This is a genomic window from Actinomycetospora soli, from assembly GCF_021026295.1.
GTDB classification, from domain to species: Bacteria; Actinomycetota; Actinomycetes; order Mycobacteriales; family Pseudonocardiaceae; genus Actinomycetospora; species Actinomycetospora soli.
This window is the reverse complement of record NZ_JAJNDA010000002.1, coordinates 1-54,879: the sequence shown is the minus strand read 5'-3', so window position 1 is coordinate 54,879 and position 54,879 is coordinate 1. Positions and strand designations below refer to the sequence as shown.

At 74.4% G+C, this 54,879-nt stretch carries 64 protein-coding genes; 46 read left to right on the top strand and 18 right to left on the bottom strand.

All coding sequences use genetic code 11. The features are described 5' to 3' along the window. Window positions 1–47 precede the first annotated feature (47 nt). The 4 genes from LN037_RS02800 (at window position 48) to LN037_RS02785 (ending at window position 6,730) form a co-directional block, all read left to right on the top strand. Window positions 48–1,700 (top strand): NAD(P)/FAD-dependent oxidoreductase, encoded by a 1,653-nt coding sequence (locus LN037_RS02800; protein WP_230749624.1) that lies wholly within the window; start codon window positions 48–50, stop codon window positions 1,698–1,700. Further along, window positions 1,697–3,100 carry an ATP-binding protein gene (locus tag LN037_RS02795; RefSeq protein WP_230749622.1) on the top strand — a complete coding sequence of 468 codons (1,404 nt, stop codon included), beginning with the start codon at window positions 1,697–1,699 and terminating at the stop codon, window positions 3,098–3,100. The genes LN037_RS02800 and LN037_RS02795 overlap by 4 nt, the downstream gene beginning before the upstream one ends. 91 nt (window positions 3,101–3,191) lie before the next feature. Then, on the top strand, window positions 3,192–5,063 hold the full coding sequence (gene asnB, locus LN037_RS02790; RefSeq protein ID WP_230749620.1) for an asparagine synthase (glutamine-hydrolyzing): 1,872 nt from the start codon (window positions 3,192–3,194) through the stop codon (window positions 5,061–5,063). Window positions 5,064–5,434: 371 nt separating this feature from the next. Further along, entirely contained in the window at window positions 5,435–6,730 is a 1,296-nt protein-coding gene (locus LN037_RS02785; protein ID WP_230750373.1) for a DUF445 domain-containing protein, read from the top strand. A 51-nt stretch (window positions 6,731–6,781) separates the two neighbouring features. Here LN037_RS02785 and LN037_RS02780 read toward each other — a convergent pair whose 3' ends face one another. Both LN037_RS02780 and crcB read right to left on the bottom strand, forming a co-directional pair. Then, a complete protein-coding gene (locus tag LN037_RS02780; protein WP_372460357.1) occupies window positions 6,782–7,147 on the bottom strand; it encodes a fluoride efflux transporter FluC in 366 nt (121 codons plus the stop codon). Further along, window positions 7,144–7,605 carry a fluoride efflux transporter CrcB gene (gene crcB, locus LN037_RS02775; protein ID WP_230749619.1) on the bottom strand — a complete coding sequence of 154 codons (462 nt, stop codon included), beginning with the start codon at window positions 7,603–7,605 and terminating at the stop codon, window positions 7,144–7,146. The genes LN037_RS02780 and crcB overlap by 4 nt, the downstream gene beginning before the upstream one ends. A gap of 245 nt (window positions 7,606–7,850) precedes the next feature. Between crcB and LN037_RS02770 the strand changes: the two genes are divergently transcribed. The 5 genes from LN037_RS02770 (at window position 7,851) to LN037_RS02750 (ending at window position 11,145) form a co-directional block, all read left to right on the top strand. Then, the gene (locus LN037_RS02770) at window positions 7,851–8,333 is read left to right on the top strand and encodes a helix-turn-helix domain-containing protein (protein ID WP_230749617.1); all 483 of its coding nucleotides are present in this window, start codon (window positions 7,851–7,853) and stop codon (window positions 8,331–8,333) included. 5 nt (window positions 8,334–8,338) lie between these two features. Then, window positions 8,339–9,067, top strand: coding sequence for a hypothetical protein (locus LN037_RS02765; RefSeq protein WP_230749616.1), 729 nt, complete (start codon window positions 8,339–8,341; stop codon window positions 9,065–9,067). A gap of 125 nt (window positions 9,068–9,192) precedes the next feature. After that, window positions 9,193–9,516, top strand: a complete 324-nt coding sequence (locus LN037_RS02760) for a DUF2516 family protein (RefSeq protein ID WP_372460356.1) — start codon at window positions 9,193–9,195, stop codon at window positions 9,514–9,516. After that, a complete protein-coding gene (locus LN037_RS02755; RefSeq protein WP_372460355.1) occupies window positions 9,510–10,067 on the top strand; it encodes a YbaK/EbsC family protein in 558 nt (185 codons plus the stop codon). The genes LN037_RS02760 and LN037_RS02755 overlap by 7 nt, the downstream gene beginning before the upstream one ends. 118 nt (window positions 10,068–10,185) lie before the next feature. Next, window positions 10,186–11,145 (top strand): pirin family protein, encoded by a 960-nt coding sequence (locus tag LN037_RS02750; RefSeq protein WP_230749612.1) that lies wholly within the window; start codon window positions 10,186–10,188, stop codon window positions 11,143–11,145. A gap of 3 nt (window positions 11,146–11,148) precedes the next feature. Here LN037_RS02750 and LN037_RS02745 read toward each other — a convergent pair whose 3' ends face one another. After that, window positions 11,149–11,511 carry a hypothetical protein gene (locus LN037_RS02745; RefSeq protein ID WP_230749610.1) on the bottom strand — a complete coding sequence of 121 codons (363 nt, stop codon included), beginning with the start codon at window positions 11,509–11,511 and terminating at the stop codon, window positions 11,149–11,151. Then, entirely contained in the window at window positions 11,504–11,974 is a 471-nt protein-coding gene (locus LN037_RS02740) for a DUF2505 domain-containing protein (RefSeq protein ID WP_230749609.1), read from the bottom strand. The genes LN037_RS02745 and LN037_RS02740 overlap by 8 nt, the downstream gene beginning before the upstream one ends. 23 nt (window positions 11,975–11,997) lie before the next feature. Here LN037_RS02740 and LN037_RS02735 point away from each other — a divergent pair, with 23 nt between their 5' ends. Next, the gene (locus tag LN037_RS02735; RefSeq protein ID WP_230749607.1) at window positions 11,998–13,056 is read left to right on the top strand and encodes a UDP-N-acetylmuramate dehydrogenase; all 1,059 of its coding nucleotides are present in this window, start codon (window positions 11,998–12,000) and stop codon (window positions 13,054–13,056) included. Between the two features lie 32 nt (window positions 13,057–13,088). On the opposite strand, the gene LN037_RS02730 is transcribed toward LN037_RS02735, so the two are convergent. Then, window positions 13,089–13,841, bottom strand: coding sequence for an SDR family NAD(P)-dependent oxidoreductase (locus LN037_RS02730; RefSeq protein WP_230749606.1), 753 nt, complete (start codon window positions 13,839–13,841; stop codon window positions 13,089–13,091). Between the two features lie 145 nt (window positions 13,842–13,986). Between LN037_RS02730 and mshA the strand changes: the two genes are divergently transcribed. The 6 genes from mshA to LN037_RS02700 all read left to right on the top strand — a co-directional run bounded on the left by mshA (window position 13,987) and on the right by LN037_RS02700 (window position 18,788). Continuing rightward, complete coding sequence (gene mshA / locus LN037_RS02725; protein ID WP_308286093.1) at window positions 13,987–15,279, top strand: D-inositol-3-phosphate glycosyltransferase; 1,293 nt, start codon at window positions 13,987–13,989, stop codon at window positions 15,277–15,279. After that, window positions 15,276–15,797 carry a type III secretion system chaperone family protein gene (locus tag LN037_RS02720; protein WP_230749603.1) on the top strand — a complete coding sequence of 174 codons (522 nt, stop codon included), beginning with the start codon at window positions 15,276–15,278 and terminating at the stop codon, window positions 15,795–15,797. Before mshA ends, LN037_RS02720 begins: the two co-directional genes overlap by 4 nt. Window positions 15,798–15,873: 76 nt before the next feature. Next, a complete protein-coding gene (locus LN037_RS02715) occupies window positions 15,874–17,454 on the top strand; it encodes an AMP-binding protein (protein ID WP_230749601.1) in 1,581 nt (526 codons plus the stop codon). A 263-nt stretch (window positions 17,455–17,717) separates the two neighbouring features. Continuing rightward, entirely contained in the window at window positions 17,718–18,008 is a 291-nt protein-coding gene (locus LN037_RS02710; RefSeq protein WP_230749600.1) for a putative quinol monooxygenase, read from the top strand. A gap of 179 nt (window positions 18,009–18,187) precedes the next feature. Beyond that, on the top strand, window positions 18,188–18,496 hold the full coding sequence (locus LN037_RS02705; protein WP_230749598.1) for a hypothetical protein: 309 nt from the start codon (window positions 18,188–18,190) through the stop codon (window positions 18,494–18,496). Between the two features lie 4 nt (window positions 18,497–18,500). Then, the gene (locus LN037_RS02700) at window positions 18,501–18,788 is read left to right on the top strand and encodes a DUF1330 domain-containing protein (protein ID WP_230749597.1); all 288 of its coding nucleotides are present in this window, start codon (window positions 18,501–18,503) and stop codon (window positions 18,786–18,788) included. Here the strand turns inward: LN037_RS02700 and LN037_RS02695 are convergent. Together LN037_RS02695 and LN037_RS02690 are read right to left on the bottom strand one after the other, a co-directional pair. Then, window positions 18,785–19,171: a VOC family protein gene (locus LN037_RS02695; protein ID WP_230749595.1), complete on the bottom strand. Its 387-nt coding sequence runs from the start codon at window positions 19,169–19,171 to the stop codon at window positions 18,785–18,787. The two genes, LN037_RS02700 and LN037_RS02695, sit on opposite strands and share 4 nt — an antisense overlap. Before the next feature lie 5 nt (window positions 19,172–19,176). Then, complete coding sequence (locus LN037_RS02690; protein ID WP_230749594.1) at window positions 19,177–19,449, bottom strand: ArsR/SmtB family transcription factor; 273 nt, start codon at window positions 19,447–19,449, stop codon at window positions 19,177–19,179. Between the two features lie 59 nt (window positions 19,450–19,508). Between LN037_RS02690 and aac(3) the strand changes: the two genes are divergently transcribed. From aac(3) to LN037_RS02670, 4 genes are all read left to right on the top strand, one after another. Continuing rightward, complete coding sequence (aac(3), locus tag LN037_RS02685; protein WP_230749592.1) at window positions 19,509–20,306, top strand: aminoglycoside 3-N-acetyltransferase; 798 nt, start codon at window positions 19,509–19,511, stop codon at window positions 20,304–20,306. A gap of 43 nt (window positions 20,307–20,349) precedes the next feature. Continuing rightward, window positions 20,350–20,889 carry a 2'-5' RNA ligase family protein gene (locus LN037_RS02680; RefSeq protein ID WP_230749591.1) on the top strand — a complete coding sequence of 180 codons (540 nt, stop codon included), beginning with the start codon at window positions 20,350–20,352 and terminating at the stop codon, window positions 20,887–20,889. An 85-nt stretch (window positions 20,890–20,974) separates the two neighbouring features. Then, entirely contained in the window at window positions 20,975–21,724 is a 750-nt protein-coding gene (locus LN037_RS02675) for a pentapeptide repeat-containing protein (protein WP_230749589.1), read from the top strand. 76 nt (window positions 21,725–21,800) lie between these two features. Further along, window positions 21,801–22,166 carry a trypco2 family protein gene (locus LN037_RS02670; protein ID WP_230749588.1) on the top strand — a complete coding sequence of 122 codons (366 nt, stop codon included), beginning with the start codon at window positions 21,801–21,803 and terminating at the stop codon, window positions 22,164–22,166. A 73-nt stretch (window positions 22,167–22,239) separates the two neighbouring features. Here the strand turns inward: LN037_RS02670 and LN037_RS02665 are convergent, their stop codons facing one another. The 5 genes from LN037_RS02665 to LN037_RS02645 all read right to left on the bottom strand — a co-directional run bounded on the left by LN037_RS02665 (window position 22,240) and on the right by LN037_RS02645 (window position 25,713). Next, complete coding sequence (locus LN037_RS02665; protein ID WP_230749587.1) at window positions 22,240–23,682, bottom strand: hypothetical protein; 1,443 nt, start codon at window positions 23,680–23,682, stop codon at window positions 22,240–22,242. Between the two features lie 33 nt (window positions 23,683–23,715). Next, on the bottom strand, window positions 23,716–23,892 hold the full coding sequence (locus LN037_RS02660) for a hypothetical protein (RefSeq protein WP_230749585.1): 177 nt from the start codon (window positions 23,890–23,892) through the stop codon (window positions 23,716–23,718). A 9-nt stretch (window positions 23,893–23,901) separates the two neighbouring features. Beyond that, a complete protein-coding gene (locus tag LN037_RS02655; RefSeq protein ID WP_230749583.1) occupies window positions 23,902–24,732 on the bottom strand; it encodes a hypothetical protein in 831 nt (276 codons plus the stop codon). A 167-nt stretch (window positions 24,733–24,899) separates the two neighbouring features. After that, a complete protein-coding gene (locus tag LN037_RS02650; RefSeq protein ID WP_230749581.1) occupies window positions 24,900–25,337 on the bottom strand; it encodes an OsmC family peroxiredoxin in 438 nt (145 codons plus the stop codon). Between the two features lie 97 nt (window positions 25,338–25,434). Beyond that, window positions 25,435–25,713, bottom strand: a complete 279-nt coding sequence (locus LN037_RS02645; RefSeq protein WP_230749579.1) for a GlsB/YeaQ/YmgE family stress response membrane protein — start codon at window positions 25,711–25,713, stop codon at window positions 25,435–25,437. A gap of 178 nt (window positions 25,714–25,891) precedes the next feature. On the opposite strand from LN037_RS02645, the gene tatA reads away from it, so the two are divergent. Continuing rightward, on the top strand, window positions 25,892–26,155 hold the full coding sequence (gene tatA / locus LN037_RS02640; RefSeq protein ID WP_230749578.1) for a Sec-independent protein translocase subunit TatA: 264 nt from the start codon (window positions 25,892–25,894) through the stop codon (window positions 26,153–26,155). A 35-nt stretch (window positions 26,156–26,190) separates the two neighbouring features. Next, window positions 26,191–27,390, top strand: coding sequence for an acyltransferase family protein (locus LN037_RS02635; protein ID WP_230749576.1), 1,200 nt, complete (start codon window positions 26,191–26,193; stop codon window positions 27,388–27,390). Here LN037_RS02635 and LN037_RS33320 read toward each other — a convergent pair. From LN037_RS33320 to LN037_RS02620, 3 genes are all read right to left on the bottom strand, one after another. After that, window positions 27,354–28,295, bottom strand: coding sequence for a ferredoxin family protein (locus tag LN037_RS33320; protein ID WP_230749575.1), 942 nt, complete (start codon window positions 28,293–28,295; stop codon window positions 27,354–27,356). The two genes, LN037_RS02635 and LN037_RS33320, sit on opposite strands and share 37 nt — an antisense overlap. Beyond that, window positions 28,292–29,584 (bottom strand): cupin domain-containing protein, encoded by a 1,293-nt coding sequence (locus tag LN037_RS02625; protein WP_230749573.1) that lies wholly within the window; start codon window positions 29,582–29,584, stop codon window positions 28,292–28,294. Before LN037_RS02625 ends, LN037_RS33320 begins: the two co-directional genes overlap by 4 nt. Before the next feature lie 77 nt (window positions 29,585–29,661). Further along, a complete protein-coding gene (locus LN037_RS02620; RefSeq protein WP_230749571.1) occupies window positions 29,662–29,985 on the bottom strand; it encodes a hypothetical protein in 324 nt (107 codons plus the stop codon). A 109-nt stretch (window positions 29,986–30,094) separates the two neighbouring features. On the opposite strand from LN037_RS02620, the gene LN037_RS02615 reads away from it, so the two are divergent. The 12 genes from LN037_RS02615 (at window position 30,095) to LN037_RS02560 (ending at window position 40,554) form a co-directional block, all read left to right on the top strand. Then, window positions 30,095–30,859 (top strand): phosphoglyceromutase, encoded by a 765-nt coding sequence (locus LN037_RS02615; protein ID WP_230749570.1) that lies wholly within the window; start codon window positions 30,095–30,097, stop codon window positions 30,857–30,859. Window positions 30,860–30,984: 125 nt separating this feature from the next. Then, complete coding sequence (locus LN037_RS02610) at window positions 30,985–32,205, top strand: sensor histidine kinase (protein WP_230749568.1); 1,221 nt, start codon at window positions 30,985–30,987, stop codon at window positions 32,203–32,205. Beyond that, window positions 32,202–32,918, top strand: a complete 717-nt coding sequence (locus LN037_RS02605) for a response regulator transcription factor (protein WP_230749566.1) — start codon at window positions 32,202–32,204, stop codon at window positions 32,916–32,918. The genes LN037_RS02610 and LN037_RS02605 overlap by 4 nt, the downstream gene beginning before the upstream one ends. Before the next feature lie 68 nt (window positions 32,919–32,986). Beyond that, window positions 32,987–33,997 carry a Ppx/GppA family phosphatase gene (locus LN037_RS02600; RefSeq protein ID WP_230749564.1) on the top strand — a complete coding sequence of 337 codons (1,011 nt, stop codon included), beginning with the start codon at window positions 32,987–32,989 and terminating at the stop codon, window positions 33,995–33,997. Window positions 33,998–34,002: 5 nt separating this feature from the next. Continuing rightward, window positions 34,003–35,382, top strand: coding sequence for an Rv0497 family membrane protein (locus LN037_RS02595; RefSeq protein WP_230749562.1), 1,380 nt, complete (start codon window positions 34,003–34,005; stop codon window positions 35,380–35,382). Continuing rightward, window positions 35,379–36,197: a sugar phosphate isomerase/epimerase family protein gene (locus LN037_RS02590; protein ID WP_230749560.1), complete on the top strand. Its 819-nt coding sequence runs from the start codon at window positions 35,379–35,381 to the stop codon at window positions 36,195–36,197. The genes LN037_RS02595 and LN037_RS02590 overlap by 4 nt, the downstream gene beginning before the upstream one ends. 125 nt (window positions 36,198–36,322) lie before the next feature. After that, entirely contained in the window at window positions 36,323–37,144 is an 822-nt protein-coding gene (gene proC / locus LN037_RS02585; protein ID WP_230749558.1) for a pyrroline-5-carboxylate reductase, read from the top strand. 182 nt (window positions 37,145–37,326) lie between these two features. Continuing rightward, on the top strand, window positions 37,327–37,554 hold the full coding sequence (locus tag LN037_RS02580; RefSeq protein ID WP_230749556.1) for a helix-turn-helix domain-containing protein: 228 nt from the start codon (window positions 37,327–37,329) through the stop codon (window positions 37,552–37,554). Window positions 37,555–37,672: 118 nt separating this feature from the next. Further along, complete coding sequence (locus LN037_RS02575) at window positions 37,673–37,774, top strand: 30S ribosomal protein bS22 (RefSeq protein ID WP_010241351.1); 102 nt, start codon at window positions 37,673–37,675, stop codon at window positions 37,772–37,774. Window positions 37,775–37,838: 64 nt separating this feature from the next. Further along, entirely contained in the window at window positions 37,839–38,945 is a 1,107-nt protein-coding gene (locus LN037_RS02570) for an NAD-dependent epimerase/dehydratase family protein (RefSeq protein ID WP_230749554.1), read from the top strand. Between the two features lie 35 nt (window positions 38,946–38,980). Beyond that, a complete protein-coding gene (locus LN037_RS02565) occupies window positions 38,981–39,988 on the top strand; it encodes a lysophospholipid acyltransferase family protein (protein ID WP_230750367.1) in 1,008 nt (335 codons plus the stop codon). Window positions 39,989–40,056: 68 nt separating this feature from the next. Next, complete coding sequence (locus tag LN037_RS02560) at window positions 40,057–40,554, top strand: RDD family protein (RefSeq protein WP_230749552.1); 498 nt, start codon at window positions 40,057–40,059, stop codon at window positions 40,552–40,554. Between the two features lie 110 nt (window positions 40,555–40,664). Here the strand turns inward: LN037_RS02560 and LN037_RS02555 are convergent, their stop codons facing one another. The 3 genes from LN037_RS02555 to LN037_RS02545 all read right to left on the bottom strand — a co-directional run bounded on the left by LN037_RS02555 (window position 40,665) and on the right by LN037_RS02545 (window position 43,810). Next, window positions 40,665–41,618 (bottom strand): HAD family hydrolase, encoded by a 954-nt coding sequence (locus LN037_RS02555; protein ID WP_230750365.1) that lies wholly within the window; start codon window positions 41,616–41,618, stop codon window positions 40,665–40,667. 64 nt (window positions 41,619–41,682) lie between these two features. Next, entirely contained in the window at window positions 41,683–42,843 is a 1,161-nt protein-coding gene (locus LN037_RS02550) for a DUF5667 domain-containing protein (protein ID WP_230749550.1), read from the bottom strand. A gap of 283 nt (window positions 42,844–43,126) precedes the next feature. Continuing rightward, window positions 43,127–43,810, bottom strand: a complete 684-nt coding sequence (locus LN037_RS02545) for a sigma-70 family RNA polymerase sigma factor (protein WP_372460376.1) — start codon at window positions 43,808–43,810, stop codon at window positions 43,127–43,129. Between the two features lie 879 nt (window positions 43,811–44,689). Between LN037_RS02545 and LN037_RS02540 the strand changes: the two genes are divergently transcribed. From LN037_RS02540 to LN037_RS02485, 12 genes are all read left to right on the top strand, one after another. Beyond that, entirely contained in the window at window positions 44,690–44,923 is a 234-nt protein-coding gene (locus LN037_RS02540) for a glutaredoxin family protein (protein ID WP_230749548.1), read from the top strand. After that, window positions 44,920–45,507, top strand: coding sequence for a hypothetical protein (locus LN037_RS02535; protein ID WP_230749546.1), 588 nt, complete (start codon window positions 44,920–44,922; stop codon window positions 45,505–45,507). The genes LN037_RS02540 and LN037_RS02535 overlap by 4 nt, the downstream gene beginning before the upstream one ends. Continuing rightward, a complete protein-coding gene (locus tag LN037_RS02530; RefSeq protein WP_230749544.1) occupies window positions 45,507–46,160 on the top strand; it encodes a ferritin-like domain-containing protein in 654 nt (217 codons plus the stop codon). The genes LN037_RS02535 and LN037_RS02530 overlap by 1 nt, the downstream gene beginning before the upstream one ends. Before the next feature lie 84 nt (window positions 46,161–46,244). Beyond that, window positions 46,245–47,810, top strand: a complete 1,566-nt coding sequence (locus LN037_RS02525; protein ID WP_230749542.1) for a molybdopterin-dependent oxidoreductase — start codon at window positions 46,245–46,247, stop codon at window positions 47,808–47,810. Between the two features lie 107 nt (window positions 47,811–47,917). Then, complete coding sequence (locus LN037_RS02520) at window positions 47,918–48,646, top strand: redox-sensing transcriptional repressor Rex (protein WP_372460354.1); 729 nt, start codon at window positions 47,918–47,920, stop codon at window positions 48,644–48,646. Next, complete coding sequence (locus LN037_RS02515) at window positions 48,643–50,058, top strand: glutamyl-tRNA reductase (RefSeq protein WP_230749540.1); 1,416 nt, start codon at window positions 48,643–48,645, stop codon at window positions 50,056–50,058. The genes LN037_RS02520 and LN037_RS02515 overlap by 4 nt, the downstream gene beginning before the upstream one ends. Further along, the gene (hemC, locus tag LN037_RS02510) at window positions 50,055–51,011 is read left to right on the top strand and encodes a hydroxymethylbilane synthase (RefSeq protein ID WP_230749538.1); all 957 of its coding nucleotides are present in this window, start codon (window positions 50,055–50,057) and stop codon (window positions 51,009–51,011) included. The genes LN037_RS02515 and hemC overlap by 4 nt, the downstream gene beginning before the upstream one ends. Window positions 51,012–51,056: 45 nt before the next feature. Continuing rightward, complete coding sequence (locus LN037_RS02505) at window positions 51,057–52,691, top strand: bifunctional uroporphyrinogen-III C-methyltransferase/uroporphyrinogen-III synthase (RefSeq protein ID WP_230749536.1); 1,635 nt, start codon at window positions 51,057–51,059, stop codon at window positions 52,689–52,691. A 2-nt stretch (window positions 52,692–52,693) separates the two neighbouring features. Beyond that, window positions 52,694–53,668 (top strand): porphobilinogen synthase, encoded by a 975-nt coding sequence (hemB, locus tag LN037_RS02500; RefSeq protein ID WP_230750359.1) that lies wholly within the window; start codon window positions 52,694–52,696, stop codon window positions 53,666–53,668. Window positions 53,669–53,675: 7 nt separating this feature from the next. Beyond that, a complete protein-coding gene (locus LN037_RS02495; protein WP_230749534.1) occupies window positions 53,676–54,089 on the top strand; it encodes a DUF7937 domain-containing protein in 414 nt (137 codons plus the stop codon). Continuing rightward, entirely contained in the window at window positions 54,089–54,583 is a 495-nt protein-coding gene (gene mce1N, locus LN037_RS02490) for a transport-regulating membrane protein Mce1N (RefSeq protein WP_230749532.1), read from the top strand. Before LN037_RS02495 ends, mce1N begins: the two co-directional genes overlap by 1 nt. Before the next feature lie 53 nt (window positions 54,584–54,636). Then, window positions 54,637–54,855 carry a hypothetical protein gene (locus tag LN037_RS02485; RefSeq protein ID WP_230749530.1) on the top strand — a complete coding sequence of 73 codons (219 nt, stop codon included), beginning with the start codon at window positions 54,637–54,639 and terminating at the stop codon, window positions 54,853–54,855. Window positions 54,856–54,879: the final 24 nt, after the last annotated feature.

The window sequence follows — 54,879 nt, the reverse complement described above, 5'->3', positions numbered from 1 at the left end:
CGTCTCGTCCGCCCGGGACGGGTCGACGGCGAGCCTAGGCTGATTCCGTGCCCCGCCCCGTGATCCTCACCGTGGACGACGACCCCGGCGTCTCCCGTGCCGTGGCCCGCGACCTGCGCCGCGAGTACGGCGAGCACCACCGCATCGTGCGGGCCGACTCCGGCGAGGCCGCGCTCGAGGCGCTGCGCGAGATCGCGCTGCGCGGCGAGCAGGTCGCGGTGATCCTCGCCGACCAGCGGATGCCGCGGATGAGCGGCGTGGAGTTCCTCGAACGGGCGATGGACCTCTTCCCGCGGGCCCGCCGGGTCCTGCTCACCGCCTACGCCGACACCGACGCCGCGATCACCGCGATCAACGTCGTCGACCTCGACCACTACCTGCTCAAGCCCTGGGACCCGCCCGAGGAGAAGCTCTACCCCGTCGTCGACCAGCTGCTCGAGGCGTGGCGCCGGGCGCCCGACCGGCCCAGCACCGACACCCGGATCGTCGGTCACCGCTGGTCGGCGCGGTCCTACGAGCTGCGGGACCTCCTCGCGCGCAACCAGGTGCCCTTCCGGTTCCACCTCGCCGACGACCCCGAGGGGGCGCGGCTGCTCGAGGCCGCCGGGTGCGACGACCGGACTCTCCCGGTCGTCATCACCGGGGACGGGAAGGCGTTGGTGGAGCCGACCGACGCCGAGGTCGCCGAGCAGGTCGGGCTGTCCACGCACGCCGCGGCCGAGCTCTACGACCTCGCCGTCGTCGGCGGTGGTCCCGGCGGGCTCGGCGCCGCGGTCTACGGCGGGTCCGAGGGGCTGCGGACCGTGCTCGTCGAGTCGCTCGCCACCGGGGGACAGGCCGGCACCTCGAGCCGCATCGAGAACTACCTCGGCTTCCCCGACGGCGTCTCGGGGGCCCAGCTCACCGACCGCGCGCGCCGGCAGGCGGTCAAGTTCGGCGTCGAGGTCCTGACGACGAGGACGGTCACCGGGCTCGGGGTCCGCGGCGGCGTCCGCATCCTCACCTTCGACGACGGGTCCGAGATCGCCGCCCACGCGGTGGTCCTGGCCACGGGCGTCTCGTACCGGACGCTCGACGACGTCCCCGGTCTGACCACGTTCGCGGGCGAGGGCGTGTTCTACGGCGCCGCCACCACCGAGGCCCCGTCGTGCACCGACGAGGTGGTCTACGTCGTGGGCGGCGCGAACTCCGCCGGCCAGGCGGCCATGAACTTCTCCCGCTACGCCCGCCGCGTGGTGATGCTCGTGCGCGGGCAGTCGCTGGCGGCCTCGATGTCGCACTACCTGATCGAGCAGATCGAGGGCGTCGACCACATCGAGGTGCGGACCGGGACCGAGGTGGTCGCCGCCGAGGGCGAGGGCCACCTGGAGAAGCTGACGCTGCGCGACCGCGCCACCGGCGAGGAGGAGCGGGTCGACGCGCAGTGGCTGTTCGTCTTCATCGGCGCGCAGCCGCGCACCGACTGGCTCGACGGCACCGTCGAGCGCGACGACCGCGGGTTCGTCCTGACCGGACCCGACCTGACCCCGTCGTCGTCGGGAAGGAACGGCGGACGTGAGCCGTTGCACCTGGAGACCTCCCTGCCCGGGGTGTTCGCCGTCGGCGACGTCCGGGGCGGGTCGGTCAAGCGCGTGGCCTCCGCCGTCGGCGAGGGCGCGATGGCGGTGAGCCTGGTGCACCGCTGGTTGGAGAACCGATGAGAACCGAACTCGAGCCCGCCTCGCTGCAGCGGCTCTTCCTCTTCGAGTCCCTCGACGAGGACCAGCTGGCCTGGATCGCGGAGCACGCCGACGTGGTCGACGCGGCGGCCGGCGAGGACGTGTGTCGCGAGGGCGACCCGGCCCGCTGCTTCTGGGTGCTCTGCGACGGCGAGATCGCCGTGATCCGGACGGTGCGCGGCGACGAGGTCGAGGTCAGCCGCAGCGCCCGGCCCGGCACCTACGGCGGCGCCACCGAGGCCTACGTCGAGGGCGAGAACCTCGCGTACAAGCACACCCTGCGGGCCTGCGCCGACTCGCGGTTCCTGGCGCTGCCCGCCGCCGAGTTCGGGGCGCGGCTGCGCGAGTGGTTCCCGCTGGCGATGCACCTGGTGGAGGGCCTCGCCGTCGGGATGCAGCGCTCGAGCACGGCGATCGGCGAACGGGAGCGCCTGCTCGCCCTCGGCTCCCTCTCCGCCGGCCTGACCCACGAGCTGAACAACCCCGCCGCGGCGGCGATCCGGGCCACCGAGTCGCTGCGCGACCGGGTCGCGGGCATGCGGCACAAGCTCGCGATGCTCGCCTCCGGCAAGCTCGACGGGGCCGTCGTCTCGCAGCTGGTCGAGCTGCAGGAGGAGGCGGTGCTCGGCGTCGCGACCGCGCCCGAGCTGTCCGCCATGGCCACCTCCGACGCCGAGGACGAGGTCGGCGACTGGCTCGACGACCACGGGGTCGACGGCGCCTGGGACCTCGCGGCCGTGCTCGTGGCGGGCGGCCTCGACGCCGAGTGGCTCGGCAAGGTGGAGCGCACCGTGCCCGACGGGACGCTCGGGGCGGCCGTGCGCTGGATCGCGTACGCGGTCGAGACCGAGACCCTGATGGGCGAGATCACCGACGCGACCGCGCGCATCGGCACGCTGGTGAACGCCGCCCGCCAGTACTCGCAGCTGGACCGGGCGCCCTACCAGGCCTCCGACCTGCGGGTCCTGCTCAAGTCCACGATCACCATGCTCTCCCGCAAGCTCGAGGGCATCACGCTGGTCAAGGAGTTCGACCCCGACCTGCCGCAGGTGCCGTGCTACCCGGCCGAGCTGAACCAGGTCTGGACGAACATCATCGACAACGCCTGCTCGGCGATGGACGGCGCGGGCACGCTGACCATCCGCACCCGGCGAGAGTCCGACACGGCCGTCGTCGAGATCGCCGACACCGGGCCCGGTATCCCGGCGGCGGTCCGGCCCCGGATCTTCGAGCCGTTCTTCACGACGAAGGACGTCGGCGAGGGCACCGGCCTCGGCCTCGACATCTCGTGGCGGATCGTCGTGTCCAAGCACCACGGGGACATCCGGGTGCACACCTCGCCGGCGGGCACGACGTTCGAGATTCGTCTGCCGCTGGGCTGATCGTCCTGTTCACCAGCGCGTCACATCTTGTTACGTGCCCTAAACAATCGGGGTACACCTGACCTGTCGACGACGACAGGGAGGCAGCCCCATGTGTGGCATCGCAGGAACGGTCGACTTCACCCGTGACTTCGCGTCGGACCGCGCCGCCGCGGCCGACGCGCAGGCGATGACGGACACGATGGCCTGCCGCGGACCGGACGACGAGGGCCTCTGGACGGCCCGCCACGCCGCCCTCGGGCACCGCCGGCTGGCCATCATCGACGTGCCGGGCGGCCGGCAGCCGATGACCGTGGAGGACCCGGCGACCGGCGAGACCCGCCTCGCGATCGTCTACTCCGGCGAGGTCTACAACTTCACCGAGCTGCGGGCCGACCTGGAGCAGCGCGGCCACCGCTTCCGCACCGACTCCGACACCGAGGTCGTGCTCCACGGGTGGCTGGAGTGGGGCGAGGACGTCGTCGAGCGCCTCAACGGCATGTTCGCCTTCGCCCTGTGGGACACCCGCGCCGACGAGCTCTTCCTCGTGCGCGACCGCATGGGCATCAAGCCGCTGTACTACTACCCGACCCCCGACGGGGTGCTCTTCGGATCGGAGCCGAAGGCGATCCTCGCGCACCCGCGCGCCGAGGCCGTCATGGACCTCGACGGGCTGCGCGAGGTCCTCTCCCACGTCAAGACGCCGGGTCACGGCGGCTACCGGGGCATGCACGAGGTGCGCCCGGGCTCGCTCGTCCGCATCCGCCGCGAGGGGCTCTCGATCCGCCGCTACTGGCAGCTCGAGGCCCTCCAGCACACCGACGACCAGGAGACCTCGGTCGCGCACGTCCGCGAGCTGCTCGACGACATCGTGCACCGGCAGCTGATCTCCGACGTGCCGCTGTGCTCGCTGCTCTCCGGTGGCCTGGACTCCTCGGCGATCACCGCGCTCGCCGCGCAGCAGCTGAAGGCGCAGGGCGGCGGACCGGTCCGGTCGTTCTCGGTCGACTTCGTCGGCTACGAGGACGCCTTCGCCGCCGACCCGATGCGCGACACCCCGGACGGCCCGTTCGTCCGCGAGCTCGCCGAGTACGTGAAGGCCGACCACGAGGCCATCACGCTCTCCAACGACGACCTGATGAACCCCGACGCCCGCGCCGCCGTGCTGCGCGCCCGCGACCTGCCGCTCTCTCTGGGCGACATGGACACGTCGCTCTACCTGCTGTTCAAGGCGATCCGGGGCCGGTCGACCGTCGCGCTGTCCGGCGAGTCGGCCGACGAGGTGTTCGGCGGCTACCGCTGGTTCCACGACGCCGAGGCCGTCAACGCCGACACCTTCCCGTGGATGGCCGGCCGGATCGGACCGATGGACCACTCGCGGTCCTTCTTCGACGAGGGCCTGCTCGCCGAGCTCGACCTGCCCGGCTACGTCGACCAGTCCTACCGCGACGCCCTGGCCGAGGTCCCCCACGTCGACGGCGTCAGCGCGACCGAGCGCCGGATGCGCGAGGTCTGCTACCTGCACCTGACGCGGTTCGTGCAGATCCTGCTCGACCGCAAGGACCGCATGTCGATGGCGAGCGGGCTCGAGGTCCGCGTGCCGTTCTGCGACCACCGCCTCGTCCAGTACGTCTTCAACACCCCGTGGGCGCTGAAGACCTTCGACGGCCGCGAGAAGTCGCTGCTGCGGGCCGCCGCGAAGGACGTGCTGCCGGCCTCCATCGTCGAGCGCGTCAAGAGCCCGTACCCCTCGACGCAGGACCCGGCCTACGAGAAGGCGGTCCGCGGCGACCTGGCCGACCTGGTCGCCGACACGGCCGCCCCGGTGCGCTCGCTCATCGACGTCGCGAAGGTGCGCGACGCGATCGACGCGCCGGCCGCGAACGCCACGACGAGCCTCGAGGTCGACCGGGCCCAGATGGAGAACGTGCTCCAGCTCGACGCCTGGATGCGCAGCTACCGGCCCACGATCGAGACGAGCTGACGGCTGCGGGCGCCGACCACCCCTCGCGGCGGCCTCGACGTCGCGGGGGTGCCCGTCGCCCGTCCGGGGACGGGGGGCGCCCCCCGACCACCGTGGGGCAGCACGGCGGCCGAGGGGCGCGGAACCCCGTGCGGCCGGGCGCGGACGGTCGCACGGGGCGTTCGGGAGCGGCGCCGGCGCGCACCGTCATGCCGGGCGCCCACGACGCTGTAGGACTCAACGCCGCGAACTCCGCCGACGATGCGGGTGATTCGCTCCTCGTCCGGTCGCTTCGCACGACGGGGCCCGGCGGTTCATCCTGCCGGATCGGGGCACAATCGACGGGTGTGAGCAGTGTGGCGCGAGCGTCGGACACGACGGACGAGATCCCGGTGCCGGGTGCCGGCCCCGGACCAGCGGCGTCCGGCCTGACCGGTCTCGCCGACGAGGAGGGCAAGCGCCGCCGCCTGGTGCGCATGAAGATCGTCGCCACCGGCTTCCTGGTCGGCGCCGCGATCGTGTGGATCGTGTTCCTCACCTGGGAGCGCAACGGCGGCCCGGCCTTCACCGGCTTCGTCCGCGCCGCGGCCGAGGCCGGCATGGTGGGCGCGTTCGCCGACTGGTTCGCCGTCACGGCCCTCTTCCGGCACCCGCTCGGCCTGAAGATCCCCCACACGGCGATCATCCCGCGCAAGAAGGACCAGCTCGGCGAGAGCCTGTCCGACTTCGTGGGCGAGAACTTCCTCTCCGTGCCCGTGGTGAGCGAGAAGCTCCGCTCCGCGCGCATCGCGAACCGCGTCGGCGCCTGGCTCTCCCGCCGGCAGAACGCCGAGCGGGTCACCGCCGAGGCCGCCACGGTGGTCCGTGGCGCGGTCGCCGTGCTGCGCGACGACGAGGTCCAGGCGGTCATCGAGCAGACCGTCACCCGGCGCGTGGTGGCCCAGCAGTGGGGTCCGCCGATGGGCAAGCTCCTCGAGGGCATCCTCGACGACGGGTCGCACCGGCGGGTCGTCGACCTCATCTGCGACCGCGCCTACGACTGGGTGCGGCAGAACCACGAGACCGTCATGGCCCTCGTCAGCAAGCAGGCGCCGAGCTGGTCGCCCCGCTTCGTCGACGGGCTCATCGGCGACCGGCTCTACGCCGAGGCCCTGTCGTTCGCCTGGGCCGTGAAGTCCGACCAAGACCACCCGCTGCGCAAGGCCATCGACCGCTTCCTCACCAGCTTCGCGGGCGACCTGCAGCACGAGCCGGAGACGATAGCCCGCGTCGAGGCCATCAAGGCGCAGCTGCTCGCCCACCCCGACGTCCAGGGCCTGATCAGCCGCGCCTGGGCGACGGGCAAGGCGATGATCCTCGACGCCGCCGAGGACCCCTCGAGCGAGCTGCGCCTGCGCGTCACCGACGGCGTCACGCGCTTCGGGGAGCGCATGGTGCTCGACGAGGGCCTGCGCGAGAAGGTGGACAACTGGATCGTCGACGCGGCCGCCTACGTGGTCACCCGCTACGCCCCGGAGATCACCGCGCTCATCTCGGACACGGTGAAGCGCTGGGACGGGCCGGAGACCTCGCGCAAGATCGAGCTGCAGGTCGGCCGTGACCTCCAGTTCATCCGCATCAACGGCACGGTGGTCGGCGCCCTGGCCGGCCTGATCATCTACACGGTCGGCGAGCTCGTCGTCGGGTAGGTGCGCTGCGCGCCTGTGAGTACTTGTGACGGCTATGACCGTCACGAGTACTCACAGGGCGAAGCCACCCAGAAGGCCGAGCGACGCCGCGCCGAGGCCGGCGAACGTCGACATCAGCACGTTCAGTACCGAGTGCGTGCGCTCTCCGGCCTCGGCGAGGCGCACCGTCTCGTAGCCCAGCGTCGACCAGGTGGACAGTCCGCCGCAGAAGCCGGTACCCACGGCGGCGACCACCGCGGACGGGGCCGCGGCGCCCAGGACGACGCCGAGCACCAGCGAGGCGACGACGTTGACGGTGAACGTGCCCCACGGGAACGAGGTCCCGTGGGTGCGCTGCAGGGCCCGGTCGGCCAGGTAGCGCGCGGGCGCCCCGAGGGCGGCCCCGAGCGCCACCCACAGGCCGGTCAGCACCGTCACCGGGCCCCGCCCGCCGTCGCGCGGGCGAGCACGAGGCCCGACCACGCCGCGCCGACCGAGCCGACGGTCGTCGCCGCGAGGTAGGCCAGGGCCGTGCCGGGCCGGCCGGACGCCAGGAGCTGCTGGGCGTCGACGACAAAGGTGGAGAACGTCGTGAAGCCGCCGAGGACGCCGACCCCGAGGAACGGGCGCACGATCGGGTGCGCGGTGCGGACCTCGGCCACGTGCACGACGAGCACCCCCATCAGCAGGCACCCGACGACGTTGATGAGCAACGTCGTCGTCGGGAACGCGCCGTGCGGGGTGGGGAACGCGAGCCCGAGCCCCCAGCGGGCGAGCGCGCCGAGCGCGCCGCCGAGGGCGACGGCGGCGACGGCGGCGCCCTGCCGACGCAGCAGCGGTGCATCGGGCGGGCGGCCCGCGACGACGTCGTCGGCGATCTCCGGGCGGTCGGACACGAGGCACTCCCTGGGCGCGCGGAACCGGGCTCCAGGGACCGTTGGCGCCGTCCGGACGCGGTTCTCGGCGGGCCCCACCGCCATCGCGCGGAACGGTAGTCCCGCCGTTTCCCCAGCGCACGGCGGTGCTCGCAATCGATCTCCGAATCTGTGGCACAGCCCACCCCACCTGCGCAAACAGAGTGCTTGCATCAGCTAGCACTCGTGTTAACGTGGAGATCAGTCAAGGCGAGGAGGTGAGCACGATGTCGGGTGTGGACAGTGTCGACAAGGCACTCGGTCAGGCCGTCGAGGACATCGGTGCCTACATCCGCAGGCAGCGGGAGACGGCGCAGGTGTCCCTGCGTCAGCTCGCGAAGGTCGCCGGGATCTCCAACCCGTACCTGAGCCAGATCGAGCGCGGGCTGCGCAAGCCGTCCGCCGAGATCCTGGCCCAGATCGCGACCGGACTGCGCATCTCGGCCGAGGCGCTCTACGTGAAGGCGGGGATCCTCGAGGAGCGAGTCGGCTCCGCGGTCCTCGACTCACTGGCCTGCGACCCGGAGCTCACCGAGCGCCAGAAGCAGGTGCTGCACGACATCTACGAGTCGTTCCGCCGCGAGAACCGCGCGGCCGGGGTCACGGCTCCGGTGCCCGCCGAGCGCGATGACGCCTCCGGCGCCTACACGGGGACCTCGGCGCTCGCCGTCGCCCCCGACCTCACCCGTATCCCGTCCGAAGAGGAGTGATCGACGTGCCCGTCACGTTCCCCACCAAGTTCGACGTCCGCGAGGCCCGCGACCAGGCCAACAAGGTCGTCACCGACGCCGTGGACCCGTTCCGCGCCCCGGCGCTGGCCCTGCTGGGCCTCGGCGACTACGCCGTCGCGAGCGCCCAGGAGGCCTTCGCCAAGGTGCAGGCCGGCGCCACCGAGGTGCAGGCCCGCGTCGAGGACCTCCCCTCGGAGCTGCAGGAGCTGCGCGGCAAGCTGACCGCCGAGGACTTCCGCCGCCTGGCCGACAGCTACGTCGCCGCGGTCCGCAGCGTCTACGCCGACCTCGTCAAGCGTGGCGAGACCGCCTACGGGCAGCTCAAGACGCAGCCGCAGGTCAAGCAGGCCCTCGACACCGTCGACTCGGTCTCCAGCGAGCTCGAGAGCCGTCTCGAGGACGCCACCGAGGAGTTCCGCGTCCGTGGCGAGGCCGCCCTCGCCGAGGTCACCAAGCAGACCCGCTCGGTCGGTGAGCGCGCCGCCCGCTACACCCAGAAGGTCACCGGCCAGGTCGCCGAGACCATCTCCGAGGTGAGCGACGAGGTCGCCGAGAACGTGAAGGAGGCCGGCGAGGAGGTCGCGCACGACACCCGCTCGGCCACCCGCAAGGCCGCCTCGCGCACCGCGCCGAAGAAGCAGGGCCCGAAGAACGCCCCGAAGTCGGCCGCCACGAAGGCCGCCGCGCCGAAGGCGCCGACCGGCAAGGCCTGACGCTCCCCGCAGTCCGACGGCCCCGTCCCCGCACCCGCGGGGGCGGGGCCGTCGTCGTGCGTGGTGTCCGGTCCGTCGCCGGTGGGCGGATCGGAGCCGCCGTCACCAGCACGTATCCTCGCGGCGTGGGTCTGTCCGTGCCGTCCGTGTGGTTGAACCTCGACTACTACCTGTCGCTGCTGATCTGGGTCGTCGCGATCCCGGTCGGCCTCTACGCGTTCGTCCACGCCCTGCTCCAGCGTGCGGACGCCTTCACCGCGGTCGACAAGCTGACCAAGCCCGCCTGGTGTGCGATCACCGGCGTCGGGGCGCTCCTGCTGGTCGTCTCCTTCGGCGGGCCCGTGTCCGGGTTCGCGATCCTCTGGCTCGTCGCCCTCTGCGCCGTGCTCGTCTACCTCGTCGACGTGCGGCCCAAGGTCACGGAGGTGCAGCAGGGCGGACGGTGGTGACCGGCCTCGAGGCCGCCGCCGGCACCCTCGAGCTCGTCCCCGCCCCGGACCGACCCGACCTGCTCGCCCCCGCCGTCGTCGAGGCGCTCACGGACCTGCCCGACGACGTGGCCCGCTCCTGCGGGGTCGCCCCCATCGACCCGGAGCTCGCCGACACCGCGGCCTTCTGCGCGGCGTACTCCTCCCCGCCCGAGCTCTCGGCCAACTGCGTCGTCGTCACCGGCTCGCGATCCGGTGAGCAGCGCTTCGCGGGCTGCGTGGTGCTCGCGACCACGCGCGCCGACGTCAACGGCGTGGTCCGGAAGCGCATCGACGTCCGGAAGGCCTCGTTCGCGCCCACCGACCTCGCCGTCGAGCTCACCGGCATGGCGTACGGCGGGATCACGCCCTTCGGGCTCCCGTCCGGCTGGCCGGTCCTGGTGGACCCGGCCGTCCTGGCCGCACCCGCCGTCGTCGTCGGGAGCGGGATCCGCGGGTCGAAGCTCGTGGTGCCCGGGTCGGTGCTCGGGCTGCTGCCCGGGGCGGAGCCGACGGAGGGCCTGGGGCGGTAGCCGCACCCCTCGTGGCAGGAAAGCGTCGTTGCTGGCGGCCGGTGGCAGCGACGACGCTTTCCTGCCACGGAGGCGGGTCGGCGCGGTATGGTTCAACCTTCAAGTACAGGAGGTCGCCGTGCCCGCTCTCACCGTTCCCGACCTGACCGTCCTGCCGCGCCTGCCCGAACCCGTCGGCACCGGCGCGACCGAGCGCTCCGTGCGCCGCGTGACCACCGCGCCGCGCGGGTTCGAGGGCGAGGGCTTCCCGGTGCGGCGGGCGTTCGCGGGCGTCGACCTCGCGGACCTCGACCCGTTCATCCACATGGACCAGATGGGCGAGGTCGAGTACGCGCCCGGCGAGCCCAAGGGCACGTCCTGGCACCCGCACCGCGGCTTCGAGACCGTCACCTACCTCGTCGACGGCACGTTCGAGCACGCCGACAACCACGGCGGCGGCGGACTCATCACCAACGGCGACACGCAGTGGATGACGGCGGGCGGCGGCGTCCTGCACATCGAGCGGCCGCCGGAGGCCCTGGTCGCCTCGGGCGGGCTGTTCCACGGGCTGCAGCTGTGGGTGAACCTGCCCCGCGCGCAGAAGTGGGTGCACCCGCGCTACCAGGACCTGCGGGCCGGGCAGGCCGCGCTCGTCACCTCGCCGGACGCCGGCGCGCTCGTGCGGGTCATCGCCGGCTCGCTCGGCGGGCACGCGGGCCCGGGCTCGACCTACACGCCCATGACGATGGCCCACGCCTCGGTGGAGCCCGGCGCGCGCCTGCACGTGCCGTGGATCCGCGAGCAGAACGCGCTCGTCTACGTGCTCGCCGGCGACGGGTTCGCCGGCACCGAGCAGCGCCCGGTCACGACGGGGCAGCTGGTCCTGTTCGGCCCGGGCGAGTCGCTGCGGGTCGCGGCGGCGGCGACGCAGGACGCGCGCCACCCGAAGCTCGAGGTCGTCCTGCTCGGCGGTCGCCCCATCCGGGAGCCGGTCGCGTGGGGCGGCCCGTTCGTGATGAACACCCGCGAGGAGGTCATGGATGCGTTCCAGGACTTCTCGAAGGGCCGTCTCGGCGCGATCCCCGCCGACCGGGTGTAGCCCTCAGGCGAGGTGGAGGGCGTACCGGATCGTCGGCCAGGGGTCGTCGCCCGACGGCGTCGCCGCGACGATCACCGCGTCGCCCTCCCGGTCCAGCCGCACCTCCGCGGCCCGGTCGCCCCCGAGGACCACGGAGGCCTCCTCGTCCGCGAGCAGGGCGGCGATCCCGGCGCGGTACCGCTCGACGTCGTCGCCCGTGAGGATCGTGCGGATCGTCCCGGCGAACGGCGCGGCGTCGACGACGATCTCGGCGTGCCGCCAGCAGCGGGTCTCCGGGTCGACGTGGTGCGGGGCGAAGGGCTCGCCGAGACGCACGACCAGGCGGGCGCCGGGCGCCCCGACGTCGAGCAGGACCTCGTCAGCCATCGAGCCAGCGCGTGAGGAACTCCGTCTCGAAGCGCAGCAGGTCGGTGACCTGCTCGGCCACGACGCCCTCGATCTTCCCGCCGACCATGGGGACCGGGACGGCGGTCGACGCGCGGACGCGCAACCGGGAGCCCTCGCCGTCGGGGACGACCTCCTGGGTCCCGGTGATCGAGCCCGGCAGGCCGCGGACGTCGACCTGCACGTCGGCGCTCGTGCCGTGCCAGTTCTCGGTGCGGTCGAGGACCAGGTCGTCGCCGGTGAACCGGCGCACCACCGACGGCAGGAACTCCACCGGGACGCCCTGGCGCAGCACGATCCGGTCCCCCTCGTGGGTCACCAGGGCGGCGTCCTTGCCGCCCAGCTCGGCGAGCCGCGCGTGCAGGAAGGCGTCGTCGGTCAGGGCGGCGACGACGGCCTCGGGCGGGTGGGGGAACGAGGCGTCGTGCTCGATGGGGCGGGCCACGGGCGGCAGGTTACCGTCGGGCGGTGCCCACCACCGTCGCCTCGCTGGCCGAGCTGACCACCCTGCGCCTCGGGGGGCCGGCCCGACGGCTGGTGCGGCCGTCCGACCGGGACGGGATCGTCGCGGCCGTCCGCGAGGCGGACGCCGCCGGGGAACGGCTGCTCGTGGTCGGCGGCGGCTCCAACCTCGTCGTTCCCGACGACGGGTTCGCGGGCACCGTGGTCGCGATCGGCTCCCGCGAGCACACCACGTCCCGCGACGAGGACGGGGCGCTGCTCGAGGTCGAGGCGGGCGAGGACTGGGACGCGCTGGTCGCCGCGAGCGTCGACGAGGGGCTGGGTGGCCTGGAGTGCCTGTCGGGCATCCCCGGCTCGACCGGGGCGACCCCGGTGCAGAACGTCGGCGCCTACGGCGTGGAGGTCGCGGACCTGCTCGTCGACGTGACCCTGTTCGACCGGCGCGCCGACGCCGTGCACACCGTCCCCGCCGCCGACCTCGGCCTGGGCTACCGGACGAGCCGGCTCAAGGGGGCCGACGACGAGATCGTGCTGGCGGTGCGCTTCCGGCTCACCGCCGACGGGCTCTCCGCCCCGGTCCGCTACGCCGAGCTCGCGCGCACGCTCGACGTCGAGCCCGGCACGCGCGTCCCGGCGGCGGACGCCCGGGCCGCGGTGCTGGAGCTGCGCCGCGGCAAGGGGATGGTCCTCGACCCGGCCGACCACGACACGTGGAGCGCGGGCTCCTTCTTCACCAATCCCGTCGTCGGGACGGGGACCGCGGACGAGGTGGCGCGGCGGGTGGCGGCGCTCGACCAGCGCCCGGTCACCGCGTGGCCGACCGACGACGGCCGGGTCAAGCTCTCCGCCGCGGCCCTGATCGAGCGGGCGGGGGTGTCGCGCGGCTACCCGGGCCCGGACGCCCCCGTGCGGGTGTCCACGCGGCACACCCTCGCGCTGACCAACCGCGGCGACGGGACGACGGCGCAGCTGCTCGACCTGGCCCGCGACGTGCGGGACCGGGTCGAGGCGGCGTTCGGGGTGCGGCTGGTGCCCGAGCCGGTGCTGTGTGACTGCGTCCTGTGAGCACTGCTCGTGGCGCGCGCCACGGGCAGTGCTCACGTGCGGTGGAACCGCATCCCGGTCGCCTGGTCGCGGGGCTTGAGGACGATCGTGTCGATGTTGACGTGCGACGGGCGGCTCATCGCGAACGCGACCGTCGCCGCGACGTCCTCGGCGACGAGCGGCGTGATGCCCTGGTAGACCTTGTCGGCCCGCTCCTGGTCGCCGTCGAAGCGGACGAGCGCGAACTCCGTCTCCACCGCACCCGGCGCGATCTCGGTGACGCGCACCGGCTCGCCGAGCAGCTCCCCGCGCAGCGTGCGGTGCAGCGCGCCCTCGGCGTGCTTGGCGGCGGTGTAGCCGGACCCGCCGTCGTAGACCTCGAGGGCGGCGATCGAGGTGATCGTGACGACGTGCCCGTCGCCGGAGGCGATGAGCGAGGGCAGCAGCGCCTTCGTCACGCGCATCGTGCCCAGGACGTTGGACTCCCACATCCAGCGCCAGTGCTCCTCGTCGCCCTCGATCACCTTCTCGGTGCCCTTGGCGCCGCCCGCGTTGTTGACGAGCCCGCGCACCGTGCCGAGCTCGCCGACCCGCGCGGCGAACGTCGCCACCGAGTCCGCGTCGGTGACGTCGAGGGGCACGGCGGTCCCGCCGGTCTCCTCGGCGAGGGCCTCGATGCGGTCCTGACGACGGGCGCCGAGGACCGGGTGCCAGCCGTCGGCCGCGAGGGCGCGGGCGGTGGCCGCCCCGATCCCGGAGCTGGCTCCGGTCACGACGACGAGCGGCTTCTCCGTGGGAGTGGTCACGACGAGCCACCCTAGGGCCGTTTTCGGACGGACGTCGATCTGGTCGTTGCCTAGGCTGTGGACCGTGATTCCGGCGGCGAGGGCGGCGACGGACGGCACGGCCCCATCCCGGGCTCGGCCGCGGACCGTGGGATCCCTGGCGTCCGTGCGGCGGTCCCCGCGACGGGTCGCCGTCATCTCGGTGCACACCTCCCCGCTCGCCCAGCCGGGCACCGGCGACGCCGGCGGCATGAACGTCTACGTGGTGCAGACCGCGAAGGAGATGGCGCGCCGCGGCGTCGAGGTGGAGATCTTCACCCGGCAGACGGCGTCCGACCTCCCGCCCGTGGCCGAGCTCGCGCCGGGGGTCCTGGTGCGCCACGTCGTCGCGGGACCGTTCGGCGGGCTGGGCAAGGAGGACCTGCCGAGCCAGCTCTGCGCGTTCACCGCGGGGGTCCTGCGCGACGAGGCCCGCCAGGAGCCGGGCTGGTTCGACGTCGTGCACTCGCACTACTGGCTCTCCGGTCAGGTCGGCTGGCTGCTGCGCGACCGGTGGGGCGTGCCGCTGGTGCACACCGCGCACACGCTCGCGAAGGTCAAGAACGCCTCGCTGGCCGTGGGCGACACCCCCGAGCCGCTCGGCCGGCTCGTCGGGGAGGAGCAGGTGGTCGCCGAGGCCGACCGGCTCGTCGCCTCGACCCCGGCCGAGGCCGAGGCGCTGATCGGTCTCTACGACGCGGACCCCGAGCGGGTCCGCACCGTCGCGCCCGGCGTCGACCTCGCGACCTTCACCCCGTCGCGCGACCGGGCCACGGCGCGTGCCGCGCTCGCCCGCGAGGCCGGCACGCCGATGGGGGAGGACGACGTCGTGCTGGCCTTCGTCGGGCGGATCCAGCCCCTGAAGGCCCCCGACGTGCTGCTGCGCGCCGCGGCGGAGATGCTCCACCGCCGCCCGGAGCTGCGCTCGCGGCTGACCGTGCTGGTCGTCGGCGGCCCCTCCGGGTCGGGTCTCGCCCAGCCGGGAGTGCTCGTCGATCTCGCGGCCGAACTGGGTATCACCGACGTCGTGAGATTCCTCCGACCCCGTGCCGGCGCCGCCCTCGCCGAGGTCTACCGCGCGGCCGACGTCGTCGCGGTCCCCAGCCACTCCGAGTCGTTCGGTCTCGTGGCGCTCGAGGCCCAGGCCTGCGGCACCCCCGTGGTCGCCGCGGCCGTCGGCGGCCTGCCGGTGGCCGTGTCCGACGGCCGGTCGGGCCTGCTGGTCGGCGACCACTCCGCCGCGTCCTGGGCCTCGGCCCTCGAGCGCGCCGCCGTCGACCGGGTCACCCGCGGCCGGCTCGCGGCCGGGGCGATCGAGCACGCGCAGGCGTTCTCGTGGGACCGCACCACCGACGCCCTGCTCGCCACGTACGCCGAGGCGGCCGCCGCCCGCCGCGCGCCGCGGGAGGTGGCGGTGTGAGCGACCTCGCCCAGGTGATCGCGGACGCGCTGGACGAGCGCGACCTGCACTACCAGCGGCGCGACGAGAACAGCTTCTTCGTCACGCTGCCCGGCACCAAGAAGCTGCAGACCAACTGCTGGCTCGTGCTGACGCCGCACGCGCTGCTCGTCGAGGCGTTCGTCTGCCGGCGCCCGGACGAGAACCTCGAGGGCGTCTACCGCTGGCTGCTCCAGCGCAACACCCGGCTCTACGGCGTGCACTACTGCCTCGACGACGTCGGCGACATCCACCTCGTCGGCCGCACCGGGCTGCACGCGGTCACCGACGACGAGCTCGACCGGATCCTCGGCCAGGTGCTCGAGGCCGGCGACGGCGACTTCAACACGCTCATCGAACTCGGCTTCGCGACGTCGATCCGGCGCGAGTGGGCGTGGCGGGAGTCCCGCGGCGAGTCGTTGGCGAACCTCCGGGCGTTCCAGCACCTGGTGGCGGGAGACGGAGCGCAGCGCAGCTCGACCGATTGGTCCGATTCCTGAGTGACTTCACGTGCCTGCGGCCGTACCGCTCGGTAGGTTGGTGTGACCCAGCTGACGCAGAGCGAGGAGTCGTTGCATGACCGTGCGTAGTCCTTTTCCCGACATCGACATCCCCGACGTCGGGCTCCCGGAGTTCCTCTTCTCCGACCTGGGCGAGCACACGGACCGGGTCGCGCTGATCGACGGGCCCTCGGGCCGCTCGATGACGTTCGGCGAGCTGGCGCAGGGCGTCGACCGCTTCGCCGCGGCGCTCGGTGAGCGCGGGCTCGGGCGCGGCGACGTGATCGCGCTGTTCGCCCCGAACACGCCGTACTACCCGATCGTCTTCCACGGGGCGCTCGCCGCGGGCGTCGCGGTGTCGACGGTGAACGCGCTCTACACCCCGGACGAGCTCGCGTTCCAGCTGCGGGACTCGGGCGCGAAGATGCTGGTCACGGTGTCGCCGTTCCTCGACCGCGCGCGGGTCGCGCTGCGCGAGGAGGGCCTCGCGGTGACCGAGGTCGTCCTCCTCGACGCCGCCCGGGACGAGGCGTCCACCCCGCTGCCCGAGAACGCGCTGGCCGACCTGCTCACGACCACCGCCGAGCGGCCGTCGGTGCAGCTCACCGGCGACGACGTGGCCGCGCTGCCCTACTCCTCGGGCACCACCGGCCGCGCCAAGGGCGTCGTGCTGACCCACCGCAACCTCGTCGCGAACCTCGTGCAGTTCGCGGAGATCCAGAAGACGACCAGCGAGTCGAAGATCCTCGCGGTCCTGCCGTTCTTCCACATCTACGGCATGACCGTGATGATGAACAACGGCATCTACCAGCGGGCCGCCGTCGTCACGATGCCGAAGTTCGATCTCGCGGAGTTCCTGCGGATCGTCTCCGAGCACCGGGTCGACCGGATCTACATCGCGCCGCCGATCGCCGTGGCCCTGGCCAAGCACCCGATGGTCGAGCAGTACGACATCGACTGCGTCGACGTCGTCTTCTCCGGCGCCGCGGCCCTCGACGCCGACCTCGGCCACAAGGTCGCGAAGCGCCTGAACTGCAAGGTCTACCAGGGCTACGGCATGACCGAGCTGTCGCCGGTCAGCCACGCGATGCCCGAGGACCGGCCGGACATGGACCTCTCCTCGATCGGCGTAGCGCTGCCCAACATCGAGTGCAAGATCGTCGACCCGGAGACGGGCGAGGAGAGCGAGCGCGGCGAGCTGTGGGTCAAGGGCCCCAACGTCATGCGCGAGTACCTCAACAACGCGGACGCGACCGCCGACACGCTCGACGCCGACGGCTACCTGCACACCGGGGACGTCGCGACCGTGACCGACGAGGGCGTCTTCTACATCGTCGACCGGGTCAAGGAGCTCATCAAGTACAAGGGCTACCAGGTCCCGCCGGCCGAGCTCGAGGCGCTGCTGCTGACCGACGACCGGATCGCCGACGCGGCCGTCATCGGTGTGAAGGACGCCGAGGGCGAGGAGATCCCCAAGGCGTTCGTCGTGAAGCAGCAGGGCGCGGAGATCTCCGAGGACGACGTCATGTCGTTCGTCGCCGACCGGATCGCCCCGCACAAGAAGGTGCGCGTGGTCGAGTTCATCGACCAGATCCCGAAGTCGGGGTCCGGCAAGATCCTGCGCAAGGACCTCCGCGCCCGCGAGAACGCCTCCTAGAGGTCTTCCCGACGACGGGAGCCGGCGCGGCTCCCGTCGTCGTGCCGTCTTGACGGAGCGACCAGGCTCGGAGCATGACCGCACACGACGGGGCGTCCCGGCTGATCCCGTACGCCGGGGACGTCATCCGGGTGCTCGGCGAGAGCGAGGGGCTCGCGGTCTGCCGGCTGACGGTCCCGACATCTACCGGCGCCACGTCAGCGAGATCGTGCCCTGAGACGATCCTCTTTCGATACCACGTGAGCCGACCGTAGGATCGTCACATGGTCATCGTCGCGGGACACCTGCTGGTCGGGCCGGAACAGCGGGACGCCTACCTGGCCGGGTGCGTCACCGTCGTCGAGCAGGCGCGCGCGGCCCGCGGGTGCCTGGACTTCGCGCTCTCGGCGGATCTGCTCGATCCCGGGCGCATCAACATCCTCGAGCGGTGGGAGTCGCAGGCCGACGTCGAGGCGTTCCGCGGCTCGGGCACGGGTGACGACCAGGCGGCCCGGATCCTGAGCGCGTCGGTGGCCGAGTACGACGTGGCCGACGTCCGGTCGCTCACGGGCTGACCCCGTCCCGAGATCCTGACGCGCGGAGCGATGTGATCGCTCAGCGACCACATCGCTCCGCGCGACAGGATCTCGTTCGGGTCGAGTCCGCGTCCACACCGCGGCAACGACCCCGCCGCACGCGTCCCGACCGCGTCAACGCGCCCGCCAGGCCCGCGCGTGCGGCGTAGGACAGGGGCATGCGCAACGAGGTCGGGTCGATGGACGAGGTCGTGGACTACCTGCTCGAGCTCACCGAGCAGGGGGCGGGCCTGTGCCCGGCCGGGGCGGACCGCACGCAGTGGTCGTGGGACGTGCTGGCCGAGCTCGCGCACGCGGTCGAGCTGCTGGAGGGCGTGGTCGAGCGGGTGTCGGGGCGGCACAACCCGGTGGTGGCGCGGAACGCGCACATCCTCGCGACCACGATCAACGCCCACCGCAACGTCGCGCTCGCCCGCGTGCCCGCACCCGCCGTCGGGACGAAGGGGTGGACACGCCGGGCAGGGTGAGTCCGTGGGCGCCTACTGGATCAATACCTTCCGCGAGATCACCGACCAGGAGAAGCTCGACGCGTACGTCGCGCTCGCGGGGCCCGCGATGCGCGAGGGCGGCGGCCGGTTCCTGGCCCGCGGCACCCCCGCCGCCGCCTTCGAGCAGGGCACGACGGAGCGGACGACCCTGATCGCGTTCGACAGCGTCGAGCAGGCCGTCGCCGCGTACGAGAGCCCGGCCTACCAGGCGGCGCTGGCCGTGCTCGCCGACGGCGCGGTCCGCGACATCCGGATCATCGAGGCCCTCTAGGTCGAGAACAGCTGGATCAGGTTGCCGCAGGTGTCGTCGACGACGGCGATCGTCACGGGGCCGGCCGGCGTCGGGGGCTGCACCACGGTGACGCCGCGCCCGGACAGCCGCTCCACCTCCGCCGCGACGTCGTCGACCTCGAAGGCGGTCGCCGGGATGCCGTCCTCGACGAGCGCCTCCCGGAACGGCTTCACGGCGGGGTGCTCGGCCGGCTCGAGGGCGAGCTGGGCGCCGTCGGGGTCGCCGGGCCCGGTCAGGGTGAGCCACCGGTGCTCGCCCATCGGCACGTCGTGCTTGACCTCGAAGCCGAGCGCGTCGCGGTAGAACCCCAGCGCCCGCTCCTGGTCGTCGACGAACACGCTGCAGTAGGACACCTTCGGCATCGCACTCACTCCTGCGGGACGGGCCAGCGCCGCGCGATCTCGCGGAGCGGGCGGGTGTCGAGGTCGTGGAACTTGTAGCGGCCCTCGCGGCGGACGTGGACCAACCCGGCCTCCTCGAGGACGGCGAGGTGCTGGGACACGGCCTGGCGCGTGGGCGACAGGCCGCGCTCGAGCAGCGCGCCGCACAGTGCGAACAACGTCTGGCCGTCGGTCGCGGTGAGCGCATCCAGCAGCGCGCGGCGCGTGGGGTCGGCCAGCGCGCGGTAGATGTCGCCCACCGCGGAAGCATAGGCAAGTCGTCACTTGCCTGTCCAGGATGTCCGGCTATCGTCGGCGCGTGCTGATCACCCGCGCCGACCTGACCGCCGACCTGCGCGGACTCGGTCTCGCCCCCGGCGACGCCGTGCTCGCCCACGGCGCCCTCGGCGCGCTCGACCCGACGGTGGGCGGCCCCGACACCGTGATCGGCGCCCTCCTCGACGCGGTCTCGCCCGGCGGCACCGTGCTCGCCTACACCGACTGGCACGCCCCCTACGCGGACGAGCTCGACGACGACGGGCGCGTGCCGGAGGCGCTGCGCCCGCACGTCCCGCCGTTCGACGCCGGGTCCTCCCGCGCGATGCGCGAGAACGGCGTGCTCCCCGAGTTCCTCCGCACGACACCGGGTGCGCTCCGCAGCGCCGCGGCCGGCGCCTCGTTCGCGGCGCTCGGTGCGGACGCCGCGTGGTTCACCGCCGACCACCCGCTCGACTACGGCTACGGGCCCGGCTCGCCGCTGGCGAAGCTGGTGGAGCGCGCGGGCAAGGTCGTCCTGATCGGCGCGCCGTGGGACACGATGACGCTCCTGCACCACGCCGAGCACCTCGCCGACCTGCCCGGCAAGCGGGTCATCCGCTACGAGGTCCCCTTCGCGACGGCGGACGGGGTCACCTGGCGCCGGGTCGAGGAGTTCGACACGGCCGACCCGGTCGTCGACGTGTTCGCCGAGGACTACTTCGCGACGATCGTCGGCGACTTCGTCGCGGCCGGGGGCGGACGGGAGGGACGGGTCGGGAACGCGCCGAGCCTCGTCGTGGACGCCGCGCCGATGTGCGCGTTCGCCGTGGCGTGGATGGAGGAGCGGGCCGGCCGATGATCGGCCCGTGCCCTGCCACGACCCCTCACGGCAGGATGGGCGCGTGAGCAGCACGCCGACCGAGTCCGCCGTCCTCGCGCTGGTGCCGGAGGCCGAAGCCGTCGTCGGGACGGAGCGTCGGGAGCTGGACCCGACCACGGCGACCGGCGTGCCCGCGCACGTCACGGTGCTCTACCCGTTCCTGCCGCCGGCGGAGATCGACGACGCGGTCGTGGCGCGCCTGCGGCACGCCGTCGCGGGCGCCGGCGCGATCGACTGCTCCTTCGCGACGACGGGCTGGTTCGGGGAGGACTACCTCTGGCTCGCCCCGCGACCCTCGGCGCCGTTCGCGGACCTCACGGCCTGCGTCTGGGAGGCGTTCCCCGGGTGCCCGCCCTACCGCGGCGAGCACGAACCGCACCCGCACCTGACGATCGGCTACGGCTCGGTCGCGTCGGTGGCGGCACTGCGCGCGGCCGAGGAGCGGGTCGCCGCCCGGCTGCCGTTCGCGGCACGGATCGAGTCGCTGCACCTGCTGGTGGGCTCGCGCGAGCCCGACTCGTGGCGGGTGGTGGCCGACCTGCCGCTCACGGGAGAGCGTTGAGCCCTCGCTCCGTGGCAGGAACGCGTCGTTGCTGTCATCCAGTGGCAGGAACGCCGCATCGTCGACCGGGCGGGGGAGCGTGAGCGTGGAGCTGGAGGCGGACTGCGGGCGGTGCAGCGGCCTGTGCTGCGTGGCGCCGGCGTTCGCGCGGTCGGCGGACTTCGCGATCGACAAGCCGGCCCGCACCCCGTGCCCGAACCTGGCCGTGAGCGTCCCCGGGCAGCCCGCTCCGTGCACGATCCACGCGGAGCTGCCCGAGCGCGGCTTCCCGGGGTGCGTGACGTTCGACTGCTTCGGCGCTGGACAGCGGGTGACGGCGTGGGCGGACTGGCGCGCCGCCCCGGACGAGGCGTTCGAGGCGTTCGACGTGATGCGTGCGCTGCACGAGGTGCTCTGGTACCTCGCCGAGCCGGTGGACGCGCTGGCCGCGGAACGGGCGGCCCTCGCCGAGCGGGTCGAAGCGCTCGGACCGGAGGCGGACGTCGGGGCGGTGCGCGGCGAGGCGGGGGAGCTGTTCGGGCGGACCAGCGAGCTCGCCCGCGGGCCCGAGGCACGCTCCATGGCCCGGGCGGACCTCGTCGGGAAGGACCTCCGGCGCCGTCGGCTGGCCGACGTCTCCCTGCGCGGCGCGCTGCTCATGGGGGCGGACCTGCGCGGTGTCGACCTCGGGCGGGCCGACCTGCTCGGCGCCGACCTGCGGGGTGCGGACCTGCGCGGGGCGTCGTTGCGGTCGACGCTCTTCCTGACGAATCCGCAGGTCACCTCGGCGCGGGGCGACGCCACGACGAGTCTGCCGGGGCGGGTGCATCGGCCGGGGGCGTGGGCCTCGTCGTGACAGCAGTGCGTCACTGCCCGCACCGGACGCCAGGAACGCCGCATCGTCGTCGGTCCCCCGGGCTACCGTGCGCGCCATGGCGGACGACGACGAGCCGGGGCTCGGGCTCGACACGGTGCTGAAGGCCCTGCGGCACGACCTGCTCGAGGCCCAGCAGGACGGCGGGCCCACCACCGGGCTGGCGGTGCAGTCGGTGGAGATCGAGCTGTCGGTCGAGATCAGCCGGAAGGTCAGCGCGAACGGCGAGGTCGGCGCGAAGTGGTTCGTGCTCTCCGGTTCCGCGTCCGGGGAGGGCAGCCGCGAGCGCACGAGCACGAACCGGATCACGCTCACGCTCGGCCCGCTGTCGGCCGGGACCGACTCCACCCCGGCCACCACCGAGCGCCCGATCGCGGGAGCCGACGTCTCGGCGGGCGTGATCTCGGGGGCCGGCCCGACCTGACGATGCGGCGTTCCTGCCACTGGATGACAGCAACGACGCTTTCCTGCCACGAAGGCGAAGGCAGAAGGAACGGTCAGGTCCGCCCGCGCCGCCCCGTCACGTAGTGGCGCGGGGACTCGATCCGGATCTCCCGACGCTGCCCGTGGTCCGGTCCGACCCGGTGGGCGAGCCGTCCGACGTGCAGCGCGATGAGCCCCGAGAGCAGGGGCTCGTGGTGGGTGGAGGCGGTGGAGTCGAGTACCGCCTCGCCGAGCACGTCGGGTTCCCCGCGCGCCCGGGCGTCCCGGTCGACGGCCTCGACCACCCACACGTACTCCGGCATCAGCGTGAGCCGGTAGAGCCGCACCAGCGACGCGTCGAGGCCCCGGTCCGCGAGGTGCTCCAGCCACTCGTCGGAGCGGGTCACGTAGGTGCGCCACGTCAGGTCGGCGCGGGTGACGGGCTCGTCGGCGTCGGCCTGCGCCAGGTAGCCCCGGAACCAGTGCTCGCCCGCGGCCTCGGCGCGCTCGGCGGTGACGTAGACCTGCGGCAGCAACGGGACCAGCGCCGTCTGCCAGGGGCGGTGCGCGTCGTCGACCTCGTCGAACGGGTCGGGCACCTCGAGATAGGGGCCGCGCGCGTCGTCGTGGCGCCACAGCCGCACCCCGGCGCCGGGGTCCGGCGACACCCGCCGGTAGCCCACCACCACCCACGCGTGCGTCCGGGAGATCACCACCGGCGGCGCCTGGGAGTTGACGTAGCGGCAGAGGATGCCGCCGAGGGTCAGCATCCCGGCCTCGTCGTCCTCGGACCGCGTGCCCGGCAGGTGCACGAGGCCCGGCGAGAGCCCGAGCCGGGTCGCGCCCGCCATCATCTGCTGCACCGAGAGCCCCTCGCTGGGCACCTGGCGGCCGACGATGACGCCGCCGAGCGCCGCGTCGTGCACCTCCGCGGTCAGCCGCCGCGGGACGCCGTGCGCCAGGTGCGCGTGCCGCAGCACCATCCAGAGCGTCGCGTGCGCGCAGCGCAGGTACTCCGCGTCCTGCGACAGGAACGGCATCCCGCGCACCGTCAGCGCCGTGCCGAACAGCGACACCCGCTCGGTCGCCTCGCACCGCACCCCGCCGTCGAGTCCGGGCGGCGGCGTGATCATCGTCGGCCCGACCGGCGTCGCGGGCAGCGGCCGCAGCGTCGTGTAGCCCCGGTACGACGACGGGTCCAGCGCGGTCACGTCCGCCGGGTCGACGTCGGCGGCGAACAGGTGCCAGCGGTGGGTCACCGACGGGTGGCGGCGGAAGAGCCGGCCGTGGAACGCCGCGTGCTCGCTGCGCCAGTCCGCGTCGAGGTGGCGCTGCTCGACGACCAGCGACCGCACCCCGTGCTCGCGCGCCAGCGCCACGACCCGCTCGAGGGGCGCACTGGGCGCGCCGCCGGCGTAGAAGTCGACGAGCTGCTCCCAGGTGCCGTCGACCGTCACGTCGTAGACGGCGGCCGCCGCGTCGTCCGGCGACCACGCCAGGAAGGGCCACTCGCTCACACGGCCAGACCTACCACGGAGCCCCGACGACGATCAGCGCAGCCGGATGCCGTCGCTCTCGTACTCCGCACGCAGCTCGGCGTCGCGGACCCGCCGCAGCGTGGCCACGAACGCCCGCTCCCGCTCCGGGCGGTGCAGCCCGAGACGCTCGGCGAGGTCCCCGGCGGGCTCGCCGGGTTCGACGACCGCGCGCCTGCCCGTCGACACCATGGCCCCAGGCTACGCCGGAATCGGCTCCCGCAGGCGTTTCCCGACGGCGGGTGCGGGCGCCTCGGCCGGCGCGCTGTGGGCCAGGACGACGCAGGCGAGCGCGGCGACGGCGAGCACGAGCGGCGCGACCAGGAAGAAGGCGCCCGGGACCTCGTCGCCCAGCAGCGGGCCGAGCAGCGAGGGCGGGACGACCTCGGAGACCACCACGACCGCCGTCACCGTGGTGACCGACCCGAGCTGCAGCGCGACGGTCCACCACAGACACCCCAGCGCGCCGGTCACGGCGGCGGCGAGGGCGGGCGCGGAGGTCAGGGCGGAGAGCGGGTGCGTGAGGTCGACGAGCTTGACCGCCGTCGAGCACGCGGCGAAGCCGAGCCCGGAGCACACCGCGACGACGGCGGGGCGCCGCGCGACGACCCCCGCGAGCCCGTCCAGCCCGACCACGGCCGCCGTCACCAGCAGCCCGACCTCCAGCGCCGCGGTGTCCGCCGCCGTGCCCGACTGCCCCGCCACGGACGCGAGCACGACCAGCGACGCCGACAACGCGCCGATCGCCGCGATCGCGCGCGGCCCGAGCCGCGTCCCGAACCACCAGCGGGCCGCGACCGCCGTGACGGCGAGGCTCCCGCTGACCGCGCACTGCGCCACGGCCATGGACACGGTCTGCAGCGCCAGCACGTGCGCGAGCGCGCCGAACCCCTCGGCCACGGTGCCCGCGACGAACGCCGGGTGCCGCAGCATCGCGGTCCACGACCCACCCGGCGCGGCCAGCGCCGCCGCCTGCGCGACGGAGCCGACGCCGAACAGCACGGCCGCCAGCAGCACCCAGGTGATCCCCATGCTCACGAGGGTGTCCGGCGCAGCTGTGCGTCGGGTGGGTGCGCGGTGGGAGGCGGGCGTGAACGAGCCCACGGTTCTCGTCCGCCCGGAACGGGACCGGCCCCGGACACACGAACGGGCCGCTCGTCACCGGGGACGGTGACGCACGGCCCGTTCGTGGGGGTGACTCAGCTGTCGAGCGAGGCGTCCAGCGTGATCGTGGTGCCGGCGAGCGCCTTCGAGACCGGGCAGGTCTCCTCGGCGGTCTTGGCCAGCTCCTTGAACCTGGCCTCGTCGACACCGTCGACGCTCGCGCGCAGCGTGATGGCGATGCCGCTGATCTCGAACCCGCCGCCCTTCGCCGGCGACAGCGTCACCTCGGCGCTGACGTCGATCGACCTCGCGGTCAGGTTCTCGCTGCCGAGGACGCCCGAGAGGTTCATCGCGAGGCACGACGAGTGCGCCGCGGCGATGAGCTCCTCGGGGCTGGTCTGCCCGTTGGGGTTCTCGGCGCGCGTCGGGAAGGAGACGTTGAACTGTCCGGCGTTGGACGAGTCCAGCGTGACGCTGCCCGTGCCGTCCTGCAGGCCGCCTTCCCAGTGGGTGGTCGCGTCGCGGCTCGGCATCCTTGCCTCCTGTGGATCGGGGGTCGTTCAGTCGTCCACAACCGAACGCCTCGTGCTCGGATTCCGGGGTCGCCCGCGAACCCTCCGAACGGAGAGGTCAGCGACGGGCGCCCTTGCGGCCGGTCACCCTGTTGTAGATCACGAGCAGGATGATCGCGACGACGATCGACCCGATCCAGCTCACGGGGCTGAAGCTGGCGCCGCTGCGCAGACCGCCGGTGAACAGCGCGACGATCAGGCCGCCGACGACCGAGCCCAGGATGCCGAGCAGGATCGTGCGCAGGATGCCGATGTTGTCCTTGCCGGGCACGAGGGCGCGGGCGATGAAGCCGACGATGAGACCGAAGACGATCCACCCGAGGATGGTCAGGATCATGATGGAGCCTTTCCGGGCGAGGTGACGTTGCAGGCACCGATTCGCCCCGGACGCAGCGTCATCAAACCTCCCGGTCGAGGGTTTCCGGCGGTCTTTGCCCGATGCTCACCATCCCGGCGCTAGCCTCGCCCCCGAACGGCCGCACCGAACGGCCGGAGATCGATGTGAGGTGGGAACGATGGGATCACTCAGCCCGGTGCACTGGGCGATCGTGCTCGTCGTGGTGCTGCTGCTCTTCGGGTCGCGCAAGCTGCCGGACATGGCCCGGGGCCTGGGGCAGTCCATGCGGATCCTGAAGGCGGAGAGCCGCGCGATGGCCGAGGACGGCCGTCCGGCGGAGTCCGGTCGGACGACGGGTGAAGGGGCCGTGAGCTCGAACGCGACCGCCCGACCGGCCGCGGCGCCGCAGGACCCGCCGAGCGCGGAGCGCCACGCCTCGTGAGCTGACGGTCGCCGTGCGTTGCTACCGTGCCGCCGGTGACCGACATCGTGCAGCGACCGGCCTCGCCGTCGCCGCACGCCCCGGGAGGGTCTGCGCAGCCGTCGGGAACGGCACGGACGCCCGGCGGCTCGTCACGACGGGTCAGCTGGGACGTCCTGCGCTGCGGGTTCGTGCTGCTGGTGATCCTCTACCACTCGACGTTCATCGGCCCGCTCGTCTACCACGACATCCTGCCGAAGAACTACACGTTCCCCCACCAGGTCGGGGCGAGCCTGCTGCTCGTCCTGTCCGCCTACTTCATCGCCGCGACGGTGCGCCGTGGCGGCGCGCGGCGGGGCGGGACCGCCCGGTGGTGGTGGGGCAAGCTCGCCCGGCTGCTGCCGGCGTTCTTCGTCGCGACGGTGAACGCCTGGCTGTTCCTGCGCTACCTCGCCCCCGACGGCTGGTACCTCCCGGGGAAGAAGGACCTGCTCGCCAACCTGGCGATGCTGTGGCACTGGGACCCGAGCTGGGGCTTCGTCGACGGGTCGTACTGGACGATCCCGCTGCAGCTCATGGCGTTCTGCCTGGCCGCGGCGATGTGGCGGGGCCCGCTCGGGAGCGGCGTCGCCCTGCGGGTGGTGATGTGGCTGGCGGTGCTCGTGCCGGCCGCGCAGTGGTACTACCGCGCCACCCTGCCCCCGGGCACCACCTACGCCTTCGTCGTCGACGGGCTCGGCATCTTCCGCTGGCACCTGTTCGTCGCGGGCGTGGCCGTCTGGATGTACTCGACCGGCCGCCTGCGCCTGCCGCACTTCCTCGCCCTCGAGGTCGCCGCGATCGGTGAGCACGCGCTCCAGACCTCGGCGCTCGACCCGACCGCCGGGTGGGGCACGGACTGGACGGCCGTCGCGCTCGTCGGGGTCGGCGTCGTCGCGATGACCCTCGCGGCGACCGGCCCGGACTGGGGGCGGTGGCTCCCCGACCGCGTCAACCGCGCGGTCACGTGGGGCGCCGGCATCTCCTACGGCGTCTTCCTCACCCACCAGACGGTCGGCTACGTCGTGATGCGCCGCGCCCAGCAGCTCGGCGTCGGACCCACGCTGCAGACCGGTCTGATGATCGTCACCGGCGTGGTCTGCGGGTGGCTCCTGACGAAGGCCGTCGAGCGTCCCGCGCACCGCCGCCTGATGGCGTGGTGGGACGCCGGCCCCGCCCGCTACGGGCGGGTCGGGGTGAGCGACACCAGGTCGTAGGTCCGCATCGACGCGGTCCGGCCGGCGCTGCACGTGAGCGGCGTCGCGGACGGGATCCACCGCTCCCGGACGGTCACCTCGAGCGGGCCGTCGGTCCCGGCGAGCCGCACGGTCACGACGGCGGGTTCGGTCGCGTCGGGCGTGACGTCGAGCGGGGCGAGCGCCGTCACCCGGTGCTCGCCGAGGGCGAGCCGCGCGTGGTGCTGGGCGCCCTGGACCGCGGGGGCGAGGCCGGCGCGGCCGCGGATCAGCGCCGGATCGACCTCCCCGGCGTCGTAGCGCTCGGCGACCCGGACGGCCTCCGTGGCCGGCACCCGGCCGAGCACGAGACCGTGCGGGAGCAGCACGACGTTGGCGGCGAAGCGGTCGCCGCCGGTGTGCGTGGTCTCCCAGGTGCGGTCGGCGTACTCGGTGGCGAGCACGGCCGCGACCGGCCGGCCGCGCATCGCGCAGCACGCGTCGTGCCGGCCGTGGGCGCACACCAGGTAGACCGGCTCGTCCGACGGCTCGGTGGACGCCTCGAGGTCGGCCAGCGCGGCCGGGAGCGCCTCGGGGGAGTCGACCCGCCCCCACCGCACCGACTCGTGTCCGATGCGCGAGTCGACCACGGCGAAGCGACCGCCCGCCTCGGTGGGCGCGCCGCGTGCGGCGGTGCGTCGGATCAGCTGGAACCGGGCCTCGTGGGAGCGGCAGAACTCGTCCACCGCCTCGACGACGGCGGCCGAGAACCCGGCGCCGCCCAGCGCCTGGAACCCCCACGGCCCGGGGTGCTCCACCAGCAGCCACCGGCGGGCCGGCGGTGCCGAGGCGAAGAGCGGGTCGTCCCGGTCGCGGGCCGCGGCCGAACAGCGGAACTGGGTCGGGTCGTCGGCCGGGTCCTGTCGGGTCAGAGAATCCGCCGTCACCGCTCCGTCGTACCTCCTGCACCCGGCTCGGCGCCAGCCACCGACTCCGGTGTCACCAGGACACCTTCCTTGAGCAGACGGCGGGCGACGACGAGCGCGTCGCCCGTCTCGTCCTCGGGCACGTCCCGCAGACGCACCGGGTCGCCCGCGAGCAGGGCCGCGAGCGGCGTGGCGGCCGCGGCGGGCAGCTCCAGCGAGCGGTCCGGGAGGTCCAGCACGACCGTGCCCGACCTGTCGTCGGGAGCGATCCGGTGGCGCAGGCCGAGCCGCGGCCGGACCACCGTGTCGCCGTCGAGCGCGGCGATCGCCGCGGCCTGCCGCAGCGGGAGCAGCGACTCGGGCCGGTTGCCGTTCCAGACGCGGTTGCGCAGGCGGCGCGAGGTCCGGTCGGCGTCGGGGGTGCGGGCGAAGTACTCGGCGGCCCGGCGGGCGACGGCCTCGACGTGCGGGGCGAGGGACGCCGGGTCGGCGACGTCGACGCCGAGGGGCAGCGAGGCGCGCAGCTCCGGGTCGTCGGCGAGGCCGGCGAGGAGCGTCTGCAGCACGGCGTGCCGGGTGAGGACGTGGACGCCGACCGTGAGGTGGGCGGAGATCTCGCCCTGCGCGGTCGCCGAGTGCAGGAACCCGCGCGGGAGGTAGAGGGCGTCGCCGGGGTGGAGGACCTCGTCGAGCAGCGGCTCGCCGGCGGCCTGCTCGCGCACGGCGGCCGCGTGGTCGTTCCAGGGCTGGTCGCGCAGCGGGTCGGTGTGCACCGGGGCGTGGACGTGCCAGCGCTTGGTGCCGGCGATCTGGAGCACGAAGACGTCGTGGACGTCGTAGTGCGCGGAGAACCCGGTCGAGGACGGCGGGGTGATGTAGGCGTTGACCTGCACCGGGTGGCCGAGGTCGGCGTTCAGGCCGCTCGCGAGGCGGGCGACGGGGTCCCAGGTGCGGTGCACGCCCTGCAGCACCACCGTGTGGCCGTCGGCGAAGAGTCCGGCGACGCGGTCGTCCCGGACCTGGTCGGATACCTCGGCGCCGACGCCGCCGTCCCCGGTGAAGTGCTTCGAGTCGACGACCGTGCCCTGCTTCGCGACGCGCAGGAACGGCGTGCGCAGGCCGCGGCGGGCCAGCAGCTCGTCGACGGCGTCGAGCGAGAACAGGTCGGCGAAGGATGCGGCGTGGTCGGCCTCGTCGTGCTTGGCGAGGTCGTCGGCGCGCGAGAGCACCGCCTGTCGGCCCCACGCCTCGTCGGCGAACGCGTCGAGGTCGCCGGCCACGCAGCGGCGCAGGAACGGGCGGTCGGTCATGGGGTGTGTCCTCCGGAGTCGGACAGGTGAGCAGTAAGGGTCGCTATAGCGACCCTTACTGCTCACCTGCGAAGCACCTACGCGCCGCCGTCGGCACCGCCGTCGGAGCCGTTGCCGGCCGCGCCGCCGTCGGCCGGGCCGTGGGCGCCACCGTCGGCGCCGCCGTCGGCACCGCCGTCGGCACCGCCACCGGCCGCACCGCCGTCGGCCGGGCCGTGGCCCGCGCCGCCGTCGGCACCGCCGTCGGAGCCGTTGCCGGCCGCGCCGCCGTCGGCCGGGCCGTGCGCACCGCCGTCGGCGCCACCGTCCGCACCGCCGTCGGCACCGCCACCCGAGGCGCCGCCGTCCGCGGGCCCGTGGCCCGGGTTCGACCCGGAGGTGGTGATGTCGTCGTCGTTCATCCCTGCTCCTTCTCGATCATGGGGGGACGGCCTGGCCGCCCGGTCGCGCACGGCTACCCCCGGCCGATTCGTCCTACGCCCCCGACCGGGCCCGTTAGGGTCCGGGGCCATGAGCGTCGGAACGCTGGTGCTGCTGCGGCACGGGCAGAGCGAGTGGAACGAGAAGAACCTCTTCACCGGATGGGTGGACGTGCCGCTCTCCGCGACCGGTGAGCAGGAGGCCCGGCGGGGCGGCCAGCTCCTCGGCGAGGCCGGGCTGCTCCCCGACGTGCTGCACACGTCGCTGCTGCGCCGCGCGATCGGGACGGCGCAGATCGCCCTGGACGTCTGCGACCGCCACTGGATCCCGGTCCGCCGCGACTGGCGCCTCAACGAGCGGCACTACGGCGCGCTCCAGGGCAAGGACAAGAAGCAGACGATGGAGGAGTACGGGGAGGAGCAGTTCCAGATCTGGCGCCGCTCCTACGACACCCCGCCCCCGCCGATCGACCCCGACGACGAGTACGCCCAGACGGGCGACCCCCGCTACGCCGACCTCGGCGACGCGCTGCCGCGCACCGAGTGCCTGAAGGACGTGCTCGAGCGGCTCCTGCCCTACTGGACCGAGGCCGTCGTCCCCGACCTGCGGGCCGGCCGCACCGTCCTCGTGGCGGCGCACGGCAACTCGCTGCGTGCGGTGGTCAAGCACCTCGACGGGGTGGACGACGCAACCATCGCCGGGCTGAACATCCCGACCGGCATCCCGCTGCGGTACGACCTCGAGGCCGACGGGGACGACCCGGCCGACCTCCGTCCGACCAACCCGGGAGGCACCTACCTCGACCCGGACGCCGCGAAGGACGCGATCGCGGCGGTGGCCAACCAGGGTCGGTGACCGACCGACCTGGGTGAACGCCACCTGAACGGGCTGCCAACAGTCACCCGGCCGGGGGTTGGACGGGTCACCAACGGCGGTCCGACAGGGGTGGAAATCGGGATGACGGCCCTACCATCGCCCCCGTGGCCGTGCCGGCGTCCGTGACCGTCCTGGCCGTCGTCCTCGCGGCGGTCGTGGGCGTCGTCGTCGGCGCCGCCGGGGTGCGGTGGAAGGCCCGCAGCCGGCGCGCCGCGGTCGTCGCGGCCGGTCCGACCGTCGCCGAGCTGCTCGCGCGCATCGTGCGCCGGTCGCACGCCGGGCTCGCGGTGATCAACCGGTTCGGCGACGTGGTGCTCTCCAACGACCGCGCCGAGGTCCTGGGCGCGGTGGTCGACGCCCGCCCGGACGGCCGGGTCGCGGCCGCCGCCGAGCGGATCGCCGAGCAGGGCGGCACCGCCGAGATCGACCTGTCGCCGCCGGTGGCGTCACGGCGGGCCCCGCAGTCGGTCATCGCGCGGCTGGGCCCGCTCGGGGACGGCTTCGTGGTGGTCGAGGCCTCCGACACCTCCGCCGCGGTGCGCCTCGAGGCCGTGCGGCGCGACTTCGTCGCCAACGTCGGCCACGAGCTCAAGACGCCCGTCGGCGCCATGGCGGTGCTGGCCGAGGCGGCGCTCGACGCGGACGACCCGGCCGAGGTCACCCGCTTCACCACCAAGATCCTCCACGAGTCGCGGCGCCTCGGATCGCTGGTCACCGAGCTGATCGAGCTCTCCCGGCTGCAGGGCGGCGACCCGCTGCCCGAGCTGGACCCGGTCGAGGTCGACGACGTGGTCCGCGAGGCCGTCGCCCGCGTGCGCACCTCCGCGGAGGCGGCCGGCACCGACCTCACCCTCGACGCGCCGAAGGGCCTGGAGGTCGCGGGCAGCTCGACGCTGCTGGTGACCGCGCTGGCGAACCTGCTGGAGAACGCGATCGCCTACTCCTCGCCGGGGTCCACGGTCTCCGTGCGCCGCCGGGCGGTCGGCGACCGGATCGAGATCTCGGTGACCGACCGCGGCATCGGCATCGCCCCCGAGCACCAGGAACGGGTCTTCGAGCGGTTCTTCCGCGTCGACCCGGCCCGGTCGCGCGCCACCGGCGGCACCGGCCTCGGGCTCGCGATCGTCAAGCACGTCGCCGCGAACCACGGCGGCGAGGTGCGCCTGTGGAGCGAGCCCGGCGTGGGCTCCACCTTCACGCTGCGCCTGCCCGCCCCCGCGCCCGAGACCCCCGAGCCGGCCCCGGCCGTCGTCGGGAACGAGCCCCCGCACCACCACCGGAACGGAACGTCCGTGCTGGAACCGACGAGCAGAGGTGACCGATGACCAGGGTGCTGATCGTGGAGGACGAGGAGTCCTTCGCCGACCCGCTGGCCTACCTCCTGCGCAAGGAGGGCTTCGAGGCGAGCGTCGCCGGCACCGGCGCGGCGGCCCTCGAGGACTTCGAGCGGCACGGCGCGGACATCGTGCTGCTCGACCTGATGCTGCCCGGGATGAGCGGCACCGACGTCTGCAAGGCGCTGCGCCAGCGCTCGTCCGTCCCGGTGATCATGGTGACGGCGCGCGACGCGGAGATCGACAAGGTCGTGGGCCTCGAGCTCGGCGCCGACGACTACGTCACCAAGCCCTACTCGGCCCGCGAGCTCATCGCGCGGGTCCGCGCGGTCCTGCGCCGCGGCGAGAGTGCCGAGGGCGTTCCCGACGGCGGGTCGGGCGGCTCGGACCGCCAGGTCCTCGAGGCGGGCCCGGTGCGGATGGACGTCGGGCGGCACGTGGTGACGGTCGACAGCGGCGGGGTGGCGACCGAGGTCGCGCTGCCGCTCAAGGAGTTCGACCTGCTCGAGTACCTGATGCGCAACGTCGGCCGGGTGCTCACCCGCGCGCAGCTCATCGACCGGGTGTGGGGCGCGGACTACGTGGGCGACACCAAGACCCTCGACGTCCACATCAAGCGCCTGCGCGCCAAGCTGGAGCCGGAGCCCTCGCAGCCGCGGCACCTGCTGACGGTGCGCGGCCTGGGCTACAAGCTGGACGCCTGACGGGAGACCGGACGCCGCGGATCTCGACCACCGGTCGGGTGACCCGGAACACCGTCTAGGCTGGTCGCGTGCGTCTCGGGGTTCTCGACGTGGGGTCGAACACCGTTCACCTCCTCGTGGTCGATGCGCACCGGGGTGCGCACCCGACACCGCAGTCCTCGACGAAGACGGCGCTGCGCCTCGCCGAGCACGTCGTCGGCGGCCAGCTCTCGCGCAAGGGCGCGGACGCGCTCGTGTCCGCGGTCGCGGAGGCCCGCCGCGAGGCCCGCGCCCTCGGCTGCGACGACCTGCTGGCGTTCGCCACCTCCGCGGTGCGCGACGCCGACAACTCCGACGCGGTCCTCGCGCGGGTGCGCGACGAGACCGGCGTCGACCTCCAGGTCCTCACCGGGCCCGACGAGGCCGCGCTGACCTTCCTCGCCGTCCGCCGCTGGTTCGGCTGGTCGGCCGGGCGCCTGCTCTCCCTGGACATCGGCGGGGGCTCGCTGGAGATGGCGGTCGGGCGCGACGAGCGGCCCGACGTCGCGCTGTCCCTGCCGCTCGGGGCCGGGCGCCTCACCCGTGACTGGTTCACCGCGGACCCGCCGGACCGCAAGGAGACCCGCGCGCTCGCCGAGTACGTGCACGACACCGTGGCGCCCGCGGCGGCCGCGCTGCTCGACGGCGGGACCCCGGACCGCGCCGTCGTCACGTCCAAGACCTTCCGCTCGCTCGCGCGGCTGACCGGCGCGGCGCCGCGATCGGCCGGGCCGCGGGTCGAGCGGCGGCTGACGGTGGCCGGGCTCCGCCAGGTCGTCGCCTTCATCAGCCGCATGGACTCCGCGGACCTCGCCGAGCTCGAGGGCGTCAGCGCCTCCCGGGCCCACCAGCTCGTGGCCGGCGCGGTCGTCGCCCGCGGGGCGATGGACGCCCTCGGCCTCGAGGAGGTCGAGGTGTGCCCGTGGGCTCTGCGTGAAGGCGTGATCCTCGGCCGGCTCGACCAGGTCCCGCTGGAGGGCGGCCCCTTCGCCGCTGACGGGACGTACACCACCGGTCGTCCTGCTGCGACTGGACGACCGACCCCGACCACGGCACGGTGACACCGATGACGACCGACGGTCCCCCTCCGCGGGGCTCTCAGCGCAGTGTGGCGGAGCTGCTCGCCGCCTACGGCGCCGAGTCGCGCTCGGCGTCGCCCGCCCCGCCCCCCGAGCCGCCGTCGCAGGACCCCTACGGCGACACCGGGTACGGCACGCCGGACCGCGCGTACGGCTCGTCGTACGGGTCCTCCTACGACGGCGGGTACGGCCGCAGCGCCTCCTACGACGACGGGTACGGCTCCGCCTCGTACGACGCCGGCTACGGCTCGTCCGGCTCGTCCGGTTACGCCCCGGAGCCCGGCTACTCCTCGGGCGGCTACTCGTCGGGGTACGCCTCGGGCGGCTACGGCTCGGCCTACGACGACGGGTACGGCGCGAACGGCTACGGGCAGGCCGGCCCGGGATACGGGGCCGACCCCTACGGCTCGTCCCCCTACGGCTCATCGTCCTACGGGTCCTCGTCGGGCTCGTCCTACGGATCGTCGTCGTACGGGGCCGCCGGCTACGGCTCGTCGTCGTACGGATCGCCCGGGTACGGGTCGTCGTCCTACGCCGACCGCGCGCCCGAGCAGTCGTACGCGCCGGAGCCCTACCAGCAGGAGCCCTACGGCGGGTACGGCGGCGCGTCGTCCTACGGGTACGCCCCGTCGCCGGCCCCGTCCGCCTACGGCCAGCCCTCGGGCGTCCCGCGCCAGGCCGGCCCGCCCGCGGGCTCCGGTCCGCAGCCGGCGAGCCCGCCGCCGTCCTGGACGCCGTCCGCGCCGCCGTCCATGCCCTCCGGCCCGGCCGCCGCGATCGCCCCGACGACGGTGACCCCGGCCTCGCGCCCGGCCGCCCCGTCGTCCCCCGAGGCGCCGACCACCGCGCAGCCGGCCGCGTCGACGCAGGCGCAGCCCACGCAGGCGCAGCCGGCCGCGGCCCGCGCCGCGTCCGCACCGACCACGGCGACACCCCGGCCCGACGCCGACGGCGGCCCGCCCACGGCCGCCTCGCCCGCCGCCCGCCCGGACGCGACGCGCGCCGACGCGCCGGCCGGTCTCGGCCGGGACCGCGATCTCGACGCCGACGACCTGGACGACGACGACTGGGACGACGAGTACGACGACGAGCCCGCCGAGCGGCCGTCCGCCAAGGAGTGGGCGGTGATCGCCGCGCAGCTCGTGGTCGGCGCCGTTCTCGGCGCGCTGCTCTGGATCGGCTTCTCCTACCTGTGGCAGTCCCAGCCCGTCATCGCCCTGGTGCTCGCGGCCGCCGCGACCGGCGGGCTCGTGTTCGGGGTCCGGGCCATGCGCCGGTCGGACGACCTGCAGACGATGGCGCTCGCGATCGTCGTCGGTCTCGTCGTCACCGTGTCACCGGCCGCGTTCGTCCTCCTCGCTCGTTGAGCCTCCCGGACGGTCCGCAGGTCCCCGTCGCGCTGTCCACGGCGTCGGTCTACCCCGAGCCGATGTCGGCCGGGTTCGACGCGGCCGCCGAGCTCGGCTACGACGGCGTCGAGCTGATGGTGTGGAACGAGCCCGAGTCCCGGCAGCTGCGCACGGTGGCCCGGCACTCCGAGCGCACCGGGATGCCGGTCCTCGCCGTGCACGCGCCCTGCCTCGCGATCACCCAGCGGGTGTGGGGCGCCGACCCCGCGGAACGGCTGCGACGCAGCGTCGTGCTCGCGGCCGGGCTCGGCGCGCCCACGGTGGTGCTGCACCCGCCGTTCCGCTGGCAGCGCCGCTACGCCGCGGGCCTCGTGCGCCAGATCGACGAGCTGGAGCGCGCGCACGGGGTGCGCGTCGCCATGGAGAACATGTTCCCGCTGCGCCGGGGCCGCGTCCGGGTGTCCAGCTACACGCCGGGCCACGACCCGACGATCCCCGGCGCCCGGCACTACACCCTCGACCTCTCGCACACCGCCGTCGCCGGCGACGACGCGTTCGCGCTGCTCGAGCGCATGGGTGACCGGCTGGTGCACCTGCACCTCGCCGACGGCACGGGGGAGAGCCACGACGAGCACCTCGTCCCCGGCCGTGGGACCCAGCCGTGCGCCGACGTGCTGCGGCGGCTGGCGCTCACCGGGTACGACGGGACGGTGGTCGTCGAGATCTCGACCCGTCGCGCCCGCACCCGCAACGAGCGCCTCGACGCGCTCGCCGAGTCGCTGCTGTTCGCCCGGCTGCACCTCGGCTCGCGCACACCGCGTCCGCGGGCCTGAGGGCGGGTCCCGCCGGTGTCAGCGGTGGCCCACGGCTGACGTCCGGTGTCAGCAGGTCGCCACGGTGCGCGCCGGACCCGTGGGGCCGACCGGACCACACCCGCCGTCGGGAAGACTGCGGAGCCATGACGACGACCGTGGTGGCGGTGCTGGGTGGGGGACGGATCGGCGAGGCCCTGCTGGGCGGGCTGCTGGCGGCGGGGCACGACGCCGGGTCGCTGTTGGTCGTGGAGCGCGACACCGCGCGGGCGCAGGACCTGACGCAGCGCCTCGGGATCACCGCGACCGACGCGGCCGACGCCGCGGCGCGGGCGGACGTGCTCGTCGTCGCGGTGAAGCCGCAGGACGTGCAGGGCGCGCTGGGTGCGGTGGGGTCCGGGCGGGAGCGCCTCGTCGTCTCCCTCGCGGCGGGCATCCCGACGACGGCGCTGGAGGCCTGGCTGCCCGCGGGGACACCGGTGGTGCGGGTCATGCCGAACACGCCGATGCTGGTGGGTCGCGCGATGTGCGTCCTCTCGCCCGGCGCGCACGCCGACGACGCCGCGCTCGACGCGGCCGAGGACCTGCTGCGCCACGTCGGGCGCACGGTGCGCGTGCCGGAGTCCCAGCAGGACGCCGCGACCGCCCTGTCCGGCTCCGGGCCCGCCTACCTGTTCCTCGTGGCGGAGGCGATGATCGAGGCGGGCGTCGCGCTCGGCCTCCCGCGCCCGACGGCGACCGAGCTGGTCACGGCCACCGTCGACGGGGCGGGCGGGCTGCTCACCGAGCCCGGCAACCACCCGTCGCTGCTGCGGGAGGCGGTGACCTCCCCGGGGGGCACGACGGCCCAGGCCCTGCGGGTCCTCGAGGCGCACGGCCTGCGTGCGGCGTTCGCGGATGCGGTCGAGGCGTGCCGTGACCGGTCGCAGGCACTGGGTTCGGCGTACGGGAACGACCGCTCGTCGTGAACGGGCCGTGCGCCCGGCGTGCGGCGTGTGCGCTTGACGCGCAGGGCGGCACGGCCACCGCACCATCACGTCGAGCGATTCATCCGTCACATGCGTCTCGCTACTCTCCGATCAGCACGTGCGTGTCGAACCGCCGGAGGGGAAGACCGGCGGCACGACGGGTGCTCGGAAGGCGGTCCACCATGCCGCAGAACGCCGCCGCCGCTGGGCGGAGGGACGAGGGTGACCTCTCGCGGGTGCAGTTCCTGACCGTGGCCGAGGTCGCCGCCACCATGCGGGTGTCGAAGATGACGGTGTACCGACTGGTGCACAACGGAGAGCTGCCGGCGGTTCGCGTCGGCCGCAGCTTCCGTGTGCCGGAGGAGGCCGTCCACGAGTACCTCCGGGGCTCGTACATCGACGCCGGCTAGGACCCCGGGACCCGGGCGGTGCATCACGGCCGCCCGGGTCACCGGTACGGTGGAGCCTTGCGCTCCGGGGCCTGGCGCTCCGGATCTCCATCCCAGGCAGTAGCGAAAGGGAACCCGTATGGGCTCGGTCATCAAGAAGCGTCGTAAGCGGATGTCGAAGAAGAAGCACCGTAAGCTTCTCCGCAAGACCCGCGTGCAGCGTCGCAAGCTCGGCAAGTGATCGGTCCCGGCCGGGGCTGAGCCGAGGGTCGCGTCCGACACCGCCAGCCCCGTCCGGGAGAGCCATGCCGCCGTCCGTCGTCCTCGTCACCGGCGTGAGCCGCCAACTCGGCGGCGACCTGGCGGCACGGCTGGCGGCGGACCCGTCGATCGACCGCGTGCTCGGGGTGGACACCACCCCGCCGAGCCGCGACATGCGCCGTCGGATGGGTCGCGCGGAGTTCGTCCGCGTCGACATCCGGAACCCGCTGATCGGCAAGGTCATCAGCACCGCCAAGGTCGACACGGTGGTGCACGCGTCGTTGTCCGGGCACCCGTCGGCCTCCGGCGGGCGCTCGATGATGATGGAGATGAACGTCATCGGGACGATGCAGCTCCTCGCGGCGTGCCAGAAGTCGGACACCGTGGGCCGGCTCGTCGTCCGCTCGACGACGAGCGTCTACGGCGCCAGCAAGCGCGACCCGGCGACCTTCACCGAGGCCACCGAGCCGAAGGCGCTCCCGCCCGGCGGGTACGCCAAGGACGCGGTGGAGATCGAGGGCTACGTCCGCAGCTTCTCCCGCCGGCGGCCCGACATCCCGGTGACCACGCTGCGGTTCGTGAACTTCATCGGCCCGCGCGCCGACACGGCGTTCGCGCACTACTTCTCGCTGCCCGTCGTGCCGATGGTGCTGGGCTTCGACGCCCGGGTGCAGCTGCTGCACCACGAGGACGCGGTCGCGGTGCTCGAGCGGGCCACGACGAACGACCTGCCCGGCGTGTTCAACGTCGGCGCCGACGGCGTGCTGATGCTCTCGCAGGCGATCCGGCGGGCCGGTCGCGTGGCGCTGCCGATCCCGGAGCCGCTGGTGCCGTGGGTCGGCCGGATCACGCGGCGGGCCCGGCTCGTGGACTTCTCGCCCGAGCAGATGCGCCTGCTCAACTACGGCCGCGTCGTCGACACCACCAAGCTCAAGACCGAGTTCGGGTTCGAGCCGCGGTGGACGACGGTGCAGGCGTTCGACGACTTCGTCGCCGGCCGGGCACTGCGCCCCGTCGTCGACACCGACCGCATCGTGAACGTCGGCGAGTCCGTCGTCCGCGGTGCCGCGCACTACCTCCCCGGTCACCGGGGTGCGGCGGTCCAGCTCGAGGCCGCGCCGGACCAGCCCGCCCTCGCACCGGTGCGCTAGGGGAATCGCTCGTGAGCAGCAGGAGGAACGACCCGATGGGCGAGGCGGACGTCATCCCGCTGCACGGCCCGGGCGGGCGGCCGCGACCCCGGCCGACGCCGCGCCGACGCAGCCTCACCCCACCGCCGGTGGAGACCCCGCCGGAGCCCCCGGTGGCGGAGGAGCCGCCGCCCGCGAACCTGCCGGTCCCCGCGGCGCCGTCCGAGCTGGAACGCACGGTCACCGAGGTCGCGGCGTTCCTGCGGCGCCGGCTCGCGGGCCGCTACACGGTGGACGAGTTCGGCTTCGACCCCGACCTCAACGAGAACGTCATCCTCCCCACCCTCCGGCCGCTCTACGAGCGCTGGTTCCGGGTGGAGACGATCGGCGTGGAGAACGTGCCCGCCGAGGGCGGCGCGCTGCTGGTGGCCAACCACTCCGGGACGTTGCCGCTGGACGCGCTGATGACGGTGGTCGCCACCCACGACGACCTCCCGACCCCCCGCAACCTGCGCATGCTGGCCGCCGACCTGGTCTTCGGCCTGCCCGGGGCCGGGGCGCTCGCCCGCAAGGCCGGCCACACGCTCGCCTGCAACCCCGACGCCGAGGCCCTGCTGGGCGACGGCGAGCTCGTCGGGGTGTGGCCGGAGGGGTTCAAGGGCATCGGCAAGGCCTACGCCGACCGCTACAAGCTGCAGCGCTTCGGCCGCGGCGGGTTCGTGTCGGCCGCGCTGCGCACCGGCGTCCCGATCATCCCGTGCTCCATCGTCGGCGCGGAGGAGATCTACCCGAAGATCGGCGACCTCGGCCCGCTCGCCCGCCTGCTCGGGGTGCCGTACTTCCCGATCACGCCGACCTGGCCGCTGCTGGGCCCGCTCGGTCTCGTGCCGCTCCCGTCGAAGTGGTACATCGAGTTCGGCGAGCCCATCCGGACCGACGAGTTCGAGCCCGGTGCCGCCGACGACCCGATGCTCGTGTTCAACCTGACCGACCAGGTCCGGGAGAACATCCAGCAGACGCTCTACCGGCTCCTCTCGGGGCGCCGGAACGCGTTCCTGGGGTAGATCGCGTCACCCGGACCGGGGATACGCGGGTCCGCGTTCCCGACGACGGGTCGGGGCAGTCCTCGCCTGTGACCACGTCAGGGATCGTCGGTGGGCCGGTCGACGAGCGCGCCACGCGCGTGACGGTGCGACGGATCGTGCAGTACTTCCTCGACCTGTTCGTGCTGGGCGCCGTGCTCGCGGGCGTCGGGTGGCTCCTGGGGCGGATCGTGCCGGCGGCGGGCTTCGAGGTGGGGCGTAGCGGCTCCCTCGGGTTCCGGATGGTGGGGCCCGGAGGGCCCGGTCCTTCGACGGTCGGGTTCGTCGCGCTGGTCGTGCTGGGGTTCGTCGCGTTCGTGCTCATCCCGTTCTGGACGGGCCGCACCCTGCTGATGATGGCGCTCGGGCTCAAGATCGTGCGCCGGGACGGTGAGCCGGCCTCGTTCGGTCAGCACCTCGGCCGCGCGCTGCTGCTGGTCGTGGACACGATCGCCGGAGGCCTCGTCGGGCTGATCGTGATGCTGTGCTCCCGGCACCGCCAGCGGGTCGGCGACCACGCGGCGGGGACGGTCGTCATCCGCGGCTGATCGCGAGTGGCACGTGGGGCAGGTCCGGGCGGCCCGGGACCCGCGTGGTGTGCCACTCGACGCGGGAGGCGACGCCCGCGGACCGGCACCGACCCGCCGTCGGGAAGGCGCTAGCCGCGTCGGCGGTAGGCGGCCCCGGCGGCGACCGCCCCGGCCACGGCGCCCGCCCCGAGGACGGACGGGACCCCGATCCGGGCGACCTTGCGGCCGGAGCGGAAGTCGCGGATCTCCCACCCCTTCTTGCGCGCCAGGGCCCGGAGCTCGGCGTCGGGGTTCACGGCGACGGCGGTGCCGACGACCGACAGCATCGGCGCGTCGTTGATGGAGTCCGAGTAGGCCGAGCAGCGGCGCAGGTCGAGCCCCTCGCGGGCGGCGAGCGCCCGGACGGCGTGCGCCTTCGCGGGCCCGTGCAGCAGCTCGCCCACGAGCCGCCCGGTGTAGACGCCGTCCTCGTGCTCCGCGACGGTCCCGAGCGCGCCCGTGAGGCCCAGCCGGCGCGCGATGATCCCGGCGAGCTCGAGCGGGGTGGCGGTGACCAGCCAGACCCGTTGGCCCGCGTCCAGGTGCATCTGGGCGAGCGCGCGGGTGCCCTCCCAGATGCGGTCGGCCATCAGCTCGTCGTAGATCTCCTCGCCCAGCTCGACGAGCTCGGACACCTCACGTCCCGCGACGAAGGACAGCGCCGCCTCGCGGTGCTGCCGGATGTCCTCGGGGGTGCCCTCCCCGCCGAGGCGGAACTTGACCTGCTGCCACACGAAGCCGCGCAGGTCGGCGCCGGAGAAGAAGTTCCGCGCCGCGAGTCCGCGTGCGAAGTGGAAGATCGATGCGCCCATCATCATCGTGTTGTCGACGTCGAAGAACGCGGCGGCCGTGAGGTCCGGGGGGACGCTCGGCGTCGTCGGGCCCTCGGTGTCCGCGGCCGCGGCGGCCGCGGCCCCGGCGTCGCGGGCGGCCCCGCCGTCCTCGATGCCCGAGGCCGCGAGCGAGGAGGGATCCAGGGCCTCGAACGCGTCGTCCGCGTCGTCCGAGGCCTGGCGGTCACGCCGTCGTCCCACCGCCTGCACCCTCCCGCTCACATGCCGGACGTCCTCCGGCAACCCTAGTGGAGCGGGACGGGCGTGCCGCTCGTCAGCCGATCGACAGACCCGGGAGGCCGGGCAGCAGCGGGGGCAGCTCGACCTTCGGGAGCCCCGGGACCGGCAGCGGCACGTTGACCGGCGCGGGCGTGCTCGTCGGGGCCTGGGTGCCCTCCGACGACGAGCTCGAGGCGCGGGTGGAGTCCGTGCCCGAGGTCGTGGTGGTGGTCGGCTCGGTCGAGGTCGTCGTCCGGGTGGTCGACGACGGCGTCGAGGACGACGTCTCCGGGGCGGCCGTGGTGCTCGCGGCACCCGAGCGGGCGTTGCGGCAGGTGTCCGAGGGGAGCGGGCCGAGCTCGTCGGCGGACGCGGTGCTGCACGACGGGTCCGACTCGAAGGCCGCGGCGCGGTCCTGCAGCTGCGTGAGCAGGCGCTGCGACGAGGCGGCCTGCTCACGACCCTCGGGGGAGAGCGACGGCGAGAACGAGTCGAACGTCTGCTGCTGCTTCGCGGCCCACTGGGTGAGCGTGCTCGCCGACGGCCCCGAGGGGCGGTTGACCAGGCCGAGCAGGAGCTTCGAGCCGGTGCGGGCCTGCTGGTCGAAGGCACGCAGGTTGTCCGCGACGAGGGCGGCGTCCGAGTCGTCGAGGCCGGCGGCGGTCGGGCGGGGCCCGGCGGCGGTGGCCGCGTCGCGCTGGATCAGCTCCTGGATCTCGTCGAGCCGGAGTGCGGCGATGTCGAGGTGCTTCTGCCCCTTGGCCTCCTGGCCCGAGGTCAGGCCGATCTCGGCCGACTCCGACGCCCGCTTGAGCCCGTAGAGCATGTCGCCGGGCAGCGAGCCGCGGGAGAGCAGGACCGTGAGGGCGCCGAGGGCCAGGATGCAGGCCACGCCGGCGACGGTCGTCGACATCAGCCGACGCATCGCGGAGCGGGCGGGTCCGGTCGAACCGGAGGCGGAGCCGGGACGGCGGTCGGCCGGCCGGGTCGCCCCGCGGCGGTCGGCGCGGCGGCGTCCGTGCGAGGGCCGGGCGGGAGCGTCGGTCGCGGCGACCGTGCGGGTCGTCCCGGCGTCCGACGGCGCCTGCTCGGTGATCGCGGCCATCACGGAGGCCCGCATCCGGGCGGAGGCCGCGGCGTCGGGACCGGGGGTGGCCGCCGCGACGTCGCGGAGCAGGTCGGCGATCCGGAGATCGTCGGCGAGGTCGGTGTCCACGGCTCGGTTTCGTCCGGGGACCCCTGAATCGTTACCGCCGCGCGCTGGATCGCTGAACGGCGGTGTGGTCTGCGCCGGACGGCCGGTACCGCGTGCGCGGACCTGCTCGTCCCAGGCAGCGGCGAACCGCTCGTCTGCCCCGTCGCGACCGCTCGACATGTCGTCCGTCCTCATCGTGCGCCCGTGCCCTCCGGCACGTGCTGTACCCGTCGTCTATCGGAACGACCGGATAGGCGACCGGTTACGTCCTCCACGCCGACGGGTGGAACTACATCGGTGTCACTCACCGCAAACCCTCGGGGAGCAGTTGAGCGAGGCGGCGCACCGCCCGGTGCTGCAGCGCCTTCACCGCGCCCTCGTTGCGCCCCATGATGTGCGCCGTCTCCGACACGGAGAGTCCCTGGAGGAACCGGAGGGTGATGCATTCCTGCTGGTCGTCGCCGAGCTTGGCGACGCAGCGCAGGAGCTCCTCGTGGGTGGCGCCGGCGATGACCTCGCTCTCCGGGCCGGGCCGGTGCTGGTCGGGCGCGACGTCGGTGATCTCCGGGGTGGCCTGCTCGAGGCGGTAGCGGCTCGACTTCACGTGGTCGAGGACCAGGTTGCGGGCGATCGTGACGAACCACGCCCCGATGTCCCGGCCCTGGTAGCTCACCGAGGAGATGCGCCGGAAGGCCCGGACGAACGTCTCCTGCGTGAGGTCCTCGGCGACGCCGCGGTCGCCCAGGCGGTAGAAGACGAAGCGGAAGACCACGTCGTGGTACCGGTCGAACAGGGTGCCGAACGCCTCGACGTCACCCTCCTGGGTGGCGCGCACGAGCGCCCAGCCGTCGGCGACCGACTCGTCGGCCTCGTCGAGGCCGGCCTGGTCCAGCTCGGACTGGTCGACCTCGTCCTCGGCCTCCGGGCCGTCGCCGACCGGTTCGGCCGGGGCCGGGAGCGGCGCGGTGGCGGGCGCGGGCTGCGGCACCGGCACGGGTCCGGTGGGCGCCCCCGGGTGCACGCCGTTCCCGGCGACGGGCGGGCCGCCCGCTCCGGGGCGCGGCGGGGGAGGCGGCGGGGGCAGCGGCTGCCCGGGTGCGGGACGCACCGGCGCGGGTCCGGGCGGCGGCGGCGCCTGGCGCACGGGACCCGGGTGCCCGCTGATGCGGGGCAGGTCCGGGTGCGACGGGTGGTCCATCGGGTGCGGCCCGGGAGCGGGTCGGCCGCCGTCGCGGCCGCGCTGCTCCGGGTACGGCGTGGCGAACCCCTGCTCCGGCGGGCCGCCCGCGAAGGCGCCCAGCGGCTCGGGCGGGGTGTCGGTCAGCGCGCGGCCGGGGCGCACGACGCGGTCGCGGCGCCCGGGGCCGGGCTCGGGCGGGTTCCCACCGGCGCGAGCCGTCATCGCGCTCCGCCGGAGCCGCCGTGGAGCGGAGCTGGACCGTCGGTCCCGGCGGAGCGCAGCGGGGCCCCGGGGACGAGGCGCAGCGGAGCTCGACCATCGCTGGCCGCGGGCGCGACGGGGGCCGACACGGGCCCCGTCGTCACGCCGACGCCGACGACAGCGGACAAGGCGTTCTCCCTCGCTGGACGACCACTCGCTTCCACCGGTGTGTCCCGGGCCGTCCGGTCCTGTCGACCGAGACCATCCCGTGACCACGCTGGGGACGGAGCATACGTGCGGCGCGGAGGCCCTCGTCACCGGAGCGCCACCCACCCGACGCGGGCTCGTTGACATGCCCTTGACCTGCGGTGAGAGGTCCCGACCACGCCGTCGGCGGTCGGTACGGGTCTGCCAGACTCCTCCGCACGCGAGCAGGAGGGATCCGGGTTGTCACAGTCGGTCGGAGAGTCGTCCGACACCGTCCGGGTGACGGTGCTGGTGCGTGCGGACTGTCGGACCTGCGACCGGATGGCGCTCGTGGTCCGCGCCGTCTGCGAGCAGGTGGGGGAGGACTGGGAGACGGTGGACGTGGAGGCCGCCGCGTCCGACCCGGAGCTGCGCGGGGAGTTCGGCGACCGGATCCCGGTGGTCCTCGTCGACGGCGAGGAACTGGCCTCCTGGCGGCTCGAGCCCGACGACCTGCGCCGGGCGCTCGCGTGACCCCCGCCCAGACCGCGACCGGGGACGTCCCCGCGCTGCGCACCGCGACCTCGCTCGTCGTCCTCGCGCAGTCGACCTACCGGACCCTGCAGACCAACCCCGCGGGCGGCGGCGCCACGGCCGTGCCGGTGGTGCGCGACCTGCTGGCCGCCGCGGTCGTGGAGCTCGGGGACGCGCGGTCCGCCCTGACGTCGGCGACCACCGGTGCGGGCGGCCGGGCGCAGACGGCGCCGGACCCGGCCTACGGCTCGGTCGTCGACGCGGCGCTGCCCACCGTGCGGACCCCGGCCGACGTCGTCGGGCTGGTCCTCACCCTCGAGGACGTCCTCGCGCAGACGTTGGTCGCCGACGCCGCCGCGCTGTCCACGCCCGCGCTGCGGGCCCTGGCGCTGCGCCTCGGGTCGGCGGCCGCGGCGCGCAAGGCGACCCTGCTGGTGGTCAACTCGCTGCTCTCGGCGGGCCGCGCCGACCTCGTGGTCGCGCCGCCGGACCTGGCGTCGCTACCCGGCGGGGTCGGCACGGTCGGCTTCCCCGACACCCGCTTCCCGACGGCGAAGGCCGCGCCGCCCGAGGAGGGCAACTGATGCTGTCCCGACGACGGGTGTTGCTGGGTTCCGCGGTCGGCCTGCTCGGTGCCGGTGCCCTGGCCGCCTGTTCCGACGCGCCGCCCGCGGCCGCCCCGTCGGCGCCGCCCGGCTCGCCGGCGCCCACCACCACGACGACCACCCGCGTCCCCTACGTCGGCGACCAGCGGGCGGTCGCGCTGTGCGCAGCCACCTCCGCGCTCGCCGCGAGCCTCTACTCCGGCGCGGTGCTCGCGGCCGGGGACGGCCGGCTCGGCCAGGTGCCGGGGGTGGTCACGGCGTTCCTGGCCGGGGCGGGCGCGCAGCACACCGAGCACGCCGCCGCGTGGAACGCGCTGCTGACCGCGGCCGGGCGGCCGGCGGTGAGCGGGATCCCGCTGACGGTGGAGAGCGAGCGGCGGGCGGCACTCGGCCGGGCCGCCGCACCCACCGACCTGCTCACGCTCGCGGTCGACGTGGAGGCGATGGTGGGCGGCACCGTGACCGCGCGGGCGGCCGAGTTCACCGATCCGGGGGCCGCGGCGCTCGCGGCCACCCTCGCGCCGGTCGCCGCGATGCACGGGGCGACGGCCTCCTTCCTGCTCGGCCGGCCCACGGGCGCGACGCCGAGCGCGGCCGGTGCGCCCCTGGGGCTCGACGCGCTGACGGCGTGACCCGTCGTCGGGACGGGCGGGGGTGAACCGTCCGACCGTGGGCAACCGAATCGCAGCGGCCGCCCGCGAACGACAGGAGTCCCCATGGCGATCCCCACCGCCGACCGGCCGACGGCGTCGGACGAGGCGGTGCCGGACCGCGGGCGTGGCCGGCGCGTCGCGGCCGCCGTGCTCGCCGTCGGTGCGTCGATCGGCGTAGGCGAGCTCGTCGCCGCGTTGGTGTCCCCCGCCGCGTCGCCGTTCCTGGCCGTCGGGCAGGGGGCGATCCGTCTCACGCCGGAGTGGCTGAAGGAGACGGCCATCGCGTGGTTCGGCACCTACGACAAGGTGGCGCTGCTCGTCGGGATGGTCGCGGTGATCGTCGCGATCACCGTGCTCGCCGGGCTCCTCTCCCGCCGCGACGAGCGCCCCGGCCTCGTGCTCGTCGTCGCGATGGGTCTGCTCGCGCTGATCGCGACGGTCACCGCGCCCACCTTCGCGCCGTTCGACCTCGTGCCGCCCGGGGTCGCCGTCCTCGTGGGCATCGGGGTCTGGCGCCTGCTGCACGGGCTCGCGGTGCGAGTGCCGGCCGCACCGGACGCGGGGGCGGGCGCGGTCAGTCGCAAGCGGTTCCTGACGACGGCGGGTCTGACCGCCGTCGGGGCGCTCGCGGCGGGCACGGTCGGGCGCGTCGTCACCGCGGGCGCGGCGGGCCCGGCCTCGGTGACCCTCCCGCCGGCTCCCGCCGGCCCGGCGCCGGTGCCGGCGGGCGCGGACTTCGTCGCCGACGGCACGCCGTCCTGGCTGACCGCACCCGCCGACTTCTACCGGATCGACACCGCGCTCTCCGTGCCGCGGCTCTCCACCGCCGACTGGTCGCTGCGCGTCCACGGCCTGGTCGACCGCGAGGTGACGCTGACGTTCGACCAGCTGCGGTCGATGCGCCTGATCGAGGCGCCGGTGACGCTGACCTGCGTGTCCAACGAGGTGGGCGGCTCGCTGATCTCCAACGGCCGGTGGCTCGGCGTCCCCGTCCGCGACGTGCTGGCCCTCGCGGGCGTGCGGCCCGGTGCCGAGCAGATCGCCTCGACCTCGGCCGACGGCTGGAACTGCAACACCCCGCTCGGCCCGCTCACCGACGGCCGCAACGCGATGCTCGCGATCGGGCTCGACGACGCGCCGCTGCCGGTCGAGCACGGGTTCCCGGTGCGCATGGTGGTCCCGGGGCTCTACGGCTACGTGTCCGCCACGAAGTGGATCACCGACATCGAGGTGACCACGTTCGCGGCGTTCACCTCCTACTGGGAGCAGCGGGGCTGGGGGAAGTTCGGTCCGGTCAAGACGTCCTCGCGCATCGACGTGCCCCGCGACGCCGCCACCGTGCCGGCGGGCCGCACGGTGGCCGCGGGCGTCGCGTGGGCGCAGCACACCGGGATCGCCGCGGTCGAGGTCGCGGTCGACGACGGCCCGTGGCAGCCCGCCGAGCTCGCCGTCGAGCCGAGCGTCGACTCCTGGCGGATGTGGCGGCTGCCGCTCACCCTCGCGCCGGGGCCGCACCAGCTGCGGGTGCGGGCCACCGACCGCTCGGGCGCGGTGCAGACGGGCGCGGAGGCCCTCTCGATCCCGGACGGCGCCACGGGCTGGCACACTGTCGCGGTCACCGCGGTCTGAGGCGCCTGACCAGCGACTTTGTGCGTGCGTTCACGAGCGGTACCCTCGTGGGTGTTGATTCGGTGACGACGAGCGGTGCATGTGGTGCGGGCAGGGAGGCTCCCGGCGTGACGGTGGACGGGGGCGTGTCCCGCCCTGCTCGCCCCTCCCTGACGCGCGTCGACCCCGAGCGCATCCCGCAGGCCACGGTCGCGCGGCTCGCCGTCTACCTGCGGGTGCTCACCGAGATGCTCGCCCAGGGCGTCCGCACGGTGTCCTCGGACGTGCTGGCGGCGGCGGCCGGGGTGAACGCCGCGAAGCTGCGCAAGGACCTCTCGCACATCGGCTCGTCCGGGGTGCGCGGGGTCGGCTACGACGTCTCCCGCCTGACCGAACAGGTGGAGAGCGTGCTCGGGCTCACCCGCTCGCACGCGGTGGCGCTGGTCGGGGTGGGGAACCTCGGACACGCGCTCGCGGGCTACGGCGGGTTCGCCCAGCGAGGATTCGGGGTGGCGGCGCTGTTCGACGTCGACCCGGACCTCGTCGGGACGACGATCGGCGGGGTGGAGGTGCTCGACGTGGCGCAGATCCCCCGCGTGTGTGCCTCCCGAGGGGTGACCATCGGGGTGATCGCGACACCCGCGGGTGCGGCGCAGCAGGTCTGCGACGCGCTGGTGTCGGCCGGGGTGCCCAGCATCCTGAACTTCGCCCCGGCCGTGCTGTCCGTCCCCGCGGGCGTCGAGGTGCGCAAGGTCGACCTGGCGGTGGAGATGCAGATCCTGGCGTTCCACGTCTCCCGCCACGACGGCAGCGCGGCGGCCGCCGGCCGCGAAGCGACGGGAAAGGTGTTCCGATGAGTCTGTTGCTCGTGGGTGTGTCGCACCGCACGGCGCCGGTGTCGGTGCTGGAGCAGGTCGCGATCTCCGGCGAGGACACGGCGAAGGTCCTCGACGAGCTCATCAGCGGTGAGCACGTCTCCGAGGCCGTGGTGCTCTCGACGTGCAACCGCATCGAGATCTACGCGGTCGTCGAGACGTTCCACGGCGGGTTGACCGAGGTCTCCGGTGTCCTCGCGCGCCACGCGCAGACCGAGGTGTCGGCGCTGACCGACCACCTGTACGTGCACTACGCGGGGTCCGCGGTCGAGCACCTGTTCTCCGTCGCCGCCGGCCTCGACTCGATGGTCGTCGGCGAGGCCCAGATCCTCGGCCAGCTGCGTACGGCCTACTCCGCGGCGCGCGAGCTCGGCACCGTGGGCACCGTCCTGCACGAGGTCGCCCAGCAGGCGCTGCGGGTCGGCAAGCGCGTGCAGAGCGAGACCGGCATCGACGCGGCGGGCGCGTCCGTCGTCACCGAGGCCCTCGACGACGCCGAGGCCGCCCTGGGCAGCCTCGTCGGCCGCCGCGCCCTCGTCGTCGGCTCGGGCTCGATGGGCGGCCTGTCCGCCGCCGCCCTGCGCCGCCGCGGGATCGGCGAGGTCGTCGTCGCCAACCGGACCCCCGAGCGCGCGGAGCGGCTCGCCGAGATCACGGCCGCGGAGGGCACGCCCGCCCGCGCCGTCGGCCTCGAGGAGCTGGGCGCGGCGCTCGCCTCCGCCGACGTCGTGATGGTGTCCACCGGGGCCGTCGGCACGGTCGTCGACCTGGACACCGTCCGCACCGCCCGCACGCGGACCGACCGCGCGCTCGTCGTCTGCGACCTGGGCCTGCCGCGCGACGTCGCGCCGGAGGTCGCCGCCCTGCCGGGCGTGACGCTGGTCGACCTCGCGACGCTGGGCGTGCGGCTGCGCGACGCGGCCGCCGGGCACGCCGTCGAGACCACCCGCGCCCTCGTCGCCGAGGAGGTGCGCAGCTACCTCGCGGCGCAGCGCTCCGCCGAGGTCACCCCCACCGTCACCGCCCTGCGCCGCCGCGCGGCCGAGGTGGTCGACGCCGAGCTGCTGCGCCTCGACGGACGCCTGCCGGGCCTCGAGGCCGACGTGCGCGGCGAGGTCGCGAAGACCGTCCGCCGCGTCGTGGACAAGCTCCTGCACACCCCGACCGTGCAGGTGAAGCGCCTCGCGCAGTCCCCGGGCGGGGACACCTACGCCGAGGCGCTGCGCGAGCTGTTCGAGCTCGACCCGCAGGCGCCCGCCGCCGTCGCGTCGGGGCCGGTCGCCGAGATCGTGACCGCACCCGACGTCGTCACGGGTGAGTCCTCGCACCTGGAGGGGGCCGAGGTCGACCAGGCCCTCGCGGCCCGGAGCGCGGGAGAGGCGGCGCAGCGATGAGCCCCGCCGACCTCGGCACCGTCCGGATCGGGACCCGGGCGAGCCTGCTCGCCCGGACCCAGACCCAGACCGTCGCCGACGCGCTGACGGCGGCCGGGGCCACCGTCGAGATCGTCCACGTGGCCACCGACGGCGACGCCACGCAGGCCGCGAACATCCCGCTCGCCGGCTCGGGGGTCGGGGTCTTCACCTCGGCCCTGCGGGACGCGCTGCTCGACGGGCGCATCGACGTGGCCGTGCACTCCTACAAGGATCTCCCGACGGCGGGTCTGTCCGGGGTCGTGCTCGCGGCGGTGCCCGAGCGGGCCGACCCGCGGGACGTCCTGATCGCCCGGGACCAGATGGTGCTGGGCGAGCTGCCCCCGGGCTCGGTCATCGGCACCGGGTCGCCGCGGCGCACCGCGCAGCTGCACGCGCTCGGCCTCGGCCTCGAGGTGGTGGGCATCCGCGGCAACGTGGAGACCCGCATCCGCAAGGTCACCGACGGCGAGGTCGACGGCGTCATCCTCGCCCGGGCGGGCCTGGCCCGGATCGGGCGCGCGGGGGAGGCCACCGAGGTCCTCGACCCGCTGCAGATGCTGCCCGCCCCGTCCCAGGGCGCGCTGGCCGTGGAGTGTCGCGCGGCCGACACCGACCTCGAGACCTTCCTGCGGTCGACGCTGCACGACGAGGCGACGTTCACCGCGGTGTCGGCCGAACGGGCGGTCCTGCAGGAGCTCGGATCACCGTGCAGCGCCCCGATCGGTGCACTCGCCGACATCGTCGAGGATCTGGACGACGACGGACGCATCGTGGAGAGGCTGTCCCTGCGCGCGTTCGCCACCACGGCCGAGGGTGCGCCGGTGCGCAACTCGGCCACCGGGGAGACGAAGGATGCCGAGCAGATCGGGCGGTCCCTGGCCGCCGAGCTGCTCGCCGACGGGGCGGAGCCGCGCGGCGCGCCGTCGCCGTGAGCCCCCCGACGCAGTGAAGAAGACGGATAAGGACGAGACAACGACATGACCGCACCCCCCTCCACCACCGCCGGCCGGGTCGCCTTCGTCGGCAGCGGGCCCGGTGACCCCGGCCTGCTCACCGTCCGGGCTCGCGAGGCGCTGTCCTCCGCGACGTACGTCGTGGCGGACCCGGGCGTGCCGGACGAGATCGTCGCGTCGCTCGACGCGGACCGACCCGAGAGCACCGTGACGGTGCGCCGCGTCGGGGCCGACGCGGAGGTGTCGCCGCTGGGCGACGACGCCGCGGGTTCCCTCGCCGAGGGCGCCGAGATCGCCGCGCCGCTGCCGGAGGACCCGGCCGCGCTGGCCGAGCACCTCGTGACCCGCGCCCGCGAGGGCGACTCCGTGGTCCGCCTCGTCGGCGGGGACCCGCTGACCCGCGAGTCCGTGATCACCGAGGTCAAGGCCGTCGCGACGGCGGGCGTCCCCTTCGACGTCGTCCCCGGCATGCCCGCGAGCACCGCCGTCCCGGCCTACGCCGGGGTCGCGCTCGGCTCCGCCCACACCGCGGCGGACGTCCGCGGCGGGCTCGACTGGACCACGCTCGCCGTCGCACCCGGGCCGCTCGTGCTCACGGCGACCGCCGCCGACCTCGCGTCGACGTCGGCGTCGCTCGTGGAGAACGGCTGGAAGCCCGACACCGCGGCCCTGGTCACCTCGCAGGGCACCGAGTCGAAGCAGAAGACCGTCACCTCGACGGTGGAGAAGCTCGCGGCCGACGGCGCCGACCTGGAGGGCCCGCTGACCCTGACGATCGGCGAGGCCGCGGGCGACCGCGCCGCGCTGTCGTGGTGGGAGTCGCGCTCGCTCTACGGGTGGCGCGTGCTGGTGCCCCGCACCAAGGACCAGGCGGGCGCCATGAGTGACCGGCTGCGCGTCCACGGCGCGGTGCCGGAGGAGGTCCCGACGATCGCGGTGGAGCCGCCGCGCTCGCCCGCGCAGATGGAGCGCGCGGTGAAGGGCCTGGTCGACGGGCGCTATCAGTGGGTGGTGTTCACCTCGCAGAACGCCGTCCGCGCCGTCTGGGAGAAGTTCCAGGAGTTCGGCCTCGACGCCCGCGCCTTCTCCGGCGTGAAGATCGCCTGCGTCGGCGAGGCCACCGCCTCGGCGATCCGCGCCTTCGGCGTGCACCCCGAGCTGGTGCCGGCCGAGCAGACCGAGCAGTCCTCCGAGGGCCTGCTCGAGATCTTCCCGCCGCACGACGACGTGCTCGACCCGGTGGACCGGGTCCTGCTCCCGCGGGCCGACATCGCCACCGAGACCCTCGCCGAGGGCCTGCAGGCGCGCGGCTGGGAGATCGACGACGTCACCGCGTACCGCACGGTGCGTGCCGCGCCGCCGCCCGCGCCGACCCGCGAGGCCATCAAGACCGGTGGCTTCGACGCGGTGTGCTTCACCTCGTCCTCCACGGTGCGCAACCTGGTCGGCATCGCCGGCAAGCCGCACGCCCGCACGATCGTCGCGTGCATCGGCCCGAAGACGGCCGAGACCGCCGTCGAGTTCGGCCTGCGGGTCGACGTCAAGCCGGACGTCGCCGAGGTCCCGGCGCTGGTGGAGGCGCTCGCCGCGCACGCGGACAAGCTGCGTGCGGAGGGCGCGCTGCCGCCGCCGCGCAAGACGAAGGCGCGCCGGCGGTGACCATGTACCCCACCGACCGCCCGCGGCGGCTGCGCACCACCCCGGCGCTGCGCCGGTTGGTCTCCGAGACCGACGTCCGCCCGCGGCACCTGGTGCTGCCGGTGTTCGTCGCCGAGGGGCTGGACGCGCCGAAGCCGATCAGCTCGATGCCCGGCGTCGTGCAGCACACCCGCGAGACCCTGCGGAAGGCGGCCGCCGAGGCCGCCGCTGCGGGCCTCGGCGGGATCATGCTGTTCGGCGTGCCCGCGCGGCACGACGCGACCGGCTCCGGCGCCGTCGACCCCGACGGCATCCTCAACGTCGGACTCCGCGAGGTCCGCGAGGAGGTCGGCGACGCCCTCCCGGTCATGGCCGACACGTGCCTCGACGAGTTCACCGACCACGGCCACTGCGGCGTGCTCGCGCCCGACGGCACGGTGGACAACGACGCGACCCTCGAGGTCTACGCCGAGATGGCGGTGGCGCAGGCCGACGCCGGCGCCCACGTCGTCGCGCCGAGCGGGATGATGGACGGCCAGGTCGGGCGGATCCGCTCCGCCCTCGACGCGGCCGGCCACACCGACACCGCGATCCTCGCCTACTCCGCGAAGTACGCCAGCGCGTTCTACGGCCCGTTCCGCGAGGCGGTCGACTCGCAGCTGACGGGCGACCGCCGGACCTACCAGCAGGACCCGGCCAACGCCCGCGAGGCGCTGCGGGAGACGACGCTGGACCTGGCCGAGGGCGCGGACATGGTGATGGTCAAGCCGGCCATGGCCTACCTGGACGTGCTGCGCTCGGTCGCCGAGCTCTCCGACGTCCCGGTCGCCGCCTACCAGGTGTCCGGCGAGTACGCGATGATCTCCGCCGCCGCCGAGCGGGGCTGGATCGACCGCGACCGGACGATCCTGGAGAGCATCACCGGCATCCGCCGCGCCGGCGCCGACATCGTCCTGACCTACTGGGCGACCGAACTGGCGACCCGGCTCGATCGTTGAGCGCGACATGAGCGAGCACGTGCGTGAGGTCACCCCGCCCCGCGAGGAGCCGCACCGCCCCACGATCGTCACGGTGGCGCTGGTGCTCTGGGCCGTGCTCGGGGTGCTCCTCGTGGGCACCGCCGTGCTGTTCCTGATCGCGCTCGCCGTCGGGAACGCCGACCCGAACACCGGGGTCGGCTCGCTGGTGCTCACCGCGGTCGTGCTGGCCGCGCTCGGCGCCGCGACGCTGTGGGCCACGCGCGGGCTCGCGGCCCGCTCCCGGCCCGCCCGGGCGACGTTGACCGCGATCGGCGTGGTGCTCGCCGTCGCGGGCCTCGTCCAGCTCACGTTCCTCGGCGTCGGCGGCGTGTACTTCGTCGCGTTCGCCGCCGGGGCGTTGCTGCTGCACCTGCCGGCGGCGCGCACCTGGTTCGCGTGATGGCCGGGGGAGACGCAGCGGAGCGGAGCCCGGCCACGGCGGGCGGCCCGGTGCGCTTCGCCGAGGCGGGTGCACCCTGGTGGCCCGTCCTGATCGGGCCGGTCGTGGCCGTCGGGGGCCCGTTCCTCGACCGGCTCGCCCCCGGCGGGGCGACCCCCTGGGCGTGGGTGGTCATCGGCGCGGTGCTGCTCGCCCCGATCGCGCTGATCGTGCGGGTCCGGCGGCGCCTGCTGAAGGTGCGGGTGACCGACACCGAGCTGGTCCAGGGCGAGGAGGTCGTCCCGCTCGAGCGTCTGGTCGGCGTCCGCCCGCCCGACGGCAGCGGCCGGTTCGGCATCAAGCCGTTCGGCGACCACCCGTCGGTGCTGCGCCACCTCGGCGCCGTCGTGGTGACGATGGACGACGGCACCCGCCGCGCCGCCTGGGCCCGCGACGCCGACGGCCTGCACGCCGCGCTGTCGTCGGTGCTCGCCGAGCGCGAGCCGTCGTCGTGAACCGGGCGGAGACGGAGCGCAGCGGCGCCCCACCCACGGGGCGTCGTGCGCTGGTGACCGCGGTCGTCGCGGTCCTGCTGCTCGTGGCCGCCGGGCTGTGTCTGGCGCGGGGGCTGGACACGGAGCCCTCCACCGGCGGCCTGCTCGTGGCGCCGGTCGAGCTGACGCGCGTACTGGGCGTCTGGGTGACGGCCGCCGTGGTCCTCACCACGGCCGCCGTGCTGTGCGTGGTGGACGTGGTGGCCCGGGTCCGGGCCGTGCGCGGGGCCTGAGCGCCCCCTCCGCGTGGCAGGAAA

Coding starts and splice junctions, on each gene's coding strand:
- LN037_RS02795 (WP_230749622.1), top strand. CDS start 1,697: ATGAGAACCGAACTCGAGCCCGCCTCGCTGCAGCGGCTCTTCCTCTTC.
- asnB (WP_230749620.1), top strand. CDS start 3,192: ATGTGTGGCATCGCAGGAACGGTCGACTTCACCCGTGACTTCGCGTCG.
- LN037_RS02770 (WP_230749617.1), top strand. CDS start 7,851: ATGTCGGGTGTGGACAGTGTCGACAAGGCACTCGGTCAGGCCGTCGAG.
- LN037_RS02745 (WP_230749610.1), bottom strand. CDS start 11,511: ATGGCTGACGAGGTCCTGCTCGACGTCGGGGCGCCCGGCGCCCGCCTG.
- LN037_RS02715 (WP_230749601.1), top strand. CDS start 15,874: ATGACCGTGCGTAGTCCTTTTCCCGACATCGACATCCCCGACGTCGGG.
- LN037_RS02710 (WP_230749600.1), top strand. CDS start 17,718: ATGGTCATCGTCGCGGGACACCTGCTGGTCGGGCCGGAACAGCGGGAC.
- LN037_RS02705 (WP_230749598.1), top strand. CDS start 18,188: ATGCGCAACGAGGTCGGGTCGATGGACGAGGTCGTGGACTACCTGCTC.
- LN037_RS02695 (WP_230749595.1), bottom strand. CDS start 19,171: ATGCCGAAGGTGTCCTACTGCAGCGTGTTCGTCGACGACCAGGAGCGG.
- LN037_RS02670 (WP_230749588.1), top strand. CDS start 21,801: ATGGCGGACGACGACGAGCCGGGGCTCGGGCTCGACACGGTGCTGAAG.
- LN037_RS02660 (WP_230749585.1), bottom strand. CDS start 23,892: ATGGTGTCGACGGGCAGGCGCGCGGTCGTCGAACCCGGCGAGCCCGCC.
- LN037_RS02655 (WP_230749583.1), bottom strand. CDS start 24,732: ATGGGGATCACCTGGGTGCTGCTGGCGGCCGTGCTGTTCGGCGTCGGC.
- LN037_RS02650 (WP_230749581.1), bottom strand. CDS start 25,337: ATGCCGAGCCGCGACGCGACCACCCACTGGGAAGGCGGCCTGCAGGAC.
- LN037_RS02645 (WP_230749579.1), bottom strand. CDS start 25,713: ATGATCCTGACCATCCTCGGGTGGATCGTCTTCGGTCTCATCGTCGGC.
- tatA (WP_230749578.1), top strand. CDS start 25,892: ATGGGATCACTCAGCCCGGTGCACTGGGCGATCGTGCTCGTCGTGGTG.
- LN037_RS02625 (WP_230749573.1), bottom strand. CDS start 29,584: ATGACCGACCGCCCGTTCCTGCGCCGCTGCGTGGCCGGCGACCTCGAC.
- LN037_RS02620 (WP_230749571.1), bottom strand. CDS start 29,985: ATGAACGACGACGACATCACCACCTCCGGGTCGAACCCGGGCCACGGG.
- LN037_RS02615 (WP_230749570.1), top strand. CDS start 30,095: ATGAGCGTCGGAACGCTGGTGCTGCTGCGGCACGGGCAGAGCGAGTGG.
- LN037_RS02605 (WP_230749566.1), top strand. CDS start 32,202: ATGACCAGGGTGCTGATCGTGGAGGACGAGGAGTCCTTCGCCGACCCG.
- LN037_RS02595 (WP_230749562.1), top strand. CDS start 34,003: ATGACGACCGACGGTCCCCCTCCGCGGGGCTCTCAGCGCAGTGTGGCG.
- proC (WP_230749558.1), top strand. CDS start 36,323: ATGACGACGACCGTGGTGGCGGTGCTGGGTGGGGGACGGATCGGCGAG.
- LN037_RS02580 (WP_230749556.1), top strand. CDS start 37,327: ATGCCGCAGAACGCCGCCGCCGCTGGGCGGAGGGACGAGGGTGACCTC.
- LN037_RS02575 (WP_010241351.1), top strand. CDS start 37,673: ATGGGCTCGGTCATCAAGAAGCGTCGTAAGCGGATGTCGAAGAAGAAG.
- LN037_RS02570 (WP_230749554.1), top strand. CDS start 37,839: ATGCCGCCGTCCGTCGTCCTCGTCACCGGCGTGAGCCGCCAACTCGGC.
- LN037_RS02565 (WP_230750367.1), top strand. CDS start 38,981: ATGGGCGAGGCGGACGTCATCCCGCTGCACGGCCCGGGCGGGCGGCCG.
- LN037_RS02530 (WP_230749544.1), top strand. CDS start 45,507: ATGCTGTCCCGACGACGGGTGTTGCTGGGTTCCGCGGTCGGCCTGCTC.
- LN037_RS02525 (WP_230749542.1), top strand. CDS start 46,245: ATGGCGATCCCCACCGCCGACCGGCCGACGGCGTCGGACGAGGCGGTG.
- LN037_RS02515 (WP_230749540.1), top strand. CDS start 48,643: ATGAGTCTGTTGCTCGTGGGTGTGTCGCACCGCACGGCGCCGGTGTCG.
- hemC (WP_230749538.1), top strand. CDS start 50,055: ATGAGCCCCGCCGACCTCGGCACCGTCCGGATCGGGACCCGGGCGAGC.
- LN037_RS02505 (WP_230749536.1), top strand. CDS start 51,057: ATGACCGCACCCCCCTCCACCACCGCCGGCCGGGTCGCCTTCGTCGGC.
- hemB (WP_230750359.1), top strand. CDS start 52,694: ATGTACCCCACCGACCGCCCGCGGCGGCTGCGCACCACCCCGGCGCTG.
- LN037_RS02495 (WP_230749534.1), top strand. CDS start 53,676: ATGAGCGAGCACGTGCGTGAGGTCACCCCGCCCCGCGAGGAGCCGCAC.
- mce1N (WP_230749532.1), top strand. CDS start 54,089: ATGGCCGGGGGAGACGCAGCGGAGCGGAGCCCGGCCACGGCGGGCGGC.